At 40.6% G+C, this 51,737-nt stretch carries 44 protein-coding genes and 1 pseudogene; 27 read left to right on the top strand and 18 right to left on the bottom strand.

Features of this window, described 5'->3' with window-relative positions; genetic code table 11:
- Positions 1–98: 98 nt before the first annotated feature.
- The 7 genes and pseudogenes from H6G86_RS29115 to H6G86_RS29085 form a co-directional block, all read left to right on the top strand.
- Positions 99–203, top strand: a pseudogene (locus H6G86_RS29115) (sugar transferase); the annotation flags it as partial.
- A 470-nt stretch (positions 204–673) separates the two neighbouring features.
- Positions 674–2,107, top strand: a complete 1,434-nt coding sequence (locus H6G86_RS29110) for an oligosaccharide flippase family protein (RefSeq protein ID WP_190937213.1) — start codon at positions 674–676, stop codon at positions 2,105–2,107.
- Between the two features lie 66 nt (positions 2,108–2,173).
- On the top strand, positions 2,174–3,271 hold the full coding sequence (locus tag H6G86_RS29105) for a glycosyltransferase family 4 protein (protein ID WP_190937212.1): 1,098 nt from the start codon (positions 2,174–2,176) through the stop codon (positions 3,269–3,271).
- A 148-nt stretch (positions 3,272–3,419) separates the two neighbouring features.
- Positions 3,420–4,655, top strand: coding sequence for an O-antigen ligase family protein (locus H6G86_RS29100; RefSeq protein ID WP_190937211.1), 1,236 nt, complete (start codon positions 3,420–3,422; stop codon positions 4,653–4,655).
- A 378-nt stretch (positions 4,656–5,033) separates the two neighbouring features.
- Positions 5,034–6,080 carry a glycosyltransferase family 4 protein gene (locus H6G86_RS29095; RefSeq protein ID WP_242065022.1) on the top strand — a complete coding sequence of 349 codons (1,047 nt, stop codon included), beginning with the start codon at positions 5,034–5,036 and terminating at the stop codon, positions 6,078–6,080.
- Between the two features lie 161 nt (positions 6,081–6,241).
- A complete protein-coding gene (locus H6G86_RS29090; protein ID WP_190937209.1) occupies positions 6,242–7,435 on the top strand; it encodes a glycosyltransferase family 4 protein in 1,194 nt (397 codons plus the stop codon).
- Positions 7,436–7,594: 159 nt separating this feature from the next.
- The gene (locus tag H6G86_RS29085) at positions 7,595–9,841 is read left to right on the top strand and encodes a GumC family protein (RefSeq protein ID WP_190937208.1); all 2,247 of its coding nucleotides are present in this window, start codon (positions 7,595–7,597) and stop codon (positions 9,839–9,841) included.
- Positions 9,842–10,132: 291 nt separating this feature from the next.
- On the opposite strand, the gene H6G86_RS29080 is transcribed toward H6G86_RS29085, so the two are convergent.
- The 5 genes from H6G86_RS29080 to fabI all read right to left on the bottom strand — a co-directional run bounded on the left by H6G86_RS29080 (position 10,133) and on the right by fabI (position 17,156).
- A complete protein-coding gene (locus tag H6G86_RS29080; RefSeq protein ID WP_242065021.1) occupies positions 10,133–11,557 on the bottom strand; it encodes a right-handed parallel beta-helix repeat-containing protein in 1,425 nt (474 codons plus the stop codon).
- Positions 11,558–12,515: 958 nt separating this feature from the next.
- The gene (locus H6G86_RS29075) at positions 12,516–13,985 is read right to left on the bottom strand and encodes a polysaccharide biosynthesis/export family protein (protein WP_179073256.1); all 1,470 of its coding nucleotides are present in this window, start codon (positions 13,983–13,985) and stop codon (positions 12,516–12,518) included.
- A gap of 536 nt (positions 13,986–14,521) precedes the next feature.
- The gene (locus tag H6G86_RS29070) at positions 14,522–15,505 is read right to left on the bottom strand and encodes an ABC transporter ATP-binding protein (protein ID WP_190937207.1); all 984 of its coding nucleotides are present in this window, start codon (positions 15,503–15,505) and stop codon (positions 14,522–14,524) included.
- 140 nt (positions 15,506–15,645) lie between these two features.
- On the bottom strand, positions 15,646–16,281 hold the full coding sequence (gene hisB, locus H6G86_RS29065; protein ID WP_114080425.1) for an imidazoleglycerol-phosphate dehydratase HisB: 636 nt from the start codon (positions 16,279–16,281) through the stop codon (positions 15,646–15,648).
- 98 nt (positions 16,282–16,379) lie between these two features.
- A complete protein-coding gene (gene fabI, locus H6G86_RS29060; RefSeq protein WP_190937206.1) occupies positions 16,380–17,156 on the bottom strand; it encodes an enoyl-ACP reductase FabI in 777 nt (258 codons plus the stop codon).
- Between the two features lie 379 nt (positions 17,157–17,535).
- Between fabI and ntcA the strand changes: the two genes are divergently transcribed.
- From ntcA to H6G86_RS29045, 3 genes are all read left to right on the top strand, one after another.
- Entirely contained in the window at positions 17,536–18,207 is a 672-nt protein-coding gene (gene ntcA / locus H6G86_RS29055) for a global nitrogen regulator NtcA (protein ID WP_010998529.1), read from the top strand.
- Between the two features lie 168 nt (positions 18,208–18,375).
- Positions 18,376–19,866: a DUF3084 family protein gene (locus H6G86_RS29050; protein WP_190937205.1), complete on the top strand. Its 1,491-nt coding sequence runs from the start codon at positions 18,376–18,378 to the stop codon at positions 19,864–19,866.
- 115 nt (positions 19,867–19,981) lie between these two features.
- Complete coding sequence (locus tag H6G86_RS29045; RefSeq protein WP_190937204.1) at positions 19,982–20,437, top strand: RuvC family protein; 456 nt, start codon at positions 19,982–19,984, stop codon at positions 20,435–20,437.
- Positions 20,438–20,506: 69 nt separating this feature from the next.
- On the opposite strand, the gene H6G86_RS29040 is transcribed toward H6G86_RS29045, so the two are convergent.
- Both H6G86_RS29040 and H6G86_RS38250 read right to left on the bottom strand, forming a co-directional pair.
- Positions 20,507–20,776, bottom strand: a complete 270-nt coding sequence (locus H6G86_RS29040; RefSeq protein WP_372726526.1) for a DUF3146 family protein — start codon at positions 20,774–20,776, stop codon at positions 20,507–20,509.
- Positions 20,777–21,081: 305 nt separating this feature from the next.
- Positions 21,082–21,843 carry a hypothetical protein gene (locus H6G86_RS38250; RefSeq protein ID WP_199338465.1) on the bottom strand — a complete coding sequence of 254 codons (762 nt, stop codon included), beginning with the start codon at positions 21,841–21,843 and terminating at the stop codon, positions 21,082–21,084.
- A 159-nt stretch (positions 21,844–22,002) separates the two neighbouring features.
- On the opposite strand from H6G86_RS38250, the gene H6G86_RS29030 reads away from it, so the two are divergent.
- The 3 genes from H6G86_RS29030 (at position 22,003) to H6G86_RS29020 (ending at position 24,501) form a co-directional block, all read left to right on the top strand.
- On the top strand, positions 22,003–22,869 hold the full coding sequence (locus tag H6G86_RS29030; protein ID WP_190937203.1) for an aldo/keto reductase: 867 nt from the start codon (positions 22,003–22,005) through the stop codon (positions 22,867–22,869).
- A gap of 389 nt (positions 22,870–23,258) precedes the next feature.
- Positions 23,259–23,804 carry a photosystem II reaction center PsbP gene (psbP, locus tag H6G86_RS29025; RefSeq protein ID WP_114080420.1) on the top strand — a complete coding sequence of 182 codons (546 nt, stop codon included), beginning with the start codon at positions 23,259–23,261 and terminating at the stop codon, positions 23,802–23,804.
- Between the two features lie 103 nt (positions 23,805–23,907).
- Entirely contained in the window at positions 23,908–24,501 is a 594-nt protein-coding gene (locus H6G86_RS29020; protein WP_190937202.1) for a Maf family protein, read from the top strand.
- A 22-nt stretch (positions 24,502–24,523) separates the two neighbouring features.
- Here H6G86_RS29020 and dhaL read toward each other — a convergent pair whose 3' ends face one another.
- Together dhaL and dhaK are read right to left on the bottom strand one after the other, a co-directional pair.
- Complete coding sequence (gene dhaL / locus H6G86_RS29015; protein ID WP_190937201.1) at positions 24,524–25,171, bottom strand: dihydroxyacetone kinase subunit DhaL; 648 nt, start codon at positions 25,169–25,171, stop codon at positions 24,524–24,526.
- Between the two features lie 45 nt (positions 25,172–25,216).
- Positions 25,217–26,293 carry a dihydroxyacetone kinase subunit DhaK gene (gene dhaK, locus H6G86_RS29010; RefSeq protein WP_190937200.1) on the bottom strand — a complete coding sequence of 359 codons (1,077 nt, stop codon included), beginning with the start codon at positions 26,291–26,293 and terminating at the stop codon, positions 25,217–25,219.
- A 134-nt stretch (positions 26,294–26,427) separates the two neighbouring features.
- Between dhaK and H6G86_RS29005 the strand changes: the two genes are divergently transcribed.
- Entirely contained in the window at positions 26,428–26,595 is a 168-nt protein-coding gene (locus tag H6G86_RS29005) for a hypothetical protein (RefSeq protein WP_242065020.1), read from the top strand.
- A gap of 58 nt (positions 26,596–26,653) precedes the next feature.
- Here the strand turns inward: H6G86_RS29005 and H6G86_RS29000 are convergent, their stop codons facing one another.
- On the bottom strand, positions 26,654–27,529 hold the full coding sequence (locus tag H6G86_RS29000; RefSeq protein ID WP_190937198.1) for an MBL fold metallo-hydrolase: 876 nt from the start codon (positions 27,527–27,529) through the stop codon (positions 26,654–26,656).
- Positions 27,530–27,737: 208 nt separating this feature from the next.
- On the opposite strand from H6G86_RS29000, the gene H6G86_RS28995 reads away from it, so the two are divergent.
- The 5 genes from H6G86_RS28995 to H6G86_RS28975 all read left to right on the top strand — a co-directional run bounded on the left by H6G86_RS28995 (position 27,738) and on the right by H6G86_RS28975 (position 33,816).
- Entirely contained in the window at positions 27,738–28,607 is an 870-nt protein-coding gene (locus H6G86_RS28995; protein ID WP_190937197.1) for a CHAT domain-containing protein, read from the top strand.
- A gap of 40 nt (positions 28,608–28,647) precedes the next feature.
- Complete coding sequence (locus tag H6G86_RS28990) at positions 28,648–29,628, top strand: hypothetical protein (protein ID WP_190937196.1); 981 nt, start codon at positions 28,648–28,650, stop codon at positions 29,626–29,628.
- Positions 29,613–30,569: an AAA family ATPase gene (locus H6G86_RS28985; RefSeq protein ID WP_190937195.1), complete on the top strand. Its 957-nt coding sequence runs from the start codon at positions 29,613–29,615 to the stop codon at positions 30,567–30,569. Before H6G86_RS28990 ends, H6G86_RS28985 begins: the two co-directional genes overlap by 16 nt.
- Entirely contained in the window at positions 30,566–31,708 is a 1,143-nt protein-coding gene (locus H6G86_RS28980) for a hypothetical protein (RefSeq protein WP_190937194.1), read from the top strand. Before H6G86_RS28985 ends, H6G86_RS28980 begins: the two co-directional genes overlap by 4 nt.
- Before the next feature lie 728 nt (positions 31,709–32,436).
- On the top strand, positions 32,437–33,816 hold the full coding sequence (locus tag H6G86_RS28975; RefSeq protein WP_190937216.1) for an ATP-binding protein: 1,380 nt from the start codon (positions 32,437–32,439) through the stop codon (positions 33,814–33,816).
- Positions 33,817–34,057: 241 nt separating this feature from the next.
- On the opposite strand, the gene H6G86_RS28970 is transcribed toward H6G86_RS28975, so the two are convergent.
- Both H6G86_RS28970 and H6G86_RS28965 read right to left on the bottom strand, forming a co-directional pair.
- Complete coding sequence (locus H6G86_RS28970; protein WP_190937193.1) at positions 34,058–35,011, bottom strand: heme o synthase; 954 nt, start codon at positions 35,009–35,011, stop codon at positions 34,058–34,060.
- 244 nt (positions 35,012–35,255) lie between these two features.
- On the bottom strand, positions 35,256–36,167 hold the full coding sequence (locus H6G86_RS28965; protein ID WP_190937192.1) for a COX15/CtaA family protein: 912 nt from the start codon (positions 36,165–36,167) through the stop codon (positions 35,256–35,258).
- 522 nt (positions 36,168–36,689) lie between these two features.
- Here H6G86_RS28965 and H6G86_RS28960 point away from each other — a divergent pair.
- The 6 genes from H6G86_RS28960 (at position 36,690) to H6G86_RS28935 (ending at position 43,960) form a co-directional block, all read left to right on the top strand.
- Complete coding sequence (locus tag H6G86_RS28960; RefSeq protein ID WP_190937191.1) at positions 36,690–37,772, top strand: cytochrome c oxidase subunit II; 1,083 nt, start codon at positions 36,690–36,692, stop codon at positions 37,770–37,772.
- Positions 37,773–37,839: 67 nt separating this feature from the next.
- On the top strand, positions 37,840–39,576 hold the full coding sequence (gene ctaD / locus H6G86_RS28955) for a cytochrome c oxidase subunit I (RefSeq protein WP_190937215.1): 1,737 nt from the start codon (positions 37,840–37,842) through the stop codon (positions 39,574–39,576).
- A gap of 104 nt (positions 39,577–39,680) precedes the next feature.
- The gene (locus H6G86_RS28950) at positions 39,681–40,307 is read left to right on the top strand and encodes a cytochrome c oxidase subunit 3 (protein ID WP_114080407.1); all 627 of its coding nucleotides are present in this window, start codon (positions 39,681–39,683) and stop codon (positions 40,305–40,307) included.
- Positions 40,308–41,218: 911 nt separating this feature from the next.
- On the top strand, positions 41,219–42,502 hold the full coding sequence (locus H6G86_RS28945; protein WP_242065019.1) for a serine/threonine-protein kinase: 1,284 nt from the start codon (positions 41,219–41,221) through the stop codon (positions 42,500–42,502).
- A 254-nt stretch (positions 42,503–42,756) separates the two neighbouring features.
- Positions 42,757–43,833 (top strand): PstS family phosphate ABC transporter substrate-binding protein, encoded by a 1,077-nt coding sequence (locus tag H6G86_RS28940; RefSeq protein ID WP_190937189.1) that lies wholly within the window; start codon positions 42,757–42,759, stop codon positions 43,831–43,833.
- The gene (locus tag H6G86_RS28935) at positions 43,802–43,960 is read left to right on the top strand and encodes a hypothetical protein (protein WP_190937188.1); all 159 of its coding nucleotides are present in this window, start codon (positions 43,802–43,804) and stop codon (positions 43,958–43,960) included. The genes H6G86_RS28940 and H6G86_RS28935 overlap by 32 nt, the downstream gene beginning before the upstream one ends.
- Positions 43,961–43,976: 16 nt before the next feature.
- Here the strand turns inward: H6G86_RS28935 and H6G86_RS28930 are convergent, their stop codons facing one another.
- The 5 genes from H6G86_RS28930 to H6G86_RS28910 all read right to left on the bottom strand — a co-directional run bounded on the left by H6G86_RS28930 (position 43,977) and on the right by H6G86_RS28910 (position 48,571).
- A complete protein-coding gene (locus H6G86_RS28930; RefSeq protein ID WP_190937187.1) occupies positions 43,977–44,312 on the bottom strand; it encodes a XisI protein in 336 nt (111 codons plus the stop codon).
- A complete protein-coding gene (locus H6G86_RS28925) occupies positions 44,300–44,716 on the bottom strand; it encodes a XisH family protein (RefSeq protein WP_190937186.1) in 417 nt (138 codons plus the stop codon). The genes H6G86_RS28930 and H6G86_RS28925 overlap by 13 nt, the downstream gene beginning before the upstream one ends.
- Before the next feature lie 49 nt (positions 44,717–44,765).
- Positions 44,766–46,592 carry a tetratricopeptide repeat protein gene (locus H6G86_RS28920; RefSeq protein WP_190937185.1) on the bottom strand — a complete coding sequence of 609 codons (1,827 nt, stop codon included), beginning with the start codon at positions 46,590–46,592 and terminating at the stop codon, positions 44,766–44,768.
- The gene (locus tag H6G86_RS28915; RefSeq protein ID WP_190937184.1) at positions 46,582–47,874 is read right to left on the bottom strand and encodes an ATP-binding protein; all 1,293 of its coding nucleotides are present in this window, start codon (positions 47,872–47,874) and stop codon (positions 46,582–46,584) included. Before H6G86_RS28915 ends, H6G86_RS28920 begins: the two co-directional genes overlap by 11 nt.
- A gap of 460 nt (positions 47,875–48,334) precedes the next feature.
- Entirely contained in the window at positions 48,335–48,571 is a 237-nt protein-coding gene (locus H6G86_RS28910) for an HlyD family secretion protein (protein WP_206758450.1), read from the bottom strand.
- A gap of 197 nt (positions 48,572–48,768) precedes the next feature.
- Between H6G86_RS28910 and H6G86_RS28905 the strand changes: the two genes are divergently transcribed.
- Positions 48,769–49,137 carry a hypothetical protein gene (locus H6G86_RS28905; RefSeq protein ID WP_190937182.1) on the top strand — a complete coding sequence of 123 codons (369 nt, stop codon included), beginning with the start codon at positions 48,769–48,771 and terminating at the stop codon, positions 49,135–49,137.
- A 108-nt stretch (positions 49,138–49,245) separates the two neighbouring features.
- Positions 49,246–49,809, top strand: coding sequence for a Uma2 family endonuclease (locus H6G86_RS28900; RefSeq protein ID WP_190937181.1), 564 nt, complete (start codon positions 49,246–49,248; stop codon positions 49,807–49,809).
- 240 nt (positions 49,810–50,049) lie between these two features.
- Here the strand turns inward: H6G86_RS28900 and H6G86_RS28895 are convergent, their stop codons facing one another.
- A complete protein-coding gene (locus H6G86_RS28895) occupies positions 50,050–51,621 on the bottom strand; it encodes an SUMF1/EgtB/PvdO family nonheme iron enzyme (RefSeq protein WP_199338464.1) in 1,572 nt (523 codons plus the stop codon).
- Between the last annotated feature and the right edge of the window lie 116 nt (positions 51,622–51,737).

Below are 51,737 nucleotides of genomic sequence, written 5' to 3'. Positions count from 1 at the left end.
ATACCCTTAAACGGCTGCCCATATACCTGTTACCGTGGTAGATACATTATGTGTATTTACTTATCTTTACACAATTTGGTTTTTTCACCCTGTCCTACTTAAATCTTGATCTGAACTACATTGAAAATTGGTCTCTTGGGTTGGATTTTGAAATTTTACTCAAAACAGTTATGGTTGTTTTGAAAAAAGAAGGTGCTTACTAAGCTTTAAATTTGCTCGACTTTCTCAATTTTTCTTGAAGGCATCAATATTCATCGTTAAACCTTATTGATCCGGCAGTTTTATTTTAATCAAATTCAACGATAAGCATTAACATGGGAAAATTTTTTGCTACCAAACTAGGTTTTTTGCCGGATCAAGAAAACCTGGTTACTAATTTTGGATAAGGTTGAGCTAAGGTCAAACAAAAAAACAAAATTAGAAAAGACAGTAAGAACTATAATGGTTACGTTTTGATATGATTATTGCAATTTACAGTGCAATTTATTGCGGATTAAAGTGAGCTTTTTCTAATTTTGTAAAAGTAAATGTCTGACAGTACAAATATTTATGCGTGGAATCGAGTATAAAAACTTCTGAAGATATATCCATACATATCCAAAAAGATAAATTTATGAAATACATGAGTATTTAGTGATTTAAAACGAATTAAGCTGAATTAATAATTTTAAGAATGGCAGAAAAGTACAAATTTATAAGTAATTCCTTATCAATGATAGTCAATCGGTTAGCACAAAGCATTACGGCCTTTGTATTAACCGCTGCTATAGCTCGAACTTTAGGAGCTGAGGCTTTAGGGCAGTATTTACTAGCCTATAGCTACTATTTTATCTTTGTGGGCATTGCTTCACAGGGGCTAAAGACATTGTTCACTAGAGAACTAGCACGTGAGCCAGAAAAAACACCAGTTTACTTAATGAGTGGTACCTGGTTGCAGTTAATATTTAGTTTCTTCAGTTATGGGGCATTAGTGATTGTAGTCTTTTTACTTCCCTATAGTTCCACAACCTCTACTCTTTGCTACATAATGGGTTTAACGATCATTCCCTTTGCACTTTCCAACATAACGGAGGCAGTTTTTCAAGCTCAAGAGAAGATGCATCTTATTGCCATAGCTACAGTTCCAGTGTATGCAATACGCCTAATAATAATGATTTGGGCGATGCAACTAAAATACGGAATTGGATATTTGGGAGCGATCCTATTTCTTTCAGAAACACTAATTCTAATAATTGAATGGATTTTTATCAGCCGATTAGTCAAAATCCAATGGCAGATTGATGGAAAATTTGTAATTAATACAATTAAAAGTGCGCGTACATTTTTTGCTATTGAAGCAATATCTGTAGTCACTGGACGAATTCAAATTTTGATTCTTTCATTGTTAGGAAATGAGTTTTTAGTAGGTCTATTTGGTGGAATAGCACAATTACTACAACCCTTTTCGATTATTGCTAACAGTATGATTTTAGCAATGTTTCCAAGATTTTCAAAGGCAGTAGACCAAGGAAGGGAAAAACAGAAGCAGACCGCAGAAACTATTATTGAAATCCTACTAATTATGGCATTGCCCTTATTTTTGGGATTGTTATTTTTTGGCAAAGATTTACTAATTTTTGTCTATGATTCTAGCTTTGCTCAGGCAAATCTAGCCCTTCGCCTAAGTGCTATATCACTGGTTTTTTTGCCCTTCATCCGCTCACTTTCATATCTACTGGTAGCCAATGGTTTTGAGATAGTTAACCTACGTGAAGTGGTCATTACTACTATATTCGGAAGCTTGGGAGGGGTGGTATTAGTTTCCCGATATCAGTTGCTAGGTGCAGCTTTAATGGTATTGTTAATGACGACTCTGGGTTTTAGCCAGTATATTTATTTCACATATACTCGCTTGTTTTCATTAAATTTATGGCGAATTATGCGCCGACCATTGATAATAAGTGTTTTAATGTTACCCATATTTATATTATTGCAAAAAATTAACTTAGACTTTGTATTCACTTTACTTATTGCAACTTGTACCTATGGTTTATTTGTGAGTTATTTAGGTATTCGTGCGTTTGGCGGGTTTCGTTTTTTATGGATGAAACTTTTAAGAGAACATTAATTGTTCAATCTAAAATTCTACAGACAAACAATCCGAAGTTTTATAAGTAAGAATATAATTTAAATTATGATTAAAGTTGCCCTATTACATTTTGGCTTTGAAGACTACACCATTGAATTAGCAAATAGTCTGGCTAAATATGTTGATTTAACGTTAATTCACCCGAAAAAGCTCTCAGATGTATGCGGTGATGCGTTTGATCCCAATATCCGTGTCATTAGCTTTAACAAACCACGGATTCGCGACCCGCGTAATGTGTTGTCTATGAACGCTATGATGCGTATTATCAAAGATATACAGCCAGATGTTTTACATGTGCAAGAAACTAACGATCCTTGGTATGATTGGACGTTGTTACTCAACAGAATGCCACCACTAGTAACAACCATCCACGATGTATTCCGTCACCCAGGAGATAAGGTGGCTGTATTTGGTTCAGAGTATACTCGGCGTATTGCCTTCTATCGTTCCCAACAATTAATTGTCCATACTGATCAACTAAAAAAGATTCTAATTGAACAATTTAATTTACCTGAAGGGCGAGTCAATGTCATACCACATGGTGAACTTGGCAGTCTGTATCAGCGCCGGGGCGATCGCAATAATCAACCTCGCGATCCAAATACATTGCTATTTTTTGGACGCATCTGGCCCTATAAAGGATTGAAATATTTGCTTGAGGCTATGCCCTTAATTGCTGAACGTGTACCTCAAGTGAAGCTGATTATTGCTGGCAAAGGAGAAAACATTAACCAGTATTTCCCTAACGGTTATGATGAGAACCGCTACGAGATTATCAATAGACTAATCTCTCTTGAAGAAGTAGGTAATCTATTTCAACGTAGCACACTAACAGTTCTACCATACATTGAAGCCTCTCAAAGTGGTGTAGCAGCTTTATCTTATGGAATGGGAACGCTGGTTGTAGCTTCTGATATAGGGGGATTGAGTGAGATAGTTCAGCATAAAAAGGATGGTTTATTAGTTCCACCACGTGATGCTCAAGCCCTATCTGATGCCATCGTTTGTTTGTTAAGCGATCGCGACTTACAACAAAAAATGCAAACTGCGGCACTAGCTCGTTGCCAGCAAGATCTAAATTGGTCAAATATTGCTGCTCAAACCGTGGAAGTTTATCAAAAAACCATGAAAATTATACATTAGTAAAAATATACTGATTTAATCGGCATTTAACAAACATAATAATGACTCATCTCAGAAACAAAGTATTTGCCCAACTAAACTGAAACTAGCAACTACTAATCTCTAACTTGCTTAATATATTTTCTCTATGCATACATAATTATAAAAAATGAGGAAATTTTTAATTTCTGCTGAACAAATATTTACATTTACTTCCTTGATGCTATATTCAGGAACCCCGCTAGATGGTTTTTTGACTGATGGCTTTACTGTAAAAGAAGGAGATAGAATTATATTTCGATTACTTTATACTCTTACATATATAGTCAGCCTTTCATTGATTGCTCTACGTTGGAAGAAAGTTACTTATGCTTTTAGCAAAGATAAGTTTATTTGGTTGCTGATTGGAGTTTCTGCACTTTCTATTTTTTGGTCTTTAGATCCAGACATTACCGTGCGTCGCGTCATTGGTCTGTCAGGAACAACTATCTTTGGACTTTATTTAGCTTCACGCTACACCTTAAAACAGCAGCTAAAGCTATGTGCATATATGCTTGCCGCCTCAATAGTAATGTGTTTATTATTTGTTATATTTTTACCACAAATTGGGATCGATCCTACATTTAATAGTTGGAGAGGAATATTCCCAACCAAAAATGTTCTGGGCAAGAGATTTGTACTTAGTGCAGCAATATTTTTATTCCTTGCCATTACTGGTAAAAAAAATAGTTGGGTTTTATGGCTTGGCTATATTACTTCTGGAGTACTTATATTATTATCCCAATCAGCAACATCACTATTGAATTTTATAATTATCACAGTAGCTTTTATTGTGTATTATCGAATTTTACATTTAGAATACAAAGTATTTATACCTATATTAACGTTAATATCAACATTTGGTATAGCTTTTTATTACTGGTTAATCTCAGAAGGTGATTCGATTTTAGGCTTAGTAGGTAAAGACGCAACACTCACCGGACGCGCAGAATTATGGCCTGTTGTATTGGAGATGATTGGAAAAAAACCATGGTTAGGATATGGCTATGGAGCATTCTGGGAGCAGAGTAGTGAATCTTCTATTGTTTTACAAACGGTACAATGGGACGCTCCTAATGCTCATAATGGGTTTCTGGATCTTTGGCTATCATTGGGTTTATTAGGATTCTTGGTTTTTATAATTGGGTTCATTATTAATTTATTTAAAGCGATATATTTAATCAGGCGGAATCAAACATCCGAAAGTATATGGCTCTTAGTTTATCTTACATTTATGATTCTTTCAAATCTAACTGAAAGTACATTGCTAGTTCAAAATAGTATGGAATGGGTACTTTATGTAGCAGCGATATTATCAAGTCAACTTTACTACCCACGCGAATCTCTAAAACTAGAATCAATATAAAATAAATACTTATTGTACAGTATAGAATTGTAGAGAATTAAATATAAATTTCTTGATTAATAAATTTTAACTCAAACAAAATATTTTTGTAAGTTTTGCAAAAATTATGTACAGATAGAGTTGAATTCATAAAGCTGCAAACAAAGATATTTTTACCTCAAATTAACCAAAAAATAATCGTATTTTTATTTACAATATTTTAGGCTTAGATACTCTACTTACAGATGTACTAATATGTTGAAGTAAGTTACGCATCTATTTTACTCAGAGAAAATCAAACAATAAACTGTGATTATTTCGGTGATATATTAATCAAAGATATACCAACTTATTTTAAAAGTACAGCCTATGTCCCGAACTAATACTCTCAAGATTATCATGTTAGGTCCTAGTTTACTCCAGCAGGGTGGCATTTCTGGTTATGAGAAGCTTTTTTTAGAATATGCTCCTTCTGAAATTCAGATATATCATATTATCACTCATGAGGACGGATCTATAGCACTGAAAACAATGGTGTTTTTGAAAGCTATATGGAAATTTATATGGATATTAAGAGCAGAAGAAGTTGATATTGTTCAACTTGAAATTTCACAACGTGGTAGTGTTTTGCGGCAAGCAATTATGACACTTTTAGCTTGGCTATTTAACAAACCGATAGTTCTACACGCTCATGGTAGTCAATTTCATCTTTTCTATGCTGGACTTGCTAACTGGATACAGAAATTGCTAAGTTGGATATTTTGTAAGTGTAAACGCTTAATTGTATTATCGGAAAGTTGGAAAAGTTTCTATATAGAAAATCTTGGTCTGAAACCTGAACAAGTTGTAGTTTTTTACAATCCAGTAAAATTTCCTCTTGAAGTTCCACACCGTTCAGTTTCTGCAAAAGTGAACTTACTTTTTTTAGGACGAATTGGTCAACGGAAAGGAGCATTTGATTTGATCAAAGCTTTTTCTTTGTTGCCTACTGAATATAAAACCAGATCAAGTCTGATTATGGCAGGTGATGGAGACATAGAAGAGGCACGCAATTTAATTACGACTTTAAATCTACAAAACTATATACAATTGCCTGGCTGGATAGGGTCAGATGAACGTGATATTCTTTTAAGTAAGGCAGATGTTTTTGTGTTGCCCTCTTATAACGAAGGTCTCCCACTAGCAATGCTAGAAGCAATGGCTTGGGAATTACCAGTCATAGTTACACCAGTAGGAGGCATACCTGAGATAGTTACTCAATCTGAAAATGGATTAATTGTTAATCCAGGAAGTATTGAGCAGCTATCAGATGCTATTAGGTCTTTGATTGAAAATGAGGATTTGAGGCTCTCTCTAGGATCTAAAGCGAGAAAAAGTGTTTTTCATCTTGATATCAAAAATCACTGGATTTCTTTTCTTGATTTATATCGTTCAGTGTTAAGTTGAAATGATAAATCTAGCAACTGCGAAACAGAAAACTATAAAAATGCAGACCTGCAGTTTATTCAGCCCAGTTTCACCAGGTATGACTAAAATTTACCCAAAAAGGCAGATTTTAGAATTGACAAGTCAGCGTTTGACTAAACTGATTAAGAGTTGAGATTATTATGGCATTACCCAAAAAAGTACTAATTATAGTTGAAAATCTGCCAGTTCCCTTTGATCGGCGGGTATGGATGGAAGCAACTACTTTGCAAAAAGCTGGGTATGAAGTTAGCGTAATTTCACCAACAGGTAATGGGTTTGAGAAATCTTACGAGATTATTGAGAAAATTCACATTTACCGTCATCCTCTACCACCAGAAGAAAGTTCTGTTCTCGGTTATCTTCGAGAGTATAGTTGGGCGATTAATTGGCAATTCCGTCTAGCTCAACGGGTATGGCGAGAGCGGGGTTTTGATGTTATCCATATTTGTAATCCGCCGGATTTACTTTTTTTAGTAGCAGTATGGTTTAAATTATTTCATCGCATCTGGGTTATCTTTGATCATCATGACCTCAGTCCGGAGATGTATGAAGCTAAGTATCAACGGCGGGATATTTTTTATCATGGATTATACTGGGCTGAACGCTTGACTTATGCCACAGCAGACATAGTAATTTCAACGAACGAGTCGCACCGAGAGGTAGCTCTTACCCGTGGGCATAAGAAACCGGAGAAGGTCTTTGTAGTTCGTAGTGCGCCTGACCTTTCCCGTTTTCACCGAATGCCCCCAAATCCGAATTATCGTAGAGGTAAGAAGCACTTGATAGGATATATGGGTGTCATGGGTGAACCAGAGGGAATTGATTATCTTTTGAGAATAGCATATTATATTACCCAGACAAAAAATCGCCAAGATATTCACTTTATGTTGATTGGTAGTGGACCAGCGGCCGAAAAACTTAAAGTTTTATCCAAAGAGTTAGGAGTGAGTGAGTTTGTAGAATTTACAGGGTTTAAGCAAGGGGAGGAACTTTTAGAACGGCTTTCCAGTTGTGACGTTTGTGTAGAACCCTCCCCAACATCTGCTTATAACGAAAACTGCACCATGAATAAAATCCTCGAATACATGGCGATGGGAAAAGCAATTGTCCAGTTTGATTTGCGAGAGGGAAGACGTTCTGCACAGGAAGCATCTCTTTATGCCAAGCCTAATGATGAGGTTGAATTTGCTGAGAAAATTCTAGAGCTTCTAGATTCTCCTGAACTAAGAGAAAAGATAGGAGCTGAGGGACGACTGAGAATGGAGAAGATTCTTGAATGGCAATATCAAGCTCCGAAATTGTTAGAGGCTTATGATAAGATTTGGCAAAGCTAGTTGGCATTATTGTGCGACAATGGGAACTAAATTTATAACTTAGATAGTCTATACTATTGTAATATTGTCAAATCGCATCATTGTTGTCAATTGCAGTGGTTTGTGCATTCTCTAAGTCTTTTTTAGTTTCTTACTTAATATCTGTATTTGGGAAGATTTATGTCAGAAAAATCTACGGAATCTAGAGAATCTATTGATTTAGACCTCAGTCGTTACCTATTCATATTGAAACGATGGTGGCTACCTGCTACTGCAATATTTACAGCTACAGTTATTCTCAGTGCTATAGCTACACAATTTATGAAGCCATCCTATGAAGCCGAAGGAAAACTATTATTTAGAATTCCTTCTTTTAAAGTAGTAGGAGCTAGTCTTTTGCCTAGTAATACAGAAGGAGGAGATGCAGGGGATTTAAAATCGCTGCTAGCAACTCAAAATCCTATAAACACTCAGATAGAAGTTATTTCTTCCCCTGCTTTATTGCAGAAGACAATAGATAAGCTACAACTGAAAGACAAAGAAGGTAAACCTTTAGAAGTAGAACAGCTGCGGAAATCTTTGACCCTGAAAATTGTTAGTGCAACAGATGTATTGCGAATTAGCTATACCAGCCCTGACCCCGAGCAATCAGCAGCAGTGGTCAACACAATTATGAGTCTTTATTTAGATAATGATATTCTGACAAATCGCTCTGAAGCGGCAGCAACTCGTCAATTTATTGCCAAGCAGCTTCCTAAAACTCAAGAAGTTGTTAATAATACAGAGGTAGCACTACGTATATTTAAACAGAAGTATCAGATAGCAGATCTGTCAGAGGAGACAAAGTCAGCTGTTGCAACTATTGGAAATCTAGACAATGAGATGAATACTGTTAAGGCTCAGCTGGATGAGGTAAACGCCCAAACCAATGAACTGCGCCAGAAAGTAGAGCTAAATTCTCAGGAGGCGATCGCTGTGAGTGCCATCAGTCAGTCACCGGCTGTGCAGGGAGTTCTTACACAACTTCAAGAAACTGATCGACAGCTAGCAATTGAGCGTAGCCGTTTCCTAGATGACAATCCTGTTATTGTTAACTTAGAAGCAAAGAAAGCTAGCTTAAAATCTCTCTTACAACAGCAAATTGGTCAGACTGTTGGCAATAAAACAGAAGTTTCACAGAACCTATTACAGATTGGACAACTAAGACAAAATCTGATCCAAAATTTTCTGCAATCAGAAATACAGCGCATTGGTTTAGCTAAAAAACTCTCTTCTCTATATAACTCACGTTTAGCATACGAAAAGCGCGTTAAACTCATACCCCAACTAACACAAAATCAGAGGGAGTTAGAACGAAAAGTTGAAGTCGCAGAATCAACATATCAAACTCTATTGAAAAAGGTTCAAGAATTACAGTTAGTTGAGAATACAAATACAGCCAGCTCGCGGATTATTGCTCAGGCTATAGTGCCAGATAAGCCAGTAGAAAGCAAAAAAATTATTGTTTTAGTGCTAGGAGTAATGTTCGGTTTATTCTTGGCTACTACAGCAGTTCTTGTGCTAGGTATGAGAGATAGGTCTCTGAAAACCCTTCAAGAAATCAGAGGTATATTTAGATATACTTTGTTAGGAATTGTGCCTTTGTCTGTTAAAAAGATTCGCTCCCGTTATTCAAATGCAGAATCAATAAATCAAACAATTGCTGTCAGAGATACGCCTTACTCTTTAACTAGCGAAATGTACAGAATGATTCAAGCGAATCTGAAATTCCTGAGTTCAGATAAAGTGCTGAAAACTATTGTGGTAACTAGCGCAGTTCCTAAAGAAGGCAAGTCTACAGTTTCAGCTAATTTGGCAACAGCGATCGCTCAATTAGGACGTCAAGTTTTACTAATAGATGCAGATATGCGAGTTCCCTCTCAGCATCATCTGTGGGAAGTAAGTAATGCAGATGGCTTGAGTGAAGTTCTTATAGGTCAGACTGAATTTGATGTTGCTTTATGTAAAGTAATGGATAATCTTGATGTCTTAACTGCTGGCTCTAGACCTCCCAATCCACTTGCTTTGCTTGACTCAAAGCGGATGGCATCGCTAATTGAAAGTTTTTCATCTCAATATAAATATGATTTTGTAATTATTGATGCTCCTCCCTTGCTTTTGGCAGCCGATGCTTTGACTATAAGCCAAATGACCGATGGGATTTTGTTAGTCGCTCGACCTGGGGTAATTGATTCTAACAGTGCATCTGCCGCTCAAGAAATGCTAGAGAGATCAAGTCACAACGTATTAGGTTTAGTTGTGAATGGTATCATTGATAAAAATGAATCTAGTAGTTATTTCAACCATGTTAAACAATACTTTACTCATCAAGATTTGGCAAAAGAGACAAAGCTAAAAAAACGTATTCCAGACAAAACCTCTGTATAAATTAATTTAAATAAATTAGGATTTTGTCTTACCAGTTAATTTAATACTATAACTGGTAAGTAATAGTACAGTATTAATTACACAATAACTTGGCTGAAATTCTTGCCTAGTAAAACATCAATAATTAATTCTGTTGGGACACTTGTATCATATCTGTTTAATTATTTAGCCAAAAAACAATAAGCCTACTTTCACAGGTAGGCTTATTATTTTGTATAACTCTAGACTTCAACCTGACAGAACTATGTGTTGTAGATTGTAGGGTGTAGATTTCAGGACACAATATTAGGGTTACTGATATTCGTGTGCCCCAATATCATATCCAGCACCGACAGGACGAGGTTTACCAAAATAATCATTTTTCAAATTATTCCACTTAAAACCATTGTTGATGGCCCGACTAGTTCCCTTTATTCTAAAGTCACCACCTGAGGGATTTACAAATTGTGGATCTGCCATAATATCGTTAGGTCCCACAGAAACTGCACGAGAACCATTGTTGTTGTAGAGGTTGTAGTTAAAAGTAGTGTTGGTACTTTTATTATTCGTACTTATTGTTTTGTTAGGCGCAGCATAAATGATGTTATTGATAACTTTGACATCACCTGAATAATTACTCATGATTTGCCCGTGAGTAATTTCCTTAGTCTGGTTATTCAGATAAACTGTGTTGTGGACAATATCTACATGGTCGCTTGAAAAGGTATGAATGCCCGTACCACCATTTTTATATGAGATATTGTTGGCAATCAAAGTACGTCCTTGATACCCATTATCTCGTGACTTATCAACAATAATACCATTACCGTCTTGGAACTTTCCATTGTAATACCAGGGAACAAACATTTGATTGTTGTAGACTTTGTTTCTAGTAACATACATCCTATAGTTCTGGTTATTATCATAATTCCAATTGTTGAGCAGTGAAATGCCACTAGCCCCGAATGGTGAATACCAGGCATTATTATATACCTCGTTATTGTCCACGGTTACATAGTCCGATTCAATAACTGAAATACCCGCACCGCCACAATCATGTACCTTGTTGTTGAGAATACGTATGTGGTGGGAACGACCATTTTTTCGTCCATCTATATTTATGCAGTTTCCACTCGTCAGTGGGTTGGATGTATTATACTTCTGACTCAGTGCATAACTCAGGGTTATATTGGTATTGTTCCCTGCAACCTCCAGACCATTTATCTCAATATATGAGGCTCTATTTTCAATGGAAATTCCATTCCATCCATTGTGCTGAATTTTTGGCTTATTTCCAGGATATGCCTTATAGGTAATCCATGAATTTGCCGTTCCAGAGCGTTTAATTACTAGTGCTGATCCGCTAGGGTAATTATTATTGTATACCCCATTCATGATCAGTACTGTACTGCCAGGGTTAGTTAGGTCTGCTGCTCTTTGAATTGTCCTAAAGGCAGATGACGGAGTGAGTCCGCTATTTTTGTCACTTCCGCTACCACTAACATAGTATGTTGTAGCAGTTGGAACTTGGCTGATCAGCTTGCGACTCGGAAGTGAAATGTTTTGATCGGTGGATAACTGACGAACGTCTTTAACTAAAGACTCTGTTATTCTCTGTCCTTGAACCAGACCTGTTAATGCCCACGGAAGTACAAGAGATGCACTTAAACTGAGAAAGCCTAAACCATGAATCATCATAGGGAAAAATAGGGTATATTGCAAAAACTGAATCGTCAACGGTCAGTAACTCTAGCCTTGGTCAGTAAGTCAGTATTGGATACGGTCGTGTAACTGCCATTTGTAAGTTTATAAACGGTTTATCAGGTTTACACCTGAGCATTTCCACGTAAATATCGCTGAAATGTTTTCTAGGCAGTGTTAAAAAAATGGCAGCCATCTGGTAAAAGTACTGAAAAAATTCTCAGTATGCAGAGTCATCCCATTAATGGACACAAACCAACCGTACAAATGACATCATTTCTAATTGGACATCATTCTACTGTGTATACGCGGTATCTGTAGTTAAGATAGTATATCTGTCATTAAACAGTTATTTTACTTAAATAATTCTTATGATAATGATAATTAAAATGAGGAGAAAAGTCTTACAGGGAGTGGATTATATAATCTTTACCTTCTAAAGTATTCTCATTATCATAAGAAATCAGAGTAACTAAAACAAAGTTTTAAAAGGTATATCAATGGCAAATTCAGAAATTTTCAATGGCAAATTCAGAAATTTCAGTGATAGCTTTCGGTTCACGGAATTTAAAGCTCAGTAATAAGGATTAGACTTTTATAAAAATTAGTATAAAATATAAATAATTTAAGAAGCGATCACAAAAGGCAAGACATTTCTTTACCCTAGTATTGTCTTATCCTGCGGTCAAATAAGAGTATCTGGGAAGGGTTGAGGAGAGGTGTATTTCATTTACTGGCAACCCCTGTAATTTAACTAATACTTACGCATAAGAGATACTCGCTTTTTTTAAGAGGGATCGAGCTTTCTAGTTTTGAGTGCGTAAGTTCAGTTAATGAAAGAGGTGGTTATTGTGGAGGACAGGTCAAGAGAGATGAATATTGCTCTCCCAATGGAATACACCAAGAACAATCAATCTCTTTGACTATATAGATATTGTAATTTTGGGGACGGAGAAGTTTAACCAACGCCCCCAATTCACATCTGTATATTGGACTAGAGTCCGAACAAGTTCAGAAGATTAAAGATAACACCGAGAGGGCCAGTGATAGTGTTTATGGTATCGCCAGTCTTAGCGGAACCCGATCGGTTGACTACAACAACATCATTATTGCGGAGTATGGGATTAGTTTGCTCATTAATGCCAGCAGAAAAATCCACTTTTACTATGCGTTTAGTGACAGAACCGTTAGGGTTGAGGCGAATCAAATCAACAGCACTGCTACTAGCTCTGGCATCATTAAATCCGCCAGCTGCCAGTATAGCTTGATTTAAAGAGCTATTCGGCTGAACGTCTGTTAACCCTGGTTTTTTAACTTCACCTACCACACCAACTTGAATGCGTGTAGGAGACAAAGTAGTGGTAGCTAGTTGAGTAGCTTCTGCGGGATTAATCTCAGTTGCCGTCGGAATAACAATTGTATCTCCGTCTTGCACGATGATGTCTTGACTAGCGTCGCCACTCTGCAATAGTTGCCAAAGGTTAATATCTATAGCTTGTTCTGAGCCAGTTCTTGTAAGTCGACGTAGCCTGAGATTACGAACATCAGCTTGTGCTGTAATTCCTCCAGCTAGTTGAATAACCCGTGTCACGTTTGGTAGACCATTGGGATTAGCTGTGCCACTGTTAGTTGCTGCGCCCCCCTGAGCATCTGTGCTGGCTGGGGTGACAAGATACGAACCGGGACGATTAACTTCACCGATAATTGTTACCGTGCGAGGCGTGGTTTGGCTGGCAGCAAAGTTAGATGCAAATATATTACGAGATTCTGCCACGTTGAAGTTGGTTGCTGTTGGCACAACTATGGTGTCTCCATCGCGCAAGGTAATATCCTGTGATAATCTACCTGTTTGGATAAGTTCCTTCAAATTGACACTAACGGCTTGCTCTGAAGAACGTCCTATTTTACGCCTTAATTGAATTTGACTCACATCCGCAGCCAAGGTTACGCCCTGTGCTGTTGTCAATGCGGCTAACACAGTTGGGTATTGTACGCCTGGATTGTCTCCCGCGCCTCCGCTCAAGCTAAGAGTGTAAGCTCCTGGGCGTGTCACTTCTCCGGCAACGAAAACATTGATAGGACGAGGCGATAATAAATTGACTGAGATTAAGGGACGTTTGAGGAAGCGAGCATATCTTCTAGCAATTTCGTCAGCAGCCTGTTCAGTTGTTAGACCGAGGACTGACACACTGCCAATTAAAGGTAGGTTGATTGCTCCACCTGGGGGAACTTGGTATTCTCCTGTATATTCAGGTACTTCAAATACATTTACCCGGATGCGATCGCCGCCTCCTAATGAATAATTAGTATCTAATTGTGTTTGTGTGCTTGGTGTTTGTGTAGTTGGTGGTAATGGTTGTCCCTGAGCTAGACTCGCAAATGGCACAGCGACATTGACAGCACTTAACAAAGCCACACCCACAACTGGCTGAGTTAGGAATTTAAACAAACTTGTGTTAAGCATATTTACCTTAGATTCTGAAACTACGATTAATAAAGTACTGTCTAAACATTTTTATTTTGACTATACCTAAGTATTCAAGTTCCCCAACACTCTTATTTTCCCCGAAAAGTGTAATTTTCCGGAGGAAATTTGTTTATTGAATTTGAATTTTTAGTGAAGTTAATTTAAAGTTGAGCAAACTTGAATATGTGAATTCTCAAAAAATATGTGACTTACGGAGATAAACGCAGTTTATATAAAAAATTGTCTGTTATGTAAATAGGTACTTACGAATAACGCATTTCTACCAAAGTCAATTAAATGACACTTAAACTGTGATTCTAAATATTCTATTAGTAGTAATTTTTGCAAAAATTATGAACTCCATTATTGATTAACTACAAATAACCTTGAAAAAAGGTCGAAATTTAGTTTTTTGTGAGTTGGATTGAGCAAAGACAAACTCAAAAATGCGGAAATTTAAGATTATTCTGTAAAAAGATACCAGGTATATACGTTGCTCAAACAAATCTAAAATTGAGTATTTGACAACAAAATTAACTAACAGAGTTATTTTTTCTTTGAATTTGTTGAATAAAAAACTCTTCTAGGGAGTAACGCGACAAGTTCATGGCAATAATTTTACCTTCCATCAGACGAACACTAGCGAGGAAATCATAGTAATCGTCTTGTAGTGTACCTTGCCAGGAACCATCAGGTTCAAATCTAAGAGTGGGTATCCATTTTTTGAGAATTTCCCAGTCACCACCTTGACCTTTTACATAATATGTGTTGTCTACGCCTAAAAGTTCATTAAGGGAACCAGAGCAAATTAGTTCACCTTGAGCAAGGATGGCAATGCGATCGCAAATCTGCTCTACTTCACTAAGAACGTGGCTATTGAAAAAAATCGTCTTTCCAGCAGCTTTTAGTGCCAAGATGATTTCCCGCATTTGGTAACGTCCTACCGGATCAAGACCAGACATTGGTTCATCGAGAAAAACCAAATCTGGCTCGTTAATTAGCGCCTGTGCCATACCAACACGCTGTAGCATTCCTTTTGAGTAGCGGCGTAAAAGTTTTTTGCGAGCATCACCTTGGGATAAACCCACTAATTCCAGCAGTTGGGGAATGCGTTGGCGTTGGACACTTTGGGGAATTTGGAATAGTCCAGCAGCTAGCTGCAAAAATTCCCAGCCAGTGAGATAGTCATACAAATAGGGATTTTCTGGCAAATAGCCGATATGTTGCTTAACACTGCGATCGCCTATAGGTTTATCCAATAACAATCCCCGTCCAGAAGTGGGATGAATAATTCCCAGCAACAATTTTAAAAGGGTGGTTTTACCAGCACCGTTTGGCCCCAGCAACCCAAAGGTTTCGCCTTTGTAAACCTTTAAAGAACAGTTTTTGAGAGATACGACTTTTTGATTTAGCCAAAAACCAGTGCGATAGACTTTTCGCAACTCAGAAGTTAGGACTACTGGTGGAGTGTCTACCGTATTAAGTTGAGAATCAGGGTCATCTGCAACAGACTTCATCTTGGTTCAACCACTAATTATCAGCTTGGTATTAATTACAAGTTATCTAGTAGGCTGATAATAACCATCACCAAGCCGTGTGTCAATTATTGGGGATTGGAAACTAGAGAGGAAATAACTAATGCCCCATTTGACTACTTTCAGAGAACGCCTTTAGAACTGGGAATTAGACCAGCACGACGGGGGTCAATCTCCACTGCTAGCCGTGTTGCTCTTGCAAAGGCTTTAAATGTCGCCTCTATGATGTGATGGGAATTAATGCCATCCAGTTGCCGAATGTGGAGTGTCATTTGGCTATGGTTCACCAGTGCCACAAAGAATTCGCGCACGAGTTGGGTGTCATAGGTTCCTACGCGCTGGGTAGGAATTTGCAAGCCGTAGCTGAGGTGAGGCCGTCCAGAAAAGTCTAGCGCTACCTGAACTAAAGCTTCATCCAATGGCGCAAGAAAATTACCAAAACGGACAATACCTTTTCTGTCGCCTAGTGCTTGGTTGAAAGCTTGGCCTAAAGTAATACCTACATCTTCGTTGGTGTGATGGTCATCAATTTCCCAGTCTCCCTTGGCTTGGACATCTATATCAATCAGCCCGTGGGAGGCAATTTGATGCAACATGTGATCCAAAAACGGAATGCCTGTTGCTGCCGTGCAAGTTCCTCTACCATCAAGATTGATGGTAACTTGTACATCAGTTTCACCAGTAGTACGGTGAACAGTGGCAATCCGAGGGGTTTTAGTTGACTGGTCGTAGTTTGAATTAACTTTGCTAATTTGCATTGGGAATAGAGCATGGGGCATAGGGCTTGGGGCATAGGGAATGGACAAGAATTTTAATACTCAATGCCCAATGCCTAATGCCCTATGCCCAAATTATCTTATATTCCCATAATTTCATATCCTGCATCTACATATAGAACTTGTCCGGTAATACCACTGGACAAATCACTACATAAGAAAGCGGCAGTATTACCCACTTCTAGCTGAGTGACAGTACGGCGCAGGGGAGCTACTTCTTCGACATGATGGATCATATCCAAAATTCCACCAACTGCTGAAGATGCTAAGGTGCGGATGGGGCCTGCGGAGATGGCATTGACGCGGATATTTTGTGGCCCTAGTTCAGCAGCTAGGTAACGCACGCTCATTTCTAACCCTGCTTTAGCAACTCCCATAACGTTGTAGTTAGGAATTGCTCTGACACCGCCTAAATATGTCAGCGTGACGATACTACCTCCCTCAGTCATCAAAGGTTTCGCTGCACCACTTAACTGCACCAGCGAGTAAGTACTGATTTCTAAGGCAGTGTTGAAGCCAGAACGAGAGGTTTGGCTAAAGTCTCCACTTAAATCGTCTTTACTGGCAAAGGCCAGACAATGGATCAGAATGTCTAGCTTCCCCCATTGCTCACGAATTGTCTCAAAGGTAGATTGAATCTGTTCTTCATCTTGGACATTACAAGGAAGAAATAAGCTTGGGTTGAGGGGTTCTACCAACTCCGCAACTTTTTTCTCCATTTTGCCGCGTTCATCCGGCAGGTAGGTAATACCCAGGTTTGCTCCGGCTTTATGCAGCTGTTGGGCGATGCCCCAGGCGATCGAGCGGTTATTGGCAATACCTGTAACAAGAGCATTTTTTCCAGTCAGATTCAGCATAGAAATTGTTAATGCGATCGATCATTAGGAGCATACTAGAATCTGAGGCACGTTTGTCTTTGTTTTATACAGGATTTGCAAAAATGAATATTGAGAAGGGTGTTTGCTATGACAAAAATCTTGATTTTTCCTAAAGATTTTCTCAAGATATCTTTATTTGTTCTTTAAAAAACCCTTTTTAATACAGTTATTGGAACTACTTATCAACAATTAGTAGCTGAAAGGATCAACAATTATGTATCATTATAAACAAACAGTTATGAAGCGATTAGTTTGAGTATAGGAAAGTACAGAAAGGTTGACGGTGCTTTATTCATTTTTCGGGTGTATTCTTAGGTAATCAGTTTTTGTTTTTCCGGCATTGGGTAGGGGAAGGGAGATGATCGTGACACAAGATAAAGCCCTAGCAAATGTATTTCGTCAGATGGCGACCGGGGCGTTTCCGCCAGTTGTGGAAACGTTTGAACGCAATAAAACGATCTTTTTTCCTGGCGATCCTGCCGAACGAGTTTATTTTCTTTTGAAAGGTGCTGTTAAACTTTCTAGGGTGTACGAGGCAGGAGAGGAAATAACAGTAGCATTGCTTCGGGAAAATAGTGTTTTTGGTGTTTTGTCATTGCTGACAGGAAATAAGTCGGATAGGTTTTACCATGCGGTTGCATTTACACCTGTGGAATTACTGTCAGCCCCAATTGAACAAGTAGAGCAAGCACTCAAGGAAAATCCAGAATTATCAATGTTAATGCTGCGGGGTCTTTCTTCGCGCATTTTACAAACAGAGATGATGATTGAAACTCTCGCTCACCGAGATATGGGTTCTAGGTTGGTGAGTTTTTTGTTAATTCTTTGTCGGGATTTTGGCGTTCCTTGTGCAGATGGGATCACTATTGATCTGAAGTTATCTCATCAGGCGATCGCAGAAGCAATTGGTTCAACTCGTGTTACCGTTACTAGGCTACTAGGGGATTTGCGTGAGAAAAAGATGATTTCTATCCACAAAAAGAAGATTACTGTGCATAAACCTGTTACCTTAAGTAGGCAATTCACATAAAATCAATCGGAGAAAGGGGAATCGGCGCGTGTTCTATTTTGAAAGATGACACTAATAGCTAGAGGTAAATCTAAAATTGAATAATTTCAGCTATTGCCAACTTCCACTTCTCCGCAGACAATGCTTAAAAGTAGTAGGCTGTATCTGGAAGGATTTCGGTAGCTAAAGATGACCACCGGATACATCCTCATCGCAGCAATTTTAATCTTGGGAGGCGTAATTGCCACCGTGGGCGATCGCATCGGCACACGAGTTGGCAAAGCCCGCCTCTCACTTTTTAAGCTTCGTCCGAAAAATACTGCTGTAGTGGTAACTATTTTTACGGGCGGTTTGATTTCAGCATCAACATTAGGAATTTTATTCGCTGCCGATGAAGGTTTGCGAAAGGGAGTCTTTGAATTAGAAGATATTCAAACAGACCTCAGACAGAAGCGGGAACAGCTAAAAACCGCAGAAACTCAGAAAAGTCAGGTAGAAAGTGAGCTAAATCAAGCAAGAATTGCCCAAGCAAAAGCACAACAAGACTTACAGGCAATTAATCAGTCTTTACAGGCAGCAAATGCCAAACAACTCCAAACACAAGCTCAGTTGAACCGCACCATTAGTCAACAAGCTCAAACTCAAACTCAACTCCAACGTACTCAAGGTCAGTTAGGACAAGTTGTAACTCAGTACCAAAAAGCTATAGCTGAGTTGCAAAGCGTTTCCAATCAAAGAAAAGAGCTACAGGCGGCAGTTGAACTACTGAAGACAGAACGACAACGACTGTATGCTGAAGCGAAAAAAGCGATTGACGAAGCCAAAACAGCTATTGAAAAACGCGATCGCGAACTGGCTAACCGTCAAGAAGCCATAGAACAACGCGATAAAAAAATTGGCCAACTCGATCAATTGATTCAAAAGCGTAATGTAGAAGTTGCAGCACGAGAGGAAGTGATTGCCAAACGGGAATCCCGCCTGAAAGAATTGGAAGCGCAACAAGAGCAACTAGAACTAGAAGTTGCCAGGCTAGAAAAATATTATCAGTCTTACCGCGACCTGCGTTTGGGTAAGTTGGCCTTAGTTCGCGGTCAAGTTCTTTCTGCTGCTGTAATTCGTGTTACCCAACCTGCTGAGGCTCGTCGGGCAGTGGTACAACTTTTACAAGAAGCCAATCGCAACGCCAACCTCGAATTAAGTGAGCCTGGGGCAAATCCTGCCAATGTAGAGCTACTGCGCGTGACTCAGGATAGGATTGACCAATTGAGCAAGCAGATTAGCGATGGTCAAGAATATGTGGTGCGAATTTTCTCGGCTGGTAATTACGTCAGGGGAGAAAAGCAGATAGAGTTTTTCGCCGATACAGCCCGAAATCAATTGGTTTTTTCTGGAGGCGCAGTGCTAGCTACAACTAGTGCCGATTCCAAAGCTATGACATCCTATCAGTTACAGCAAAGGCTGGAAATACTAATTTCTGCTTCCCAATTTCGGGCTCGTAATGCCGGAATTGTCGAGGATGTGCAGGTAGAGGGGACTTTCTTGCGCTTTGTCGCCCAATTAAGACAGTATAATCAACCCTTGGAGATCAAAGCGATCGCAGCAGAGGACACTTATACAGCCGGGCCATTGAGAGTAAAATTAGTGGCAATAGTCAACGGAAAAATTATTTTTAGTACTTAAAACATTATTTGCACACTGTTATTAGTAAGATTTAAACATATTCAACAGCAGTCAAAATAGTTGCTGTGATTGCATTTATTGATTTCTAATTCTCAATTTTTATTTTTAATTTCTTATGACTTTACGCGAATTTTCACCAACGCAACCAGTCATATTGGGGTTTGATCCAGGTCGAGATAAGTGTGGGTTAGCGGTGATGGGACTGGATCGACAATTGTATTATCATCACGTTGCGTTAGCAAAAGAGGCGATCGCTACGATTGAAACACTGCGTCAAAAGTTTCCGATCTCCTTGATGGTGATGGGCGACCAAACTACAGCCAAGCAGTGGAGACAGAAATTGTATCAGGAATTGACAGAACCTCTGAGTATTATTTTAGTGGATGAGCGGTATACAACCTTAGAAGCACGCGATCGCTATTGGCAAATGTTCCCACCCAAAGGGCTAACAAAGCTATTGCCACAAGGTCTACGACAGCCTCCAAGACCGATAGATGACATTGTTGCCATTCTCTTAATCGAAAGATACTTAAACCGCCTCACAGAATCAACACTCAGCAGTCAAGAGTGAAGAATTACATCCTTAACTCCTAACTCCTGTACTGACGCAATTAATCGCGTCTCTCCTAACTCCTAACTTTTAAAGTTCCGCCCGAATAGTAAAAGCATAATCTCCTCCAGGCTCTAGCTGATAATCTTGTTGCTCCAAAAATCGACCAAGGGGTTCTTTGATTAAAGCGCGGCCTTGGGAAGGCTTGACGGCAAGTTCTCCCCGGCGAAAATGCCACTGGAAATGCCACTCAAATTCACCTGCACTCACTTCACCCTCAAGGAAGCCGTGTTGCCAAGATTGGCGGGTGATTCTGACATGGGCAATAGTTTCTGGCAGTCGTCTTTTAGCACTCACAATGCTTTATGTCAAGTGTAGAATAACAGCCAATCATGTAGGCTTCTTATTTTATGTACCAAACATAGTCTAAATAGACAAACTGACAAAGTGAGTATTTTTAGTTGAGTCAGAATGGTACTAATGGAGAATGCTGGATGTAAAATTTCAGTTGAAAGTGACTCAAACTTCTTTAATCTAAGCGTTTCGTGTCTATATAGCAAATCCTAAATCATTTTTGATAGACAATATCCCCAGCTTTCTAGATAAGTCAGCGATCTATGACTTCAGTCTATGGGCATAGTGGTAAGTAGTGGGGATAGTTTTTGTTAAAGTTTTAGAAATGAGAGTATCCTAGAAACTGTATATCTAACGCTTCTTTCATCAGTGTATTGTGGATTGATTGGGATTTCTTTGCAAGATTTCAGCACAATTACAGCCCGATAAAGCTTAGAGTATTTATATTGCTTTTCTTGAATGTCAAAACACAGAATATTTTCTAGTGGATATTCAATAACTTGATTGCCACGAAGACTTTTACGTTCGACAAAGACCTTATCAATACTTTTATAGAAGGTGCAGGTAGTTACAGGTGATGTTGCAAAAAAAGCAGCGATCGCCATGATAATTAATATAGACAAACTTAAGAAAAATAGATAATTTCTCTGATTCTGCTGTACCAATAGAGAAGTTTTACTAGAGTTTATAAAACCGTTGGTTTTCAAGGTAAATTCTTGATTTTGTTCATAGCTAAGATGGGATAAAAGAAGAAAATCTTTAAATGGAGTCACAATTATAACCTGATAGCTTTTCGACCCTTTGCTGCCAGTCTTTGTGAGAATGTATGCTTCACTGGGATCAAACATTCTGAGTTTCTCCATCTTTCCCAGCAAATTAAACCGTCTCAATTCACAATTAATTTTGCTTGACGAGAGGCGATCGCAATTGAGACTGATTGAAGCAGACTCAAAAAATAAGCAGTAAATCAAGAAGCTTAAACAGACAGTAAAAATGCACCACCCGATGACCCAATATCTGAGTGGTCGATGCTTTAGCTGCAATCTGGTACGGGTTTCCTCGACAATTTTCATCGGTGCTTGTGTATAGAATACTTAACCCCTGAGTAGAGTATTCCCTTAGTAGCCCACTCACTTATCACTAAATCTAAGTACTAGGGAGGATTTATGATAAATCGCTCAAAAAGCTTTGACTAGCTGGGATAATTGGGTCAGAAAGCTATAGCTAGAAGCATGGAAACCAAACAGCTAGGAAAAACTGGTGTATTTGTGAGTGCGATCGGTTTGGGTGGTATGCCCATGTCAATCTCTAATCGCCCTCCTGAATCGCAATCAATCGAAGTTATTCATCGGGCTTTGGATTTGGGTATTACATTTATTGACACTGCCGACTCTTATTGCAAAGATGAGTCAGAAAAACACCATAATGAGCGACTAATTCACAAGGCGCTTACTAGTTACAAAGGCGATGTTAGCCAAATAATTGTGGCAACTAAGGGCGGTTTGATGCGTCCCGATGGCAACTGGACAAGCAACGGCAACCCAGAACATTTACGCGAAACGATTCGAGTCAGTTTTGAGGCGTTAGGTGGTGCTAAACCCATCGATGTTTGGCAATACCATTCACCCGATAGTAAGTACACCATTGAAGAATCCCTTGCGCCAGTGAAAGAAGCTGTGGAGGCAGGTTTGATTAGGTTTGTGGGAGTTTCTAACTTTTCCGTTGAACAAATTAAGCGGGCGCAAGATGTAGTAGATATTGTCTCGGTGCAGAATCAATATAGCCCTTGGCAACGACAGCCAGAAAAGGACGGCGTGTTGAAGTATTGCGAACAGCAAGAATTGACATTTTTGCCTTGGAGTCCCTTTGGTGGTAAACGTCGCCATCAGGATTTGCAAGATATTCCTGCGATCGCTAACTTAGCTAAAGAAAAAGGCGTGTCAGTATATAGTATCGTTCTAGCGTGGTTACGCTCCAAATCGCCCGCTATTTTACCAATTCCTGGAGCTAGCAAGGTTTCTAGCATTGAAGACTCAGCACAAGCTATCAATGTGAAACTATCTGAAGAAGAAGTGCAAAAAATTGATCGCGCAACTTAATCATTTCACTAGCTAACTTAAGTAAGTGAGCGTAAATAATTATTGTTGGGATAAGGCAATAGACAACAGGCAATAGGCAATAGGTATAAGGATTTTAGCCTAGTTCATTTCTCTTTACATAGTTTGGTTTTATTGTGCCAACTTACTTAGATTTAGTAAAAGTTGTCAAAGATTTACGCTCACTTTTAGTTAGTTTAAGACAGCGTAATAACTTACTATTCGGGTATTTGATGAAATAAGGGATATGTAAAGAAACAGTCTTTCCAAAAACAGGCGATCGCTTAAGCAACCCCGAAACGCATCATCCGAAGCGTCCCGCTTGGTGGGAGAATAAAAACGATAAATGATGCAAGCCTGGTGTTGTCCCCAGCCCAAAGGAACTCGTATAAATGTGGAAAAGAATTGTATTAATTTTGCTATTGGTGTTGAGTTTCAGCCTGAGTAATTCTGATATAGCGGCTGCGGCTGGACTTAAAAGCTTTGTAGACACTAGTGATGGCTATCAGTTTTCATATCCTAACGGCTGGCTGCAAGTTAAAGTTGCCAACGGGCCAGATGTGGTTTTCCACGATTTGATTGAGGTGTCTGAAAACGTTTCGGTTGTGATTAGCCCAGTTCCAGAAGGCAAAACTTTATCAGAATTGGGAACCCCAACAGAAGTAGGATATAAGTTGGGAAAAGCTGCTCTTGCGCCTCCTGATTCTGGTCGTTCGGCTGAATTAGTCAATGCCGCAGAGCGAGAAGTAGACGGTAAAACGTACTACCTTTTAGAGTATGAGGTTAAACTTCCCAATAAACAGCAACGGCATAACATCGCCAGCGTCGCTGTTAGCCGTGGCAAACTTTTTACCCTCAACGCCTCAATTCCTGAAAAACGCTGGCAGAGAGTTAAAGGAATGATTGATGAGGTTGTAAATTCATTTACTGTCTATTAATTGGGAAATAGGGAATGGAGAATGGGGAATGGAGGATAGAGAAGAAATTTAATCACCAATGCCCCATGCCCCATACCCAATTAACAAGTTTTTTATAAATCTCATGAAAATTCCACCTTTTGTACTTGCCTCAGCTTCCCCGGCTCGTCGCCGCTTGCTGCAAACTGTTGGTATTGAACCGATAGTTCGAGCTAGTGACTTTGACGAGTCGCAAATCCAATTAAGTGAACCAGCAGAATTAGTCAAAACTCTTGCCCAATATAAGGCGGAAACTGTAGCTCCGCAGTTTGAATCAGCTTTGATTATGGGTTGTGATTCAGTTTTGTCGATGAATGGTGAAATTTACGGCAAACCAGCAGACACTTCTGAAGCGATCGCCCGTTGGCAGATAATGCAAGGTAGCTTTGGCGACTTGTATACAGGTCACGCTTTAATTGATCTGGAGCAAAACCGCACCATAGTCAAGTCTCAAGTTACAAGAGTTTACTTTGCTCAAATGAGCGATCGCGCAATTGTTGCTTATGTTGCCACAGGTGAACCACTCAAGTGTGCTGGAGCCTTTGCCATTGAAGGTTTTGGTAGTTTCTTTGTTGAAAAAATTGAAGGCTGTCACAGCAATGTAATAGGACTCAGTTTACCTCTGCTGCGGCAGATATTAGCGGAACTAGGATACGATGTCACCGATTTCTGGCAATAGTTATTGCGCCAATTGTTAATTTTCAATGGTCAGTTGTTTGGCCACTTTCCAACACCTCTAACAAACTTTTCAACATTAAATAAGCAGAAGTCCCTCCTGGATCTTGATGTCCGATACTTCTTTCGCCCAGATAGCTAGCCCGTCCCTTTTTCGCCTGCATAGGTATAGTTTCTTGTAACCCCTTTTGGGCTGTTGCTACAGCCTGTTGCATCGCTTCCAGCGTTCCCTTACTTTCTCCTACAGCTTGCCCAAAAGCGACTACAGCCGGAGATAGCACATCCACCATTGTTTTGTCTCCTAGTTGCGCTTTGCCACGTTGCAACACGCCGTCTAAGCCTGCTTGAAGTAGCCCTAACACATCTTGTTCTGTTAATTCTTGCTTATCTACTACTGCTGTACTAGCTCGTAAAAACCAGGTTCCATAAAGAGGGCCACTAGCACCGCCAATGGAAGAAATCAAGGTCATACTCACAGCTTTGAGAATGTTGCTGATGTCTTTGTCTGTAAGAGTTGGTAACTGAGTACTTACCTTTTTAAAGCCGCGATCCATATTTATACCGTGGTCAGCATCTCCGATCGCAGCATCTAATTCTGTCAAATATGCTTTATTCTGTTCTATCTCGGTTGCATAAGCCTGCAACCATTGTAATATCTGCGACTGAGTCACCATATTAAAATAATTCGTAATTCGTAATTCGTAATTTGTAATTCATGATTATGAAATTCCCCAACGCCAACTTGGTGTTTTTACTGGTGCATCCCAGAGCCGGATCATCTCGTCATCTAATTTCAGCAGGGTAATGGAGCAACCTTGCATTTCTAGAGATGTGATGTAAGGACCTATTAAGTTTCGCACAATTTGCAATCCTTGCTGTTCGCAGATTTGGGCGAGTTTGCGGTACACAATATACAGTTCGGAAATCGGAGTTCCACCCATACTATTGACGAAAGCTAATAAGCGATCGCCTTTTGCAAATGGTAAATTTGTTAGTTCTACATCTAGCCATTCTCCTTTGTCTTCATCCCACTCGCGCAGTGTGCGGCTGTATGCTGCATCCTCAAGGAGCGATCGCGTTAGAACTTCGGTAATCTCATCTGCTGCTTTGATGCCTGTACGTTCTATTCCTGGCTCACCGTGGATACCGATACCTAATTCAATTTCGCGATCGCTCAATTCAAATGTCGGCGTTCCATTCGCGGGGACTGTACAAGATGTTAGAGCAATTCCCATACTCCGCCCATTCAAATTTACTCGGCGACATAAATTTGCTATTTGTGGCAAATCATACCCTGCCTCAGCCGCCGCGCCACAAATTTTTTCCGCTAGTATTGTTGTTCCCACACCCCGCCGTCCTTGGGTATAGAGGCTATCTTTCACTGCTACATCATCATCGATCAAAATATTTAGCGATCGAATGCCTTCACTACGGGCTAACTCCGTTGCCATTTCAAAGTTCATGACATCGCCACTGTAATTTTTGACGATGTAAAGGATACCAGAGCCTCCATCTACAAGCTTTGCTGCTTCTAGCATTTGGTCAGGAGTAGGTGAAGTGAAAACCTCACCAGGACAAGCTGCATCAAGCATTCCTTTGCCCACAAAGCCAGCGTGCATTGGTTCATGTCCACTGCCACCACCTGAAATAATTGCTACTTTACCTTGTATAGGTGCATCGGCTCGATAAACAAAAGTGGGATCATAGTTTACTTTAATTAAATCGGAATGAGCCGCCGCCATACCTTCTAGACTTTCTCGCACAAAGTCTTCCGGCTTGTTGATCAGCTTTTTCATAATCCGTGTTTGGTTAAAAGGGTTCTAAAATCCAGGTTATAGCGCTTCTGGTTTGTATGCAATAGAGTCTGACCTCTGTCTAAATCTTTGTTCTACAAAGCTTTAGTGTTGCATTAGCATTGCAGGTCGATGCATTGGCATTACAGGTCGATGCATTGGCATTACAGGTCGATGCATTAGTATTACAAGTTGATGCATTGGCATTGCAGGTCGATGCATTAACATTGCAGGTTGATGCATTGGCATTACAGGTCAAGATGTGGGGCAGCTTTCGAAGACTTTTGTGTACACCATATCAGTAGGGGCGCAAAGCCTTGCGCCCCTACCACGTGGTCTACTTACCTGAATATAGCTGTAATGTCAATCCAAAGATTCCATGAACTCAATGCACTTGTGCATCTGCTGGCGCATGGTTTCCCTATCGGCATGAAACCTTCGTCCATGACCTGGTAGTACCCATTCAAAAGAGTAATTAGCCAAATTCCGCATTGATTTAGTCTGTTCTGACCAAGAATACCAGCAGAAATCGTGGAATGCAGCCAGTTGGTGCAGGCTTTCTGACCAGGCGAGATGGTCGCCAGTGAACAGAAACTGATTTTTATAAAGTAGGACGGTTTGTCCTTTGGTGTGACCGGGAACTGGGATAATTAATAAATCTGGAGTCAAGGCGAATGGTTCAGAACCAGTTAGCTGTATTTCTACATTGCGAGTATCGGCAGTAATATCATCAGTGTGAAGGATGCGATCGCACTGAAAATGCTCCGCAAACTTTTGATGATCTGCCACATCATCTTTATGAGTTAGGTACATATAACGAATCGGCCCCAGTTCTTCTAAACGCTTGACTAAAGGCGGCGTAAACCGGGGAGAATCCACCAAAATATTACCTTCTGGAAGTTGAATTAAATAGCTAGCAGCACCGTAAGATTTTTCAGAATGATAGCCGCAGTGGTAAACATTTTCCGCCACTAATATGGGAAACTTTTGTTGAGCAACTTTGATATCTTTTGGTTTCTCAACAGTCCCAATAGAACTAGTAGGACAAGCTAAAAGTGCTTCAAGTGCTGCTAATCTTTCTGTATCATTCGTTGGTTGATGATAAACCGCCGACTGTTCATCAACACGAGAAAACACTTCAGGAGTCATCCAGCGACAGGTATCACAATCAATACAGGTAGTATCTACATAAAAATCGCCGTTGACATTTTGGGGACGACGCTGATTTAAATGAGCCATATTAATCCTTTTGCTTCCAGCCACTTACTGGGGGAGCGATAAACCTTATATCACTACGCTAGCAAAAGTAATTTGAGACTGTAGCCGCCACTAGAAGTAAATCTGCTCAAAAATATAAAGTCTCGTGAAACTCAGTAAGCATAAATATGGTCTTGACTTATGTGAAAATGAACTTGGTCAAAAATCATACTCTGGGCTGATCATCTAAATGAGCAGTAATGGTCAAATCAAAATTCTGTTTTTAGCAGCAGATCCCAGTAATGCTACACGATTACGCTTGGGGCAAGAGTTGCGTGATATTCGTGAAAAACTGCAATTAGCAAAAGAGCGAGACAGATTTATTCTAGACTCGCGTGAATCTGTACGTCCGGGAGATATCAGCCAAGCAATATTCGATGTTGAACCGCAGATTGTGCATTTTTCTGGACATGGAACCAGTACGGGTGAGCTTTGTTTTGAAGATTTACTAGGAGAATACCAACCTGTACAACCAGATGCTCTAGCAGCGTTATTTGAACTAGTAGCCGATCAAATAAATTGTGTGGTGTTGAATGCGTGCTATTCCGAAGCTCAAGCAAAAGCGATCGCAGAACATATTCCGTTTGTCATTGGCATGAATAAAGCAATTGGAGATCAAGCCGCGATCGCTTTTGCTGTAGGTTTTTACAAAGCATTGGCAACAAGGCGGACGATAGATCGGGCTTACAAGTTCAGTTGTGTCGAAATTAGATTGCAAGGCATTGCAGAACATTTGACTCCAGTTTTGTACACCAAACAAAACTCAGTGTCTCCAATTTCAGAGGTACAGCAGATAGACTCGAACAAATCAGGTGGAGTACCAAATACACAGTCAACTAGTTTAAATCTGGGGCAAAGGCAGCGAATTTTACAGGAAATCGAAAGCCTCCAGCAACAGTATGATTTATTGAGTCAGAAATTGAGTCGCCTACGGTTAGATTTAGTGATAGAATCCAGCACTGTCGTCAAGTTTCAGTTAGAAAAGCAGATTGAAAATGCTGAAGCTGAAAGAACACAACTTACTCAACAGATCGAGCAGCTAGAAAATAGCCTGCAATAAAAATAGTAATATCTCAATAGTTGGGTATTAAAACTCACAGATGTCTTCAGTTCGGCATTTACAGCAAAAACGAGAAGAACTTCAACAACACTACGATGCGTTTAGCGAGAAGATAAAGTTGTTGCGGAATCAACACGCAATTGAAGCAGGGGCTTCAGTAGCTTTTCAGCTAGACAAAGAAATTGAGCGGGTTGAGAAAGAACGCGATCGCCTCCTGAAGCAGATTCAGATTATTGAGAGGTCTTGCAAGAGTGAGCCAATACATAGTGAACTGTTTCGCCTCAACTACATAGCACAGGTACAGTTATTCCGAGAATTTATTACAGAAAAACGTATAGGAGCTTTCTTAGTTCATGGCTCCCCAGAATATGGTCAAATCTGGTTACTGAAGCGTTTGTTACAGAAAATTCCTGAAAGTACAGTGACTTCCCCAATCCCATTTCATCTCAAACGCAGGGTACTTAGGAGTGATATTGCAGCCCTATGGAGAGAGTTGGGTCGTCGGATTGGAGTACAAGATTTTTCATCCCATGAGGAGATTGCCAGGAATGTAGTTGCTCAATTGAAAACTCAACATATCATCCTAGTATTTCACGATCTCGATTGCATTGATGAAACCTATCTGCATGAATTAATCCGTGATTTTTGGTTGCCTCTGGTAAACTCAACCCCACAGACAATTTGCTCAAGCAACGAATTTTTTCTACTGATGTTTTTGCTTGACCAAGATGGTTGTGTCAACACTTGGAATCTTGAGTTTGCAGATCAGCTCGATCTAGTATGGAAACCCCATATTCCCATTAGGCTACCAATGATTGATCCCTTATCTGAGCAAGTCTTGGTTAACTGGATTGAAAATGCAATTGATGTTCTACCAATCCAGATGACTAAAAAAATTGACTATACCGTTCAGGTAATTTTAGAGAAGAGTGAAGGCATTCCAGAACGTGTGTTTGCTCAAATTTTTGGTTTGTGTGGCTGTAACTGGCAGGAGGAAGAAACCCGGTGGTTAGAACTTTAGACGGAAAGCGGCTGAAATACATAGGTAAGGTTCAACCCCAGCCAGGAGAGCAAGACCCGGAGACGGGGCAAATCTTGTATCCCTACCTGCCTAGTGAGAAATTGGTAGAGGCTGTGAATTTAGCGATCGCCCTCGAACGCCCTTTACTATTAAAGGGAGAACCAGGATGCGGCAAGACAAAATTGGCTCGTGCAGTGGCTTATGAGTTGGGTTTACCTTATGAAGCTTGGTACATCAAATCTACTAGTCGAGCGCGGGATGGTCTTTACACTTATGATGCCGTTGGCAGATTGCGGGATGCTCAACTTGCTGCCTCCAAAATCGATGAAGAAGCCGCAGTCCAGGCAAAAAATGCTGATGCCTATGTAGAATGGGGGCCGTTAGGACGTGCTTTTCGCAACGAGAAGCCAACTGTGGTTTTGATTGATGAAATAGATAAAGCTGACATTGACTTTCCTAACGATCTGCTGTTAGAGCTTGATGAGCAAAGGTTTGAAGTCACAGAAGTAAAACAAAACAGTCCGCTCAAGAAAATTCAAGCGAAAGCAACACCAATTGTTTTTATAACTAGTAATGATGAAAAAGACTTGCCTGATGCTTTCTTACGTCGTTGTTTATTTCACTATGTCAAATTCCCTGAACGTCAGCAGTTAATCGAGATTGTTAAAACTCGGTTTTCGGTTTCACCGTTGGAATTAGTGGATGCAATTATTGACCGCTTTTTAGAACTACGTGAAGAGATGCGGCGGGACAAGGGCGAAGCAGGTAAAAAGGTCAGTACCAGCGAACTGATGGATTGGGTGCGGATTCTTAGTCATCATCAAGATGATCAAATTCTCAGCAAGTTAAAAACAGAACTTCTATATCCTGGGGTGTTGCTGAAGAGTTGGGATGATTATCGCCGTTATGGTGAACAGATGCGATCGCAGCCAGAAGTATGAAGATAGAAGCTCTCCATGAAGAACTACCACTGCTTGAGCTTTTTACACAACTGCGCGAGGCAGGTTTGCCCTTGGGTATCGATGAATACCGCCTTGTTTTGACAGCTTTACAGGAAGGCTTTGGCACGACTGACCAAGAAGCGTTAGCAGAACTGTGCCGTACCTTGTGGGTAAAATCTCAGGATGAAGAACATCTCTTCAACTATCACTTTCAACAAGTAATAACAGAACCTTATCCTGTAAAACCTTCTGGTACAAGGCAAGAAGAGAAAACTACTTTCTCCCCCTCCCCCGAAGTACAACAAGCGTTAGAAAATCAGGGTAATTATTCATCTGATCTAACCAATACAACACCTGCCACTGTACCCGTTTCATCGGAATTAATGGAAGTACAGGATGAGATGCAAGTGGCTGAAGCAGTACAGATTACTACTCAAAATAATGAGGAAATGACTGTTAATCGCTTTACCGAAACCGATGAGTATTTTCCAGTGACGCGGCGGCAGATGAAACAAAGCTGGCGGCATTTACGCCGAATGGTACGCCAAGGTTTGCCCACAGAGTTAGACATACAGGCAACTATTGAGCAAGTGGTACGGCAGGGAGTTTTGCTAGAGCCTGTACTGATGCCCAGTCGAGTGAATAGAACTGAACTGCTGTTGCTGATTGACCACAAGGGGTCAATGGTTCCCTTTCACGCACTATCCCAGCGATTAGCCCAGACAGCATTACGAGGCGGACGCTTAGGAAAAGCTAGTATTTACTACTTTCACAATTGCCCAACTAAGTATCTTTACCATGACCAGACGCGCCAAAAAGCCGAATCTGTCACAGATTTTCTAGCTAAGTTGCGCCCAGAGCGTTCCGCTGTATTAATTTTTAGTGATGGGGGAGCAGCACGGGGCGGTTTTAGTTTGGAACGGCTGGAGTTAACCCAAAAATTTTTAGACCAGTTGAAACAGCGATCGCGTTATATTGCATGGCTGAATCCAATGGCAACAGAGCGCTGGTTTGGCACAACAGCAGGAGAAATTGCGCGTTTAGTGCCGATGTTTGAAGTTAGCCGACAGGGTTTTGATGGTGCGATCGACGTGTTGCGGGGTCGGGGAATCAATGCACAATTAAGGCACGGGCTGTAATAAATCTAAGTGGGAGTATTTTAAGGGTAAAAAGTATGAAGCCAGAAGTCGCTAGTCGTCGAATTGAGTCTTTTGGTCAACGCTTCGGGGAAGCGCACCTCTATTTTGCTTACCATGCTGCTTTTCCGTTAGCCCTCACCCCAGATTTACTTTACCGACTATGGGCGAATTTTCAACGAGATATTCATAGGCAGGAGTTGAAAATACCTTGGCTGGCTGTGGCTGATCTGCTGCTTTCTAGCCTTTGCGATGAAGTGGGGCATGAACTATACGAAATGGATGCAGCAGTGCGAAATGCCCTATTGAGAGATTTAAAAGAGAATCCCCATTTTGGCGAAAAGCGGATTAATGAATTATCTGATTTTTTGCTTACCTATGTGCGGCAGCAGCTTGAGAGCCACGATCCCGATATTCGTGATTTTGCTCAGGCTCAGAGGTGGACAGCGTTAGCGTATACGCGACCAAGTGAGGTAGCGAGAGATTTAGCATCAGTTCTTGCAAGGTTGAAGTTAGAGGAAAAGGCAGAGTGGGTTCGTATGGCATCGCTGGTGGAAACTTTTGCAGAGCCATTAGCAGAATTCCAGCCGCTACTAATTTATGCTCGTGGGATGGCAAAATTTGTCCGTGGGAACCAAGAACGTGCAATAGCCGAGATGACAAGTTTACTAGCAAACCAAGAGCCTCAACTACGTGTTGCTGGAGTAAACCTGCCGATTCCTAGTCCAATCTTGGCGCAAACAAGAGAAACAAATAAACAATCTCCTTCTGAAAAAAGCGATCGCACATCCAACCCTAATTTACTCGCAAAACTCTACAGTGCTTTTAACCCCTTTGAACCTTTACCCGTCGGAGATCCCCAATATGTAGATTGTGATGATGTCCGGGGAGATGCCGATATTTTGCAAGAGTTGGGAAATCGGATGCGATTAGCAAATGCAAATACTTGCCAATTGTATTCTGGTCATCGGGGTGCAGGAAAGTCTACAGAATTACTCAGGTTAAAGAAGTATTTAGAAAATCGGCAATTTTATGTGGTCTATTTTGGGGCTGATGAAGAGGATATCGATTCTGAAGAAGCCCAATATACAGATATTCTCCTCGCCTGTACCAGCCGTTTGCTCAAAGATTTAAAAGGAATTGCCAATCCTCGTCCAATACTCGACTGGTTGAAAGATCGTTGGGAAGATTTAAAAGATTTGGCGCAGACTCCCATAGAGTTTGAGAGTATGGCAGTGGAAACCCAGCTAGCTCAGTTTGCCATATTGACCGGAAATTTAAGAGCTGTTCCTGGATTACGCCAGAAGATTCGCCAAAAAATTTATCCTCACACCTTCACTTTAATTCAGGTGTTAAATGAGTTTCTGGTGGATGCAAAACAGCACTTACCTAATGGCTACAAGAAACTGGCGGTAATTGTCGATAACTTAGACCGCATGGTGTTAGTTAAAGATGGCGACGACCGCACAAACTATGAGGAAGTTTTTTTAGACCGCAGCGAACAACTCCAAGCTTTAGATTGCCATTTGATTTACACTGTTCCCATTTCAATGATCTATTCTACCAGGGCAACAGACCTCAGAGATATCTACGGCGACCCCCAAATTTTGCCGATGATTATGGTAAACACTCTCAAGGGTGAAGTTTATCAGCCAGGACTCAAGAAAGTTAAAGAAGTAATTAACAAGCGAGTCCGGCAAATTGCCCCCGAACTATCACTAGAAACGGAAATTTTCGACAGTCCCCAAACCTTAGACAGACTTTGTTTAATGAGTGGAGGTCACGTGAGGAATTTGCTATTGTTAACTCAAGATGCCATTGGACGCACTGAAGAGTTACCTGTTTCAGAAAAGGCGGTGCGACGAGCAATTACTCAAGCCAGAGATACTTATCGTAGAGTAGTGGAACATTATCAATGGAGTTTGTTGGCGGAAGTGTCTTGTTCTAAGCGGATTATTAATGATGACTTGTATCGGAGTTTGATGTATAACCGCTGTCTTTTGGAATACCGCTATTTGGATGATGATGGAGAGATGCAGCGTTGGTATGATATTCATCCTTTGATTCAAGAAATTCCAGAATTTAAAGAAGCAATGGCGAAACTTCTATGAACCCAAATTTAAGTGATTGGGATGATGATTTATTCCCAGAACCAGAAGAAGTTTATCAAGACTTGGTTCGCGCACTGAAGCGAAAATCAGGATTGCTTATTATTGTGAAATATATATCTTCTATATCTTCAAGTTTGCTAAAGAGTCCGTTTACGTAACTAATTTTCATAAAAAAGACTTGAATCTTCCAAAAATGCGATCGCGCCCCTTTACCAAACGCGATCGCTAAATTTTCCATCCCCTAAGCTATAAAATGCAACTGATTGATCGCTGCATTAATTAAATTATGGGTAACGGGAAGACTATCAACTACCATCCCCAGACACAACAGCATCATGTAGGAGATGGAAAAGAGAAACAACTCTTTAGCTACAGCGCGATCCTCTGGATTTTGCAACAAACGCCAAGATTTGTGGATAAATAATCCTCCCAGACTGAGGGCGATCGCAGCATAAAGAATTCCACTTGCGCCCAAAGGATAAAACAACAACACGGTTGCAAATACTGTCACCAGCGTGTAATACCAAATCTGCTTTACAGTTGCCGTAGTACCTTCAATCACAGGTAACATTGGTATCCCAACTTTTGCGTAGTCATCTTTAATCATCAGAGCTAGCGCCCAGAAATGGGGTGGTGTCCATAAAAAGACGATGGCAAAAATCAGCCATGCTGACCAGCTTAATGTCCCTGTGACAGCAGCCCAACCCACTAAAGCCGGAATTGCCCCAGCCGCACCACCAACAACGATATTCTGAGGGGTGTGGCGTTTCAGCCAGTGGGTATAGACCAAAATGTAAAAGACAATGCCAGAGAAAGCTAGCAGCGCGGCTAACAGATTGGCAAATACTGCCAAGAGTGTAAAGGAAATCGTCGCCAGTGCGATCGCAAAAATTAGAGCATCGCGTGGCTGCACCTTACCGGAAGGCATCGGACGATGACGCGTCCGCTCCATGTCATAATCAATATCGCGATCGTAGATACAGTTAATCGTCTGGGCGCTGGCAGCAGCCAAAGTGCCACCAGTGAGAGTTACTAGCAACAGCAATGGGTCTACTTCTCCCTTAGCAGCAATCCACATACTCCCAGCCGTGGTAATCAAAAGCAACGGAATAATCCGAGGCTTTGTTAGCTGGTAATAACTTTGAACTACCTGGAAAAACGTTTCGTGGTGGCGAGAGACATTAGTCTCGATCATTTTGGCTCTGGTTCCTTATTTTTCAACAACTTATATGCAGCCCCCGCTCAAGCTGGCTCTTTCAGGCAAATAAAAACACAGATTTTCTGTCCCTGGGTGGGTTGCATCATCAGTGCTGAGTGCTGAGTGTTGAGTTAGGAGTTAAGAGTTAGAAATTCTTTCCCTGCCCCCTCGTCTTCCTCATCTTCCCCATTCCTAACTCAGCACTCAGCACGAGCTAAACGCCCCTCTACTGCTAACGTGACTAAGCACTAACTGAGTCACGCTGTGCGAGAACTGTGAAAGCCACCAAAGTACCTAACAAAGCTGCTCCTATAACTTGGTGGGAGACGGTGAGAGGCTCGACTTGGAGATGTAATTTGAAAGTGGCGAATCCCAACAAAATTTGTAAGGTCAACAAACCACCAGCTATATTTGCCAGTCGCCGCAAGGCTGGATGTAGTGCTGGTGTACGCCAACAGATAAATACCATTGCCAAGGTTGTCACTGTTGGCGGCACCAAACCAGCAATATGGCTGTACATTACAGTACAAAGTTGAGAACCACCTAAGCATTGGTGTAGCGCCCAGCGAGAGCCTACTAAGGCACCTAGGAGACTTTGCAGGTAAACCAGAATAGCGGCAGTTAAACCTATCCAAGGCAACTTACCAACGGTTCCAGTCCCCTGATAGGGGGTGAGTGCCGTGCCGATAATCAGGAGGGTGCAAAAAAATAACAGCGCCGTTCCTAAATGAGCAGTAACAATATCAAACCGCAACAGTTCGGTAACGGTGAGTCCTCCCAAGATGCCTTGGAAGACGATTAAAAATAGGGCGAATGTGGATGCCCAAGGAAGCCATCTGGGTAAGAAACGACGATGCCACCAGGACAAACCAAAAAGTGCGATCGCGCTTAAACCAATTAAAGCTGCATCCAATCTGTGAAACCACTCTAGGAACACCTGGAGATTCATTTGCTTGGCTGGCACGAGTTCGCCATAGCATAAGGGCCAGTCTGGGCAAGCAAGTCCAGCATTCATCACGCGGGTGGCACTGCCTATTGCCATCAAAATTAAGGTGGCTATGCACATTTTCCACACCAAGCGCCGAATCATTTCCTTGGGCTTTTGCTGCTCAACTGCCGCTTCATTTTGTTGTTGTAGGACAAATTCGCTCATGAATGATACCTTCTGCCCGCTCTTGGTGGCTCTCTTAAAATTTTCAATTTTCTTTTAGTGTCCCATCTTCACCCTAGCGTATAGGCTAAAGGTTTATAGATTAGCACTCACTTATACTTTGAATCACTCTAGGAAGGTTCTGCCTGAAGCTTTAGGTATTTTTCAAGATGTGAAAAATTGATTAATCACAATTAATTTAAACATTCTAAATTTTTCCTTAAATTTTCCCACTGATTTTAGAAGAAGGCACGAGGCAGGAGGAAATAATAATGAATGAAAACTTTATAAAACCCAGTCCTTAAATCCCCGGCTTTTAAGTACATCTGGCTTACTTCTACGTCCTGCCTTCTCCTCTTGCCTCCTGCCTCCTGCCTCCTGATAGTCACCTTGTACCCAACATTAGTAAAATAGTTAAAAAAATTAATAAAAATTTCAGACCTTTGGACTCTATGCCTTCCAGCCTAGACTACCTTAGTAAGTGGGCAGCTTTAAGATAACGTAGTAAATTCAATTAAGTAAGCCGTGAAGATTCCAAGTTCAATCTGGACATTACTCATTGGCATCGTGCTAACGCTAGCCAGCCTTTGGTACGGTCAAAATCACGGTCTGTTGCCAGCAGCAGCCACGGATGAAGCCGTCTTGGTGGATGGTCTGTTCAACGCGATGATGATCGTTTCTACAGGTATATTCCTGTTAGTTGAAGGTATTTTGATTTACTCCGCATTTAAATACCGTCGGCGTGCAGGTGACAATGAAGACGGCCCACCAGTTGAGGGCAATATACCTCTAGAAATTCTCTGGACGGCGATCCCAGCAATTATCGTTATCGGTATTTCTGTTTACAGCTTTGATGTGTACAACGAAATCGGTGGCTTTGATCCCCATGCTATCCATCAAGCGCCGATGAATCAGGAGTCTATGGCAATGCCTGGAAGTGCGATGGCTGCAACTTTAAGCGATACTCCTCCCAGCACCGAACCTAACCTCAATCAGGAAAAATCTGATGAGGCAATGCAAGACCCAGCTACCGCAGAAGTCCGCAATGCTGACCAAATTCCCCAACTGCGGAATGCCCCAGGTGTCGGTAGTGTTGCTCCAACCATTGGGGGAAGTCCTGATAAAGCAGGCAAACCAGCACAATTACAGGTCAACGTCACAGGTCTACAATATGCCTGGATTTTCACTTATCCTGAAACTGGTATAACTACAGGTGAAATGCACGTTCCCATCGGGCGAGAAGTGGAAATCAATATGACAGCCAACGATGTCATCCATGCTTTCTGGGTGCCAGAGTTCCGCCTGAAACAAGATGCAATCCCTGGTAGACAAAGCAAGATTCGCTTCACCCCCAAAACAGCAGGAGATTATGTCCTAATCTGTGCCGAACTTTGTGGTCCCTACCACGGTGCAATGAGAGCGCCAGTAGTTGTTGAGTCAGAAGAAGCATTTGCCAAATGGATGCAAGAACAGCTAGTTGCCAGCAAAGAAACACTAAATCAAGCCGTTGCTGTTAACCCAGCGAATTTATCCCCAAATGATTTTCTTGCTCCTTACACCAAGGACATGGGAATTAAGCCAGAAATCCTTCATCAAGTTCACCATTAGTCAATATGTTATTTAGTCAAAATCCAGTGACTAATGACCAATGACTAATGACTAATGACTAATGACTATGACACAAGCTCAGTTGCAAGAAACTGCCAATATCCCTGCCCTTCTTGAGGAACCAGGGATTAGAAAATGGCAAGACTTCTTTGGCTTTCAAACCGACCATAAGGTGATTGGGATTCAATACCTAGTCACTTCGTTTATTTTCTACTGCATTGGCGGCGTAATGGCTGACTTGGTTCGCACAGAGCTGCGAACTCCAGAGGTAGATTTTGTCACACCAGAAGTCTACAATAGTCTATTCACGCTGCACGCCACGATCATGATTTTCTTGTGGATCGTGCCAGCCGGGGCAGGGTTTGCTAACTATCTAATTCCCCTGATGATTGGGGCAAAAGATATGGCATTTCCTCGGCTGAATGCTGTTGCCTTTTGGATGATTCCCCCTGCGGGTATTTTGCTAATCGCCAGTTTAGTGGTGGGCGATGCACCGGATGCAGGTTGGACTTCCTACCCTCCCCTGAGTTTGGTAACAGGACAAGTAGGTGAGGGCATTTGGATTATTAGTGTCCTGCTGCTGGGTACGTCCTCAATTTTGGGGTCGATAAATTTCCTGGTGACATTGCTAAAAATGCGTATCCCCAGCATGGACATACACAAAATGCCCTTGTTCTGCTGGGCAATGTTTGCAACTTCGGCGCTAGTTTTGGTATCCACCCCAGTTCTTGCAGCCGGTCTGATTCTGCTTTCTTTTGACTTAATTGCCGGGACAACATTTTTTAACCCAACTGGCGGTGGCGACCCGGTTGTATACCAGCACATGTTCTGGTTTTACTCCCACCCAGCCGTTTACATCATGATTTTGCCCTTCTTTGGAGCAATTTCAGAAATTATCCCCGTGCATTCCCGCAAGCCGATTTTTGGCTATAAAGCGATCGCTTATTCATCTCTAGCAATCAGCTTTTTGGGGCTAATCGTCTGGGCGCACCACATGTTTACCAGTGGTATCCCCGGCTGGTTGCGGATGTTTTTTATGATCACCACCATGATCATCGCCGTACCCACAGGGATTAAAATATTTAGCTGGTTAGCAACCATGTGGGGTGGAAAAATCCAGCTTAACAGTGCGATGTTGTTCGCCATCGGCTTTGTCGGCACTTTTGTAATCGGCGGTATCAGTGGCGTGATGTTGGCAGCAGTGCCCTTTGACATTCACGTTCACGACACCTATTTTGTGGTAGCCCACTTGCACTATGTGCTATTTGGTGGTAGCGTTCTAGGGATTTTTGCAGCCATTTACCACTGGTTCCCAAAAATGACGGGGCGGATGATCAACGAATTTTGGGGTAAGGTTCATTTTGCCTTGACTATTGTCGGTCTAAATATGACCTTCTTACCTATGCACAAACTAGGTTTAATGGGCATGAATCGCCGCATTGCCCAATACGATCCCAAATTCACCACATTGAACGAAATTTGTACGTATGGTTCTTACATACTGGCAATTTCGACATTCCCCTTCATCATCAATGCGGTTTGGAGTTGGTTGTACGGTGAGAAAGCTGCTAATAATCCTTGGAGGGCACTTACCTTAGAATGGATGACAACTTCACCACCTGCGATCGAAAATTTTGATCAAACCCCAGTGCTGGCTACAGGCCCCTACGACTACGGTTTGGAACATGCTAATGAAGGTGTACCTTTATACGATCCCAATCCAATCTTGTCTGGTGGGCCCAATTCAGTATTAAGAGCAGAACCCGATCCAGCCGTTGCTGCCAATCCCGAAGACCGCAAATAAACTGCGACTGGGGACTGGGGACTAGGAATTTCTTCTCCTCTGCTCCCCATTCCCCATTCCACATTCCCCATTCCACATTCCCCATTCCCCACTCATCAAAATTCATGCAAAGTCAAATCATTGACCCAGCTAAAACCGAACTTAATCATCACCACGCGGTGGAAGCGTCCGTTGGCCATCATGAAGAACATCCAGACCATCGTCTGTTTGGGCTATATGTCTTCCTGATTGCTGAAGGGATGATTTTTATGGGTCTGTTCGGAGCCTACTTAGCTTTCCGTGCTACCTTACCTGTGTGGCCGCCAGCAGGTACTCCAGAATTAGAACTATTGTTACCTGGAGTCAACACCATCAATCTAATTTCTAGTAGTTTTGTCATGCACAATGCTGACACTGCTATTAAAAAGAACGATACGCGAGGTGCGCGAATCTGGTTAGCAATTACCGCCGTGATGGGTGCTACTTTCTTAGTGGGTCAAGTATATGAATATACCCATTTAGAATTTGGTTTAACTACCAATTTATTTGCTAGTGCATTTTACGTTTTGACTGGTTTCCACGGATTACACGTTACGATCGGCGTTTTGGCCATTGTTGCCGTGTTGTGGCGATCGCGCCTTCCGGGTCACTATAGTGACGAAAAGCACTTTGGTATTGAAGCAGCCGAAATCTACTGGCACTTCGTTGACGTGATTTGGATTATTTTGTTCGGATTACTCTATCTCCTGTAAGTATTAATTATTTAGTTGTTTACTCCACGCGAACAACTTAATATGCCCCCTATTGGGGGCTTTTTTAATTAATATTTTATTTTTTACTTAGCAAGGTTTCAATACTGCTCGGTTAAGAATTTTTAACTCGGAATTGGGTTTGGGAAAAAGGTTAAAGGGTAAAGGTTAAAGGTTTTTTCTTTCCCCTTTCCCCTTCCCCTTTTCCCCTTAACCGACAAGTATTGAGCAAGGTTTATAGAAAATATACTAAAACAAGCTTAAACTACTCGCACGATTACTTTTTTAAATGCAACTGACTTATTGCAAGTGATATATAGTACTCGTATTTGATATTTTAAAAAACCCCGTACAATTCAAAAAGCTTTCTTTCCAATTGTCTCTTGCCTCTTACCTTCCCATGCAAGTAAATATTGCTACGCCACACTGCGCGAACAAAAATCAAAGCGGATTACTATAGACCAATACAATAAATACAGTTTAGATAAGACCAAAACACTTGTAGAGACGGCGATTTATCGCGTCTCAAAACCCAAAATTTTTGCCAGTAGCCCTTAACCCAAGCGTATTGTACTATAAACGCAACTAAAAGGTGGGAAAAGTCGGAAAAGTTGGATGTTTTTTGAAACCTATTGAATAACCAGTTAATATACTGTTATAAATACTGGAGGCTATTATTAAATTTACTTAAGAAATAAAATTATTGAATTATTCCAAAAATAAACTTTATATTTATATTAAGATATCTGTAAAGGTATCAAATTAACCAAATCAAGGAGCTAGCCATGAAAATGCTCCAAAGTATGGTTTGCCTAAGAAGCTAGCTTCCTCAAATAGGAACAAATCTAGCGGCAGGTATTCATACCTCACCCAAGCTCTGAATGGTCAGTAAATTAACAAGTAGTATACGCCACATGAGCCAGAACCCTCTAGTTAGAAAAAAACTTCGGAGTCGCTTTGAGACTGTCAAACTGCTGGAAAGCGGAGGTTCTGGTAATACTTACTTGTTAGCAGGTGCTAGAGGTAACAGGGATCAATACTCTATCTCCAGAAAAACACTTCGGAATCGCTTTGAAATTATCAAACACTTAGGAAGTGGAGGCTCTGGTGATACATACTTAGCTGTAGACCTAGATTTACCAGGACAACCCCATTGTGTGGTAAAACATTTCCAACCAAAAGATTCCAATCCTGCTGTTCTACCCATCGCTAAAAAGTTATTTGATCGGGAAGCAGAAGTTTTATACCAGCTAGGCAACGACCACGATCAAATTCCTAGACTGTTTGCCCATTTTGATGAAGATGGAGATTTCTATTTAGTCCAAGAATTTATTGATGGTCATGCGTTAACCCAAGAAATTGTATCAGGTCAACGTCTGAGCGAGAATGCAGTCTTAAGTTTATTAAAAGACATCCTGGAAGTGTTGGCATTCGTTCACCAAAATAACATTATTCATCGGGATATTAAGCCCCAAAATTTGATGCGGCGGCACTCCGATCAGAAGATTGTGCTAATTGACTTTGGGAGTATTAAGAAAATTGGTGCTTTGGGAGCAGGTTTAACAATTGCAGTTGGGACTCCTGGTTATATGCCAAGCGAACAGGCTAAAGGAAAGCCAAAACTTTGCAGCGATATCTACGCAGTAGGGATGATAGGCATTCAAGCTTTGACAGGTTTAATTCCTGAGCAAATAAAAGAAGATCCCAATACTGGAGAAGTTCTCTGGCGCGATCAAGTACAGGTAAGTGATGCTCTTGCAAATATTTTAGATACAATGGTTCGCGATCGCTACAACCAGCGTTATCAGTCTGCTACAGAAGCTTTGCAAGCACTTAATTCTGCTCTCCTGTTGCCACAGTCATCAGAATCTGCTGGCATCAACCAAAATGCTGATGATACTTATTTGCTAAATTATAGAAACTTTCTTTTGCTTCTAGGAATAGGGCTTGGCGCTACCACTAGTTTTATAGTATTAATTTTAATCTATACATTTATTAATACAGGTGCATCGTCTCCAAACCGACCTACTCAATTAAATAATTTTATAGAAAAATTGGTTGAGCAACGATTTACTAATGCCAATGTGAATAGCCTAATAGCGAAATCAATAGCTAAAAAAGGAGTCTGTAAAAACAATTGCAGCATTGTAAAAACTACTAAAAAGCAAATTGAATCTCATAATAGCAGTCCACTTTAATTTCTGTTCGTGCAGCGTGGTGTAGCCAGATTTATTTGTGTGGTGCGCGCAGTGCAAGCGCGATAGGTCTAGCTTCACAAAATTCAAATATGAGTCCATACATTAGAAAAAGTTAATAATCTAGCAGCAATCATAAAAATACCTATTAACTAGCTATTACGTATTTAATTTAAATCTAAATATTCTAAAAATTATTCTAGGATAATTACTTAGAGATTCCTGTAAGATACATATAATAAACAAAATTTAAAAATATGGACAATACAAATCAAAAAAAAGCTTTAATTAACAGCGAAATTGCCCTCTTTCTTAGAGGTTTGATTATTGGTAAAGTGCTGACACTTATGGTTATTGGTGGGCTGCTTTGGTGGTTACTAAAGCCGAATTTATTGTCCCGTAACAGCGTTAACTCTTCTCCTAATCAAAATTTCAAGACCGTCTCTAATACCACATCCAGTTTTCAGACAGTTGCAGATGTCCCCACTGCCTCATTTAACTACGGAGGAAGTACAGCTTGGGCATCTATTCGGCAATTAGTAGATTCTCAGATTCAGAGCGATCGTCCGGAACTACAATTACGTTATGTAGACCCTGTTAATGCTAGCCCTGGTTCTAGCTCAGGCATTCGGATGTTACTTGATGGGAAAATAGACTTTGCTCAGTCTTCTCGTCCCCTTACAGATGAAGAACAAGCTATGGCAAAAGCGCGAGGCTTCACCCTTGAGCAACGTCAGGTAGGTATGGATGGAATAGCAGTGGTAGTCAACCCATCCCTGAAAGTGTCAGGTTTAACTGTTGACCAATTGCAGCAGATTTATTTGGGGAAAATTACTAACTGGAATCAAGTAGGTGGGCCAAACCTACCCATCACACCTTTATCTCAACGACCAGAGGACGCAGATACAGTAATATTCCCTAGCAACAGCGACTTGAAAGGGCAAACACTTGGCTCGAATGTGCAATATGTCTACTCTACTACAGAGGCAGTGCGCCAACTCAGTAAAATCCCTGGTGGTGTGTATTACGGTTCTGCCCGTTCAGTAGTGCCTCAATGTAGTGTGAAGGCTTTGCCATTGGGTCAGACTGCTGGTCAATTAATTCCCCCCTATCGGGAACCGATGGTGTCGCCTGAGCAATGTCCGCGTCAGCGCAATCAGCTAAATACTGAAGCTATCAAAAATGGCAGCTATCCCATAATTGCTAATTTGTTTGTGATTGTTAAGCAGAATAAAGGTCGGGAACAGAAGATTGGAAATGCTTATGCCAATCTTTTATTAACTGACCAGGGACAAAGAGCAATTGAGCAAGCTGGTTTCGTCGGGGTTAACTAATACAGCGATCGCACTTTCCACTACAGATTATTCATATCCCCGACTTAAAGAAGTCGGGGATCTTGGGGGAGCGATGCCTACGGCGGTAAACTACGCACCATTCACTATTCATGTATTTATCATCTGAGTTGAAAATATTTACATCACTCGACAGCATAAGAAGTAAATTGGCGTTTAAAAGGAGAATGAAACCCAATCACAATATCAGAATGGGGTACACCTAACTCAACTAATCGTTCAGCAACAGACTCTTCTGTACCGTTATACTGAATCCATATTTTCCCATTTTGAATATCAAAATGCATGACTGGGCCAAACACTCGCTTATCTCCTTGCCAGCCAACATAAGCTAGTTGATAATGGTCATTTTCATTGTCTAAAATTAATTGTGAATTTACTGTATCGGTATTAGATGCTATTTGTTGATGTTCGCTCAATACTTGTTTGATAAGTTGTCGATAGCGTTCTATTTTATCCATAGTCGAATTTCCTCACATTTTGGGTCGTAAACTATCAACTTAACTTGGTAACGATGAAGAGCGCGTTGGACAAAAGAAAGTTGAAAAAAGTCTTGATATGTTTCAATAGGAACCGCTAGGTAAAGCGCTCTGTCTGCTTCTTCTTCTTCAATAGCTTGGCAGTAATTTAGATATTGTCCTAGCGCAGTATGAAATTCACTGATATCTGAATCTGCAATAAAACTCTTAATTTCAACAGCTATTTTCTCTGTGTTACGTTCTGCGGCGATGGCATTTTCAGCCGCTAAGTCTATTTGTAGTTTAATTGCTTCACTAATACGAATTGTAAAAGGATCGTGAGTAATTTTCCACCCATCCTTAATTAATGCTTTTTTAACCTGTTGATGGAAAACATCTTTAGCCATGTTGCTATCTCTAGATTAGGCCAGATTAACCTAAAATAATATTCTTACTCTATGTAATGCTTTCCCCAAAGGGGTTGTCGTTCGCGCAGCGTGTCGTAGACAAGACATCGCACTCTCCATTATTCTGCATTGCTGTGGCAAGTTTTTCTAGATTTTGACGAATAGAGACACTACGGTGATGATTTACACCCCAGACTCGCTCACAAATATCTAAAGCTTGCAAATAAAGCGGTTCTGCTTCAGCATAACGTCCAGTTGCACGATAAATTTCTGCCAAATTATTGAGACTTTCGGCAACATTGGGATGATTTTCTCCCAATAGGTGCTTATCAAGTTCTAAGGCTTTTATACATAAAGATTCCGCTTCATTGTAGCGTCCTTGCTCCCTGTACATATAACCAAGAGCATAGATAGTATCTGCTAAAAGTGGATGCGCCTTTTGCAATAGACGTTCCTTCAGTTCCAAGGATTCTAAAAACAAAGATTCTGCTTGATCGTAGCGTCCTTGAGCGCGGTATATCAATCCTAAATTGTGTAAATCTGTTGCAACATCGGGATTTTCTTCTCCCAAAAATCGCTTATCTAATTCTATTGCTTGTTGTGACAACGGTTCAGCTTCACTGTAACGTCCTTGATGATAATAAAGTAGCGCTAAATTATTCAGTATAAGAGCGAAAGAAATATGATTTTCACCAACCAAACGTTTTTCAAGTTCTAATGATTGCAGATACAAAGGTTCTGCTTCGTCATAACGTCCTTGTTCATCATATAGTAATGCCAAATTGTTCAAACTGACGGCGACATCCGCATGGTTTTCTCCCCACAGACGTTTCCTCAGTTCCAAAGCTTGTTGGTATAAGAGTTCCGCTTTAGCATATTGTCCAGTAGATTTGTAAAGTCCCGCCAAATTATTCAGGCTAGTAGCAAAAGAAGGATGATTTTCTCCTAGCAGGCGTTTCCTTAGTTCTAAAGCTTGTTTATATAAAGGTTCGGCTTCGCTGTACTGTCCTGTTGCACGATAGATTCCGGCTAAATTGTTGAGGCTATTAGCTAAATCTATCTGCAAACCTAATTCATTTTGTAGCTCACTCGCCTGTCGCCAATATTTAATTGCTAATTCCTGTTCTTCTTGATAATTTTGAGATTCACCCCGATCTAATCTGCTGTGGTAAATATCGCCCAATCTTGAGTATAAAGTAGCCAAGGTGGGGTCTTTAGTTCCCCGTTCTTGTTCTACTTTCTCGATTAATCTTTGTAAATCTTGAATGGGTAAGAAAAAGCGATTAGTTTCATTAGTATCTGTACTAGCTAATTCTGTGTCTCTAAAAACAAAGCGGATATTTTCTAATTCTTTACCAGGAATAGCATTTGTCTTTTGAGATTCAAACCGAAATACACCATTACGCCAACTCCAAAAATCAGGAGCTTTTTTAATTAGGTTGACTAAAATTTGGTTAGTTACCCAAAGCACGATTGCAAATGGAAATTCGCGCAATCCTTCCCTTGTCCACTGTAAGTAACCAAAAAACTTTTCCTGTTCTGATTGCTCATTTCCCAACCTGAGAAAATACAATTGTTCAGCACCCGTAACAGTAATCACCGCCAGGTTCTGCTGACGGAGATATTCTTCTTGTTGTACCAGTTGGTTAAGAGCAGCTTTCAGGCTTGGTTCTTGACGTGCTAAAGTTACTCGATATGCACGGAAGGCGGGTTGTAGTTCAGCTTCATAGTGAGCAATAATCTCATCACGAAAGCTAGCATCATCGCAAACTGCAATCAGTAAATTTAATCCCCGTTTTTGAGCTTCAATAGAAACAATTAAATCATCATACGAATCTTGATTTTCTCCTTCATCAAATAATTCTTCATTCAACATTAATGGCTCCCTGTCTTTTCAAGCTTTCGATAATAATTGGATGAACATCGTACCAAGTTTCATCAGTACGATATTCTAGAACATACAGCCCATGTAGTAAATCCAAAAACTCTGCTTGTTTGGGATCGTTGGGCATAAATTGTTCATAAACGCTCTGCAAAATATCGATATCAGTTTTTCCTAAGCGTATGGAAAAATCATTACGGATTTTATTAATTGCTTGCAGAAGAATTTTATCATCAATGATAACTTTGGCTGAAGGATTTCGCCGAATTGTTCGCAAACATATACGGCAACATTCCTTAGAAATCCGAATTAACTCTCGCAATACGCCACCACTGTAAATTACAATTTTTTCAGCAGTTTCTGCCGCGATTAATTCACTAGGAATCCGTTTTTGCAAAACTTCACCGAGAATCTTTGTTGCTTCTGGGCGAGGTTGGGCATTAGGAAAGCGATTTTTACCTTTATCAAATATTTTTAAGACAGGCATCGCTACAACTTGATCGTTGGTTTCAGTAGCAATTATTGTGCTAATAAATGTTTCTCGAAGGACTGCGATCGGAATGGTGTAGATAATTTGAAAGTTAGGTTGACAAAGAGCTTTAATGTTATCTCGATAAATTTCATTCACTCTGCCTAAGTCAAGTTTATCTAAATCATCAATAATAACCAAAACGTTTTGTTTAGTTGCAGCTTGAATTAAAGCAGCTATTTCGTTAATTCTGGCAACTAAATCTGATAACTTGCGTTCAAATTCTTGCTTAATTTCATCCCGAACGCTTGCATCAGCTTTTAATTTAGAGCTAATCAATTTTAGGAGGTCAAAACCTATACTAGCTTCTGCTTGCAAATTGGATTCTTCAGTGCGAGTGCGAGTAGCAAACCACTTATAAAGAGCTTCTTTAGTAGAGTGCGGAATATCAACTTTGCGGGCTTCTGCCTCTGTCATTAAATTAACTGCGATCGCAAACAGTATATTAATATGATTAACAGCCGACATTTCAATTTTGTCAGCAATAGAAAAGAGAACTACAAAATATTTATCTTGAATTTGTCGGCTAAACTCAGCTAACAAAGTAGACTTACCACATCCTCGATGTCCTGTAAAGACAATTTTGCCATCTCCATTAGGACTATCTTCGACTAATTGGTTCAGGTCTGCAATCAAATCATCACCATATTCGACTCGAAATCTTTCCATTTCGTTCCGTTCCATCAACGGAAATAGTTCGAGATTGCTGTATGCTTCTTGAAAGGAGTTTAATAAGTCTTGAGACATTGGATAGTGCCGTAAACGTGCTAGCTATTCATATAATGGCTCATGATTTTTGAAGCACAAGTTCAGGCAATGTCTAAGATAGAGTAAGCCTACATAACTTCTCAAATTCCGTTAATAAATAACTACTAGGTGAGTGGTATGTTATGTCTTAAAAAGAGATGCCATAATACTCAAATTTCAACCTATTAATAAGTAACAGAGGTCAATAATCAATCAGACTGAATGATAGATGATACATTCAATAATTCAGACTGAATGATACATTATACAGATAACATCCTGAAAGCTACTTAACACATAAATAAAATAAAATTTTCAGTTATAAAAATAAATTTTCAGTGTGCTTCGTCTCATTCCCCTCTAGCTGATGCGATGGTAGCTGTTGTTACTATTAGTTAGTAGTCTGTCAAGGAATAATTGACGAGTACATTCTTTGTAGAGACGGCGATAAATCGCGTCTCTACATGAGATAAAGCAGCTTCGCGACTTCAAAACCAGCTTTTGCGACATCAAAACCTGCATTTGCGACATCAAAACTTGCATTTGCGACATCAAAACCAGCTTTTGCGACATCAAAACTTGCTTTTGCCACTTCAAAACTTGCTTTTGCCACTTCAAAACTTGCTTTTGCCACTTCAAAACTTGCTTTTGCGACATCAAAACCTGCATTTGTGACATCAAAACCTGCTTTTGCCACTTCAAAACCTGCTTTTCTCAACGAATTTCAGCAAATATACCCGCATTTATCTAGCGGCTAATGCCATCTAATGCTTTTATAATTCTGTAACTTCACTGTGGCTGGTGCATCTGCTCATTGCGTATTTTGATGATATATAAATAACTCAGTGTATAAAATTAGGGTTATTTATAAATTAATCCAAACAGGAAAACTATATGACGCAACGGAAACGAAACTCCATGTCACTGACCAAAGCTGAACGACGGATTGAAGGAATGCAGACAATTAACCCTCAGTTAGACTTTAGTAATGGGTTTTCAATTGCTACTTACAACACTAGAGTTATTGAATTACGAGAAAAGCTAGCCGCCTATAATCAAGCACAAATAATAGTAGATAAGACACACAATGCATTATTAGAAGCAGAACGTGAGTTGAATACTTATTCTGAGCAAATGCTATTGAATGTTGCATCTCGTTATGGCAAAAATAGTGATGAGTATGAGATGGCTGGTGGAACACGCAGGTCAGACCGCAAGAAACCACGCCCAGTTGTAAAACAAACAGTGACATCTGTGAAGTAATTGCTTGGAGTTGCCGCTTCTTTAGATCAGGGTGCGTTGACCTTTGTGACAACGCACCATTAAAATTAATATAAAGCTAATCAAACTCTTTTTTACAAGAAAGCCCTAATGCTACAAACCCCATCTAAATCGATAACTTTAGATGAGTTTCTCAAGCTACCAGAAACAGAACCTGCTAGCGAATATATTGATGGGCAAATCATCCAGAAACCAATGCCACAGGGTAAGCACAGCACAATTCAAACCGAGTTTTCTACTACTGTCAACCTAATTCTTAAACCTCAACAGATTGCACGAGCATTTTCAGAATTACGTTGCACATTTGATGGACGCTCAATAATTCCAGATGTGTCTGTGTTTACTTGGGGTAGAATTCCCCGCGACGAAAAAGGCGAGGTTGCTAATACCTTTTTAATAGCTCCTGACTGGACAATTGAGATTCTCTCACCTGACCAAAGTCAAACAAAAGTGACCAAAAATATTTTGCGTTGCCTCAATTTTGGCACTCAAATGGGTTGGTTAATTGACCCAAATGAACAAACAGTGTTTGTTTATCTTCCCAAGCAGCAACCAGAAGTATTTGATGAACCAGAGCAAAAACTTCCTGTTCCATCTTTTGCTAATGAGTTAAATCTGAGCGTTGCGTCTGTTTTTGGGTGGTTATTAGAGTAAATACAGTATAACGAAGTGAAACCAAGCATTTGTGATGGGTAATGTTGGGTTGACTTTTTTAAAAAGTCGGGAATCTTGAAGAATTAATTGAGTCGAACAACTGTTCGGTTTTGCAACCTACCAAGCTATCCGACTCGGTTTTATGTTTGGAGGTTGTCGCCTTCCTCGCTGGTTCAGGTCTGGACTCCCTGATGTACGCCCGATAAATTCCCATTTATCAACTCTGACTTTGGGGAGTACTCACCCCACAGCCACCGCCACCACGCGAAAACCAACAAAGTCGTCACGATCCGCAAGCGCGCTCCCAAGGCGATTGGCAGAACGGCAATACCTGGCACTGCCGATCCAACTACCGCCACGCAGAAGCTTTATGTAATTATCTTTAACAGTAAGCCACGGACTACCATCTTTTGGCGCGTCTATGTAATTATTGTTATACACATCTTCACACCATTCCCATACATTACCATGCATATCGTATAAACCGAAAGAGTTAGGGGGAAATTTTCCTACATCTGTTGTTTGTTCACGATATTCGCCCTTTGGTGCAGAGCCGTAAGGATATTTACCGTCGTAGTTAACTAAATCTGTGGTGATCGTTTTACCAAAATAAAATGGGGTCTTGGTTCCAGCACGACAAGCATATTCCCATTCGGCTTCACTGGGTAGCCTGTAGGTTTTTCCTGTCTTCTGACTCAACTTTTTACAAAACTCTACCGCCTCATCCCAAATAACTTGTTCTACAGGTCGTTTCTCACCTTTGAAATTAGAAGCATTTATCCCCATAACGGCTTGATACTGTGCCTGGGTAACTGCATATTTCCCCATGAAAAACCTAGGCACTTTTACCTGATGCTGTGGACTTTCATTTCCAAATCTCCCTGCTTCCCCTTCTGGCGAACCCATCATAAAGGTTCCCCCTGGTATCTGCACCATTTCCAAGGTGACACCATTTCCTAAATCTTGTTCAAAATATTTCGCTTCCTCATTACGGCGGTTGGTGATATTTCCTTTTGCATTTACCGTAACCACTTCAAATTGAAAAGTTTTTAAAGTATTTTTTTCAACTGTAGAGATTCCTTTAATGGAATTTTCAATACTAGGACGAGGTGGTGTTGAAGATGGTTCTTGAGGTTCCGATCGCAACCTTGCAATTCTTCCAATTGCTTTGATTGCATCCATATCTGGCCCTAAAGCCGCAGCTATTACCCGAATCCATAATTGCTCTGCTAAATCTAAATTCCTGTTTACTTCCGCTTGGTAAGCATCATTTTTCAACGTGGCGATATCCGCTAGAGTTGCATATTGCGGCACAAGTATTAGGTGAGATTTATCCACAGGTTCAGCAATCACATAAGGCGTTTGCTTTGTATTCTTATATTGGCGAACCAGTTCAGGCACACGAAACTTGAGATACTGATCCAATCGTTCAACAGTAGCGCATTTACCTTGAATTCCTAACCCTTCTAGTAATGCAGTAGTAAAAGCACCTTGTTGTAAAGCCTCAATTTCATAAGAATACTCCTGTGGACTACAAGAAAATATACTGATAACTCCTTGTTGACGTGCTTCTTCTGTCGTTTGTCGCCCAATTCCTTCGCCAGCACGAGTACCTAGACTGCGACAAGCATCCAGAATTAGAACAACATTATCAGCACCGCAGCGACGTAGGCGTTCAGTCACAATGTTAATTGCAATTGCCGTACTTTCAACATCCTCTGGATCGCCATCAGAGGGCATAAGATAATCACGGCCAGCGTGTCTCATGCCATGCCCACTGAAGAAAAACCAAAAATTATCCCCTCCTTCCATAAAAGGATTGTCAAATAAGTAGGACAGGGTGAAAAAACCAAATTGTGTAAAGATAAGTAAATACACATAATGTATCTACCACGGTAACAGGTATATGGGCAGCCGTTTAAGGGTAT

Origin of the sequence: Nostoc sp. FACHB-133, from assembly GCF_014698055.1 — a bacterium.
Classification (GTDB): Bacteria; Cyanobacteriota; Cyanobacteriia; order Cyanobacteriales; family Nostocaceae; genus Nostoc.
Note: the sequence above shows the minus strand (reverse complement) of the source record. Positions and strands in the feature narration are given on the sequence as shown.

Excerpts from the sequence above, each read along its gene's own strand:
- H6G86_RS28905 (WP_190937182.1), top strand. The coding sequence starts at position 48,769 with ATGACGCAACGGAAACGAAACTCCATGTCACTGACCAAAGCTGAACGA.
- H6G86_RS38250 (WP_199338465.1), bottom strand. The coding sequence starts at position 21,843 with ATGAAAATTGTCGAGGAAACCCGTACCAGATTGCAGCTAAAGCATCGA.
- H6G86_RS29110 (WP_190937213.1), top strand. The coding sequence starts at position 674 with ATGGCAGAAAAGTACAAATTTATAAGTAATTCCTTATCAATGATAGTC.
- H6G86_RS29070 (WP_190937207.1), bottom strand. The coding sequence starts at position 15,505 with ATGAAGTCTGTTGCAGATGACCCTGATTCTCAACTTAATACGGTAGAC.
- H6G86_RS29085 (WP_190937208.1), top strand. The coding sequence starts at position 7,595 with ATGTCAGAAAAATCTACGGAATCTAGAGAATCTATTGATTTAGACCTC.
- H6G86_RS29075 (WP_179073256.1), bottom strand. The coding sequence starts at position 13,985 with ATGCTTAACACAAGTTTGTTTAAATTCCTAACTCAGCCAGTTGTGGGT.
- hisB (WP_114080425.1), bottom strand. The coding sequence starts at position 16,281 with ATGCAAATTAGCAAAGTTAATTCAAACTACGACCAGTCAACTAAAACC.
- H6G86_RS28915 (WP_190937184.1), bottom strand. The coding sequence starts at position 47,874 with ATGTCTCAAGACTTATTAAACTCCTTTCAAGAAGCATACAGCAATCTC.
- H6G86_RS28930 (WP_190937187.1), bottom strand. The coding sequence starts at position 44,312 with ATGGATAAAATAGAACGCTATCGACAACTTATCAAACAAGTATTGAGC.
- H6G86_RS29105 (WP_190937212.1), top strand. The coding sequence starts at position 2,174 with ATGATTAAAGTTGCCCTATTACATTTTGGCTTTGAAGACTACACCATT.
- H6G86_RS28925 (WP_190937186.1), bottom strand. The coding sequence starts at position 44,716 with ATGGCTAAAGATGTTTTCCATCAACAGGTTAAAAAAGCATTAATTAAG.
- H6G86_RS28965 (WP_190937192.1), bottom strand. The coding sequence starts at position 36,167 with ATGAGCGAATTTGTCCTACAACAACAAAATGAAGCGGCAGTTGAGCAG.
- H6G86_RS29050 (WP_190937205.1), top strand. The coding sequence starts at position 18,376 with ATGACCACCGGATACATCCTCATCGCAGCAATTTTAATCTTGGGAGGC.
- H6G86_RS29045 (WP_190937204.1), top strand. The coding sequence starts at position 19,982 with ATGACTTTACGCGAATTTTCACCAACGCAACCAGTCATATTGGGGTTT.
- H6G86_RS28970 (WP_190937193.1), bottom strand. The coding sequence starts at position 35,011 with ATGATCGAGACTAATGTCTCTCGCCACCACGAAACGTTTTTCCAGGTA.
- psbP (WP_114080420.1), top strand. The coding sequence starts at position 23,259 with ATGTGGAAAAGAATTGTATTAATTTTGCTATTGGTGTTGAGTTTCAGC.
- H6G86_RS28895 (WP_199338464.1), bottom strand. The coding sequence starts at position 51,621 with ATGGAAGGAGGGGATAATTTTTGGTTTTTCTTCAGTGGGCATGGCATG.
- dhaK (WP_190937200.1), bottom strand. The coding sequence starts at position 26,293 with ATGAAAAAGCTGATCAACAAGCCGGAAGACTTTGTGCGAGAAAGTCTA.
- H6G86_RS29000 (WP_190937198.1), bottom strand. The coding sequence starts at position 27,529 with ATGGCTCATTTAAATCAGCGTCGTCCCCAAAATGTCAACGGCGATTTT.
- H6G86_RS29095 (WP_242065022.1), top strand. The coding sequence starts at position 5,034 with ATGTTAGGTCCTAGTTTACTCCAGCAGGGTGGCATTTCTGGTTATGAG.
- dhaL (WP_190937201.1), bottom strand. The coding sequence starts at position 25,171 with ATGGTGACTCAGTCGCAGATATTACAATGGTTGCAGGCTTATGCAACC.
- H6G86_RS28950 (WP_114080407.1), top strand. The coding sequence starts at position 39,681 with ATGCAAAGTCAAATCATTGACCCAGCTAAAACCGAACTTAATCATCAC.
- H6G86_RS28920 (WP_190937185.1), bottom strand. The coding sequence starts at position 46,592 with ATGTTGAATGAAGAATTATTTGATGAAGGAGAAAATCAAGATTCGTAT.
- H6G86_RS29090 (WP_190937209.1), top strand. The coding sequence starts at position 6,242 with ATGGCATTACCCAAAAAAGTACTAATTATAGTTGAAAATCTGCCAGTT.
- H6G86_RS28900 (WP_190937181.1), top strand. The coding sequence starts at position 49,246 with ATGCTACAAACCCCATCTAAATCGATAACTTTAGATGAGTTTCTCAAG.
- ntcA (WP_010998529.1), top strand. The coding sequence starts at position 17,536 with ATGATCGTGACACAAGATAAAGCCCTAGCAAATGTATTTCGTCAGATG.
- H6G86_RS29100 (WP_190937211.1), top strand. The coding sequence starts at position 3,420 with ATGAGGAAATTTTTAATTTCTGCTGAACAAATATTTACATTTACTTCC.
- H6G86_RS28995 (WP_190937197.1), top strand. The coding sequence starts at position 27,738 with ATGAGCAGTAATGGTCAAATCAAAATTCTGTTTTTAGCAGCAGATCCC.
- H6G86_RS28945 (WP_242065019.1), top strand. The coding sequence starts at position 41,219 with ATGAGCCAGAACCCTCTAGTTAGAAAAAAACTTCGGAGTCGCTTTGAG.
- H6G86_RS28980 (WP_190937194.1), top strand. The coding sequence starts at position 30,566 with ATGAAGATAGAAGCTCTCCATGAAGAACTACCACTGCTTGAGCTTTTT.
- H6G86_RS29030 (WP_190937203.1), top strand. The coding sequence starts at position 22,003 with ATGGAAACCAAACAGCTAGGAAAAACTGGTGTATTTGTGAGTGCGATC.
- H6G86_RS28990 (WP_190937196.1), top strand. The coding sequence starts at position 28,648 with ATGTCTTCAGTTCGGCATTTACAGCAAAAACGAGAAGAACTTCAACAA.
- H6G86_RS28940 (WP_190937189.1), top strand. The coding sequence starts at position 42,757 with ATGGACAATACAAATCAAAAAAAAGCTTTAATTAACAGCGAAATTGCC.
- ctaD (WP_190937215.1), top strand. The coding sequence starts at position 37,840 with ATGACACAAGCTCAGTTGCAAGAAACTGCCAATATCCCTGCCCTTCTT.
- fabI (WP_190937206.1), bottom strand. The coding sequence starts at position 17,156 with ATGCTGAATCTGACTGGAAAAAATGCTCTTGTTACAGGTATTGCCAAT.
- H6G86_RS29020 (WP_190937202.1), top strand. The coding sequence starts at position 23,908 with ATGAAAATTCCACCTTTTGTACTTGCCTCAGCTTCCCCGGCTCGTCGC.